This is a genomic window from Pseudomonas sp. JAI115 (genome assembly GCF_014200835.1).
GTDB lineage: Bacteria > Pseudomonadota > Gammaproteobacteria > Pseudomonadales > Pseudomonadaceae > Aquipseudomonas > Aquipseudomonas putida_A.
This window is the reverse complement of the sequence record NZ_JACHCY010000017.1, coordinates 55668-110798: the sequence shown is the minus strand read 5'-3', so window position 1 is coordinate 110798 and position 55131 is coordinate 55668. Positions and strand designations below refer to the sequence as shown.

The 55131-nt window shown below is 60.9% G+C and carries 55 protein-coding genes (2 of these 55 running past the window's edge); 35 read left to right on the top strand and 20 right to left on the bottom strand.

Translation table 11 applies throughout. The features are described 5' to 3' along the window. Nucleotides 1-707 carry the 5' portion of an LLM class flavin-dependent oxidoreductase gene (locus tag HDC30_RS25665; protein ID WP_027610203.1) on the bottom strand. 295 nt of this gene lie to the left of the window's left edge, so the window shows 707 of its 1002 coding nt (coding positions 1-707); it begins with the start codon at nt 705-707; its stop codon lies beyond the left edge, outside the window. Nucleotides 708-948: 241 nt separating this feature from the next. Between HDC30_RS25665 and HDC30_RS25660 the strand changes: the two genes are divergently transcribed. Next, the gene (locus tag HDC30_RS25660; RefSeq protein ID WP_183785683.1) at nt 949-1380 is read left to right on the top strand and encodes an OsmC family protein; all 432 of its coding nucleotides are present in this window, start codon (nt 949-951) and stop codon (nt 1378-1380) included. Nucleotides 1381-1594: 214 nt separating this feature from the next. After that, nucleotides 1595-1834 carry a DUF1161 domain-containing protein gene (locus HDC30_RS25655; RefSeq protein WP_027610205.1) on the top strand — a complete coding sequence of 80 codons (240 nt, stop codon included), beginning with the start codon at nt 1595-1597 and terminating at the stop codon, nt 1832-1834. Between the two features lie 8 nt (nt 1835-1842). Here the strand turns inward: HDC30_RS25655 and HDC30_RS25650 are convergent, their stop codons facing one another. Next, nucleotides 1843-2262, bottom strand: coding sequence for a hypothetical protein (locus HDC30_RS25650; RefSeq protein WP_183785681.1), 420 nt, complete (start codon nt 2260-2262; stop codon nt 1843-1845). Nucleotides 2263-2302: 40 nt separating this feature from the next. After that, nucleotides 2303-2725: a hypothetical protein gene (locus tag HDC30_RS25645; protein ID WP_027610207.1), complete on the bottom strand. Its 423-nt coding sequence runs from the start codon at nt 2723-2725 to the stop codon at nt 2303-2305. A gap of 58 nt (nt 2726-2783) precedes the next feature. On the opposite strand from HDC30_RS25645, the gene HDC30_RS25640 reads away from it, so the two are divergent. After that, the gene (locus HDC30_RS25640) at nt 2784-3860 is read left to right on the top strand and encodes an aminopeptidase (RefSeq protein WP_183785679.1); all 1077 of its coding nucleotides are present in this window, start codon (nt 2784-2786) and stop codon (nt 3858-3860) included. A gap of 109 nt (nt 3861-3969) precedes the next feature. On the opposite strand, the gene HDC30_RS25635 is transcribed toward HDC30_RS25640, so the two are convergent. Then, on the bottom strand, nt 3970-4620 hold the full coding sequence (locus HDC30_RS25635) for an HAD family hydrolase (RefSeq protein ID WP_183785677.1): 651 nt from the start codon (nt 4618-4620) through the stop codon (nt 3970-3972). A gap of 28 nt (nt 4621-4648) precedes the next feature. Beyond that, the gene (locus HDC30_RS25630; protein ID WP_003220373.1) at nt 4649-5194 is read right to left on the bottom strand and encodes a gamma carbonic anhydrase family protein; all 546 of its coding nucleotides are present in this window, start codon (nt 5192-5194) and stop codon (nt 4649-4651) included. 62 nt (nt 5195-5256) lie between these two features. On the opposite strand from HDC30_RS25630, the gene prlC reads away from it, so the two are divergent. Both prlC and HDC30_RS25620 read left to right on the top strand, forming a co-directional pair. Next, complete coding sequence (prlC, locus tag HDC30_RS25625) at nt 5257-7335, top strand: oligopeptidase A (protein WP_183785676.1); 2079 nt, start codon at nt 5257-5259, stop codon at nt 7333-7335. Beyond that, a complete protein-coding gene (locus HDC30_RS25620) occupies nt 7332-7616 on the top strand; it encodes a YheV family putative zinc ribbon protein (RefSeq protein ID WP_007962808.1) in 285 nt (94 codons plus the stop codon). The genes prlC and HDC30_RS25620 overlap by 4 nt, the downstream gene beginning before the upstream one ends. 45 nt (nt 7617-7661) lie before the next feature. Here HDC30_RS25620 and HDC30_RS25615 read toward each other — a convergent pair whose 3' ends face one another. Beyond that, entirely contained in the window at nt 7662-8306 is a 645-nt protein-coding gene (locus HDC30_RS25615) for a dual specificity protein phosphatase family protein (RefSeq protein ID WP_096797308.1), read from the bottom strand. 311 nt (nt 8307-8617) lie between these two features. On the opposite strand from HDC30_RS25615, the gene HDC30_RS25610 reads away from it, so the two are divergent. From HDC30_RS25610 to HDC30_RS25585, 6 genes are all read left to right on the top strand, one after another. Continuing rightward, nucleotides 8618-9364: a gluconate 2-dehydrogenase subunit 3 family protein gene (locus HDC30_RS25610; protein ID WP_183785674.1), complete on the top strand. Its 747-nt coding sequence runs from the start codon at nt 8618-8620 to the stop codon at nt 9362-9364. Between the two features lie 2 nt (nt 9365-9366). Further along, nucleotides 9367-11151: a GMC family oxidoreductase gene (locus HDC30_RS25605; RefSeq protein WP_047597066.1), complete on the top strand. Its 1785-nt coding sequence runs from the start codon at nt 9367-9369 to the stop codon at nt 11149-11151. A 12-nt stretch (nt 11152-11163) separates the two neighbouring features. Further along, a complete protein-coding gene (locus HDC30_RS25600; RefSeq protein ID WP_183785672.1) occupies nt 11164-12465 on the top strand; it encodes a cytochrome c in 1302 nt (433 codons plus the stop codon). Nucleotides 12466-12539: 74 nt separating this feature from the next. Beyond that, nucleotides 12540-13598, top strand: coding sequence for a PA0069 family radical SAM protein (locus HDC30_RS25595; protein ID WP_183785670.1), 1059 nt, complete (start codon nt 12540-12542; stop codon nt 13596-13598). A gap of 237 nt (nt 13599-13835) precedes the next feature. Next, nucleotides 13836-14567, top strand: a complete 732-nt coding sequence (locus tag HDC30_RS25590) for a carbonic anhydrase (protein WP_098966495.1) — start codon at nt 13836-13838, stop codon at nt 14565-14567. 90 nt (nt 14568-14657) lie between these two features. Then, nucleotides 14658-16184 carry a SulP family inorganic anion transporter gene (locus HDC30_RS25585; RefSeq protein WP_135294670.1) on the top strand — a complete coding sequence of 509 codons (1527 nt, stop codon included), beginning with the start codon at nt 14658-14660 and terminating at the stop codon, nt 16182-16184. A 137-nt stretch (nt 16185-16321) separates the two neighbouring features. Here HDC30_RS25585 and HDC30_RS25580 read toward each other — a convergent pair whose 3' ends face one another. Then, a complete protein-coding gene (locus tag HDC30_RS25580; RefSeq protein ID WP_115988518.1) occupies nt 16322-16954 on the bottom strand; it encodes a hypothetical protein in 633 nt (210 codons plus the stop codon). A gap of 370 nt (nt 16955-17324) precedes the next feature. Here HDC30_RS25580 and coxB point away from each other — a divergent pair, with 370 nt between their 5' ends. From coxB to HDC30_RS25560, 4 genes are all read left to right on the top strand, one after another. Further along, the gene (gene coxB, locus HDC30_RS25575; RefSeq protein ID WP_183785668.1) at nt 17325-18452 is read left to right on the top strand and encodes a cytochrome c oxidase subunit II; all 1128 of its coding nucleotides are present in this window, start codon (nt 17325-17327) and stop codon (nt 18450-18452) included. 82 nt (nt 18453-18534) lie between these two features. Next, the gene (gene ctaD, locus HDC30_RS25570) at nt 18535-20121 is read left to right on the top strand and encodes a cytochrome c oxidase subunit I (protein WP_041074772.1); all 1587 of its coding nucleotides are present in this window, start codon (nt 18535-18537) and stop codon (nt 20119-20121) included. 129 nt (nt 20122-20250) lie between these two features. Next, complete coding sequence (locus tag HDC30_RS25565) at nt 20251-20802, top strand: cytochrome c oxidase assembly protein (protein ID WP_027610222.1); 552 nt, start codon at nt 20251-20253, stop codon at nt 20800-20802. A gap of 25 nt (nt 20803-20827) precedes the next feature. Further along, nucleotides 20828-21715, top strand: a complete 888-nt coding sequence (locus tag HDC30_RS25560) for a cytochrome c oxidase subunit 3 (RefSeq protein ID WP_115988519.1) — start codon at nt 20828-20830, stop codon at nt 21713-21715. A gap of 7 nt (nt 21716-21722) precedes the next feature. Here the strand turns inward: HDC30_RS25560 and HDC30_RS25555 are convergent, their stop codons facing one another. Then, nucleotides 21723-21926, bottom strand: coding sequence for a twin transmembrane helix small protein (locus tag HDC30_RS25555; RefSeq protein WP_003220344.1), 204 nt, complete (start codon nt 21924-21926; stop codon nt 21723-21725). A 70-nt stretch (nt 21927-21996) separates the two neighbouring features. On the opposite strand from HDC30_RS25555, the gene HDC30_RS25550 reads away from it, so the two are divergent. The 5 genes from HDC30_RS25550 to HDC30_RS25530 are packed head-to-tail and all read left to right on the top strand — an operon-like array spanning nt 21997 to nt 25905. Next, the gene (locus tag HDC30_RS25550) at nt 21997-22737 is read left to right on the top strand and encodes an SURF1 family protein (protein WP_027610224.1); all 741 of its coding nucleotides are present in this window, start codon (nt 21997-21999) and stop codon (nt 22735-22737) included. Next, nucleotides 22703-23296 (top strand): hypothetical protein, encoded by a 594-nt coding sequence (locus HDC30_RS25545; protein ID WP_027610225.1) that lies wholly within the window; start codon nt 22703-22705, stop codon nt 23294-23296. The genes HDC30_RS25550 and HDC30_RS25545 overlap by 35 nt, the downstream gene beginning before the upstream one ends. A gap of 10 nt (nt 23297-23306) precedes the next feature. Further along, nucleotides 23307-24386, top strand: a complete 1080-nt coding sequence (locus tag HDC30_RS25540) for a heme A synthase (protein WP_183785666.1) — start codon at nt 23307-23309, stop codon at nt 24384-24386. After that, nucleotides 24374-25273, top strand: coding sequence for a heme o synthase (gene cyoE, locus HDC30_RS25535; protein ID WP_003220336.1), 900 nt, complete (start codon nt 24374-24376; stop codon nt 25271-25273). Before HDC30_RS25540 ends, cyoE begins: the two co-directional genes overlap by 13 nt. Further along, nucleotides 25270-25905, top strand: coding sequence for an SCO family protein (locus HDC30_RS25530; RefSeq protein ID WP_007962772.1), 636 nt, complete (start codon nt 25270-25272; stop codon nt 25903-25905). Before cyoE ends, HDC30_RS25530 begins: the two co-directional genes overlap by 4 nt. Nucleotides 25906-26078: 173 nt before the next feature. Here HDC30_RS25530 and HDC30_RS25525 read toward each other — a convergent pair whose 3' ends face one another. The 3 genes from HDC30_RS25525 to HDC30_RS25515 all read right to left on the bottom strand — a co-directional run bounded on the left by HDC30_RS25525 (nt 26079) and on the right by HDC30_RS25515 (nt 28608). After that, nucleotides 26079-26849: a MetQ/NlpA family ABC transporter substrate-binding protein gene (locus tag HDC30_RS25525; RefSeq protein ID WP_027610228.1), complete on the bottom strand. Its 771-nt coding sequence runs from the start codon at nt 26847-26849 to the stop codon at nt 26079-26081. Between the two features lie 77 nt (nt 26850-26926). Further along, nucleotides 26927-27601: a methionine ABC transporter permease gene (locus HDC30_RS25520; RefSeq protein WP_027610229.1), complete on the bottom strand. Its 675-nt coding sequence runs from the start codon at nt 27599-27601 to the stop codon at nt 26927-26929. Further along, entirely contained in the window at nt 27601-28608 is a 1008-nt protein-coding gene (locus HDC30_RS25515) for a methionine ABC transporter ATP-binding protein (protein ID WP_027610230.1), read from the bottom strand. The genes HDC30_RS25520 and HDC30_RS25515 overlap by 1 nt, the downstream gene beginning before the upstream one ends. Before the next feature lie 260 nt (nt 28609-28868). Between HDC30_RS25515 and katE the strand changes: the two genes are divergently transcribed. After that, nucleotides 28869-31010 (top strand): catalase HPII, encoded by a 2142-nt coding sequence (gene katE, locus HDC30_RS25510; RefSeq protein WP_098966480.1) that lies wholly within the window; start codon nt 28869-28871, stop codon nt 31008-31010. 93 nt (nt 31011-31103) lie between these two features. Here katE and HDC30_RS25505 read toward each other — a convergent pair whose 3' ends face one another. The 4 genes from HDC30_RS25505 to HDC30_RS25490 are packed head-to-tail and all read right to left on the bottom strand — an operon-like array spanning nt 31104 to nt 33903. Beyond that, entirely contained in the window at nt 31104-31817 is a 714-nt protein-coding gene (locus tag HDC30_RS25505; protein WP_183785664.1) for a PA5502 family lipoprotein, read from the bottom strand. Between the two features lie 37 nt (nt 31818-31854). After that, on the bottom strand, nt 31855-32643 hold the full coding sequence (gene znuB / locus HDC30_RS25500; RefSeq protein WP_008081222.1) for a zinc ABC transporter permease subunit ZnuB: 789 nt from the start codon (nt 32641-32643) through the stop codon (nt 31855-31857). Then, on the bottom strand, nt 32636-33421 hold the full coding sequence (gene znuC, locus HDC30_RS25495; RefSeq protein ID WP_027610233.1) for a zinc ABC transporter ATP-binding protein ZnuC: 786 nt from the start codon (nt 33419-33421) through the stop codon (nt 32636-32638). Before znuC ends, znuB begins: the two co-directional genes overlap by 8 nt. Then, nucleotides 33421-33903 (bottom strand): Fur family transcriptional regulator, encoded by a 483-nt coding sequence (locus HDC30_RS25490; protein ID WP_097090199.1) that lies wholly within the window; start codon nt 33901-33903, stop codon nt 33421-33423. The genes znuC and HDC30_RS25490 overlap by 1 nt, the downstream gene beginning before the upstream one ends. Before the next feature lie 66 nt (nt 33904-33969). Here HDC30_RS25490 and HDC30_RS25485 point away from each other — a divergent pair, with 66 nt between their 5' ends. Then, nucleotides 33970-34890 (top strand): zinc ABC transporter substrate-binding protein ZnuA, encoded by a 921-nt coding sequence (locus tag HDC30_RS25485; RefSeq protein ID WP_027610235.1) that lies wholly within the window; start codon nt 33970-33972, stop codon nt 34888-34890. A gap of 48 nt (nt 34891-34938) precedes the next feature. On the opposite strand, the gene HDC30_RS25480 is transcribed toward HDC30_RS25485, so the two are convergent. Beyond that, entirely contained in the window at nt 34939-35892 is a 954-nt protein-coding gene (locus HDC30_RS25480; RefSeq protein ID WP_150369917.1) for a homoserine kinase, read from the bottom strand. Nucleotides 35893-35954: 62 nt separating this feature from the next. After that, a complete protein-coding gene (locus HDC30_RS25475; protein ID WP_007962757.1) occupies nt 35955-36251 on the bottom strand; it encodes a DUF2782 domain-containing protein in 297 nt (98 codons plus the stop codon). A gap of 74 nt (nt 36252-36325) precedes the next feature. Between HDC30_RS25475 and polA the strand changes: the two genes are divergently transcribed. Beyond that, the gene (gene polA / locus HDC30_RS25470) at nt 36326-39130 is read left to right on the top strand and encodes a DNA polymerase I (protein ID WP_183785649.1); all 2805 of its coding nucleotides are present in this window, start codon (nt 36326-36328) and stop codon (nt 39128-39130) included. A gap of 410 nt (nt 39131-39540) precedes the next feature. Here the strand turns inward: polA and yihA are convergent, their stop codons facing one another. Then, entirely contained in the window at nt 39541-40185 is a 645-nt protein-coding gene (gene yihA, locus HDC30_RS25465; RefSeq protein WP_047597033.1) for a ribosome biogenesis GTP-binding protein YihA/YsxC, read from the bottom strand. A 191-nt stretch (nt 40186-40376) separates the two neighbouring features. Between yihA and HDC30_RS25460 the strand changes: the two genes are divergently transcribed. The 7 genes from HDC30_RS25460 (at nt 40377) to HDC30_RS25430 (ending at nt 47706) form a co-directional block, all read left to right on the top strand. After that, nucleotides 40377-40682 carry a cytochrome c5 family protein gene (locus HDC30_RS25460; RefSeq protein ID WP_183785647.1) on the top strand — a complete coding sequence of 102 codons (306 nt, stop codon included), beginning with the start codon at nt 40377-40379 and terminating at the stop codon, nt 40680-40682. Between the two features lie 32 nt (nt 40683-40714). Further along, a complete protein-coding gene (locus tag HDC30_RS25455; RefSeq protein ID WP_183785645.1) occupies nt 40715-41326 on the top strand; it encodes a cytochrome c in 612 nt (203 codons plus the stop codon). A gap of 200 nt (nt 41327-41526) precedes the next feature. After that, entirely contained in the window at nt 41527-42168 is a 642-nt protein-coding gene (locus tag HDC30_RS25450) for a thiol:disulfide interchange protein DsbA/DsbL (RefSeq protein WP_027610241.1), read from the top strand. 14 nt (nt 42169-42182) lie between these two features. After that, nucleotides 42183-43061 carry an endonuclease/exonuclease/phosphatase family protein gene (locus HDC30_RS25445; RefSeq protein WP_183785643.1) on the top strand — a complete coding sequence of 293 codons (879 nt, stop codon included), beginning with the start codon at nt 42183-42185 and terminating at the stop codon, nt 43059-43061. Then, on the top strand, nt 43058-45136 hold the full coding sequence (locus HDC30_RS25440; RefSeq protein ID WP_183785641.1) for a GGDEF domain-containing protein: 2079 nt from the start codon (nt 43058-43060) through the stop codon (nt 45134-45136). Before HDC30_RS25445 ends, HDC30_RS25440 begins: the two co-directional genes overlap by 4 nt. Nucleotides 45137-45236: 100 nt before the next feature. Next, nucleotides 45237-46016, top strand: coding sequence for an N-acetylmuramoyl-L-alanine amidase (locus HDC30_RS25435; RefSeq protein ID WP_096797610.1), 780 nt, complete (start codon nt 45237-45239; stop codon nt 46014-46016). Nucleotides 46017-46092: 76 nt separating this feature from the next. After that, nucleotides 46093-47706: an EAL domain-containing protein gene (locus tag HDC30_RS25430; RefSeq protein ID WP_409347925.1), complete on the top strand. Its 1614-nt coding sequence runs from the start codon at nt 46093-46095 to the stop codon at nt 47704-47706. Here HDC30_RS25430 and HDC30_RS25425 read toward each other — a convergent pair. Both HDC30_RS25425 and algB read right to left on the bottom strand, forming a co-directional pair. After that, nucleotides 47703-49493 carry a KinB sensor domain-containing domain gene (locus HDC30_RS25425; protein ID WP_183785637.1) on the bottom strand — a complete coding sequence of 597 codons (1791 nt, stop codon included), beginning with the start codon at nt 49491-49493 and terminating at the stop codon, nt 47703-47705. The two genes, HDC30_RS25430 and HDC30_RS25425, sit on opposite strands and share 4 nt — an antisense overlap. A 10-nt stretch (nt 49494-49503) precedes the next feature. Continuing rightward, nucleotides 49504-50850 (bottom strand): sigma-54-dependent response regulator transcription factor AlgB, encoded by a 1347-nt coding sequence (gene algB, locus HDC30_RS25420; protein WP_027610247.1) that lies wholly within the window; start codon nt 50848-50850, stop codon nt 49504-49506. Between the two features lie 426 nt (nt 50851-51276). On the opposite strand from algB, the gene HDC30_RS25415 reads away from it, so the two are divergent. From HDC30_RS25415 to HDC30_RS25395, 5 genes are all read left to right on the top strand, one after another. Next, nucleotides 51277-51561 carry a hypothetical protein gene (locus HDC30_RS25415; RefSeq protein ID WP_047297449.1) on the top strand — a complete coding sequence of 95 codons (285 nt, stop codon included), beginning with the start codon at nt 51277-51279 and terminating at the stop codon, nt 51559-51561. Nucleotides 51562-51633: 72 nt separating this feature from the next. Then, nucleotides 51634-51798: a DUF1328 domain-containing protein gene (locus tag HDC30_RS25410; RefSeq protein ID WP_003177151.1), complete on the top strand. Its 165-nt coding sequence runs from the start codon at nt 51634-51636 to the stop codon at nt 51796-51798. 2 nt (nt 51799-51800) lie between these two features. Next, on the top strand, nt 51801-52265 hold the full coding sequence (locus tag HDC30_RS25405; RefSeq protein ID WP_096797612.1) for an inhibitor of vertebrate lysozyme family protein: 465 nt from the start codon (nt 51801-51803) through the stop codon (nt 52263-52265). A gap of 702 nt (nt 52266-52967) precedes the next feature. Continuing rightward, on the top strand, nt 52968-54299 hold the full coding sequence (gene gltP / locus HDC30_RS25400; protein ID WP_096797613.1) for a glutamate/aspartate:proton symporter GltP: 1332 nt from the start codon (nt 52968-52970) through the stop codon (nt 54297-54299). Between the two features lie 230 nt (nt 54300-54529). Continuing rightward, nucleotides 54530-55131: the 5' portion of a nucleoside recognition domain-containing protein gene (locus HDC30_RS25395; protein WP_025112290.1), read on the top strand. Its footprint extends 628 nt past the window's final position; the window shows 602 of its 1230 coding nt (coding positions 1-602); it begins with the start codon at nt 54530-54532; its stop codon lies off the right edge, out of view.

Sequence of the window (55131 nt, the reverse complement as noted above, 5' to 3'; positions counted from 1 at the left end):
GCCTGCTCATCGGTATCCGCCGCCACCAGCGGCACACCGAGCATCACATAAGGCTTGTCGAGTACCGCTGACGGCTTGAAGTGGTTGCGATAGACGCGAATCGCCTCGTGCATGAAACGCGGGGCGAAGTGCGAGGCGAAGGCGTAGGGCAACCCGCGCTCACCGGCCAGTTGTGCGCTGAACAGGCTGGAACCAAGCAACCAGATCGGCACGTTGGTACCGGTGCCGGGCATGGCGATCACCCGTTGGTCCGGGGTACGCGGGCCGAGGAAGCGCGCCAGCTCGGCAACGTCTTCCGGGAAGTCATCGGCACTGCCGGAGCGCTCACGACGCAGAGCGCGGGCGGTCATCTGGTCGGAGCCGGGCGCGCGGCCCAAACCCAGATCGATGCGTCCCGGATACAGGCTTTCGAGAGTGCCGAACTGCTCGGCGATCACCAGCGGCGCGTGGTTCGGCAGCATCACCCCGCCGGAGCCGACACGAATCGTCGAGGTACCGCCGGCCAGGTATCCCAGCAACACCGAGGTGGCAGAACTGGCGATGCCGTCCATGTTGTGGTGTTCGGCCACCCAGAAGCGGGTATAGCCGAGTTTCTCGACATGCTGTGCCAGATCCAGCGAGTTGCGCAGCGATTGCGCCGGGCTACCATTCTCGCGCACGGGCACCAGATCAAGGGTGGAAAACTTTACGTCGGACAGTTGCTTCATAAACCTGCGTCTCCGAATGAGGAGGCAGGTTTTTCTTGCGAACGAAAACCTGCCCAATCCATAAGCGTGTTTTATGCAATGAGGGCATATACCCGAGTTTCAATAGCCGCGATGAAATTTCCTACTAAAAAAGTCAACGATTCAGCCGGGCTGAACTTTGTCCCGACGTCTATCCTCAGAAGCCTTGCAAGTAAAAACCACGACGGCGCGGCGTTCCGCGCCAGATCTTGAGGAGGCAGACATGGCTATCGTGAAGAAAGCATCCGCACATTGGGCAGGCGATCTGAAAACCGGCATCGGCTCGATCTCCACTGAAACCGGTGTCCTCAGAGAAGCCCCCTACGGCTTCAAGGCACGCTTCGAAGGCGGCAAGGGCACCAACCCGGAAGAACTGATCGGCGCGGCGCATGCCGGCTGTTTTTCCATGGCGTTTTCGATGATTCTCGGTGATGTGGGCCTGAAGGCCGAGAGCATCGACACCCAGGCTGAAGTCACCTTGGATCAGGTCGAGGGTGGCTTTGCCATCACCGCGATCAAGCTGATCCTCAAGGCGAAGATCCCGGGCGCTACTCAGGCGCAGTTTGAAGAGCTGAGCAACAAGGCCAAGGAAGGGTGCCCGGTGTCCAAGGTACTGAATGCGAAGATTACCCTTGAGGCTTCGCTGGTTAGCTGAATCGGCGCTGACTGACCCACTCGCGAGCAGGCTCGCTCCCACATTGGAATGCACTTCAAATGTGGGAGCGAGCCTGCTCGCGAATGTAATCCACAAATCAGCGCCGTTATTGAAGATGTGAGCGAAGTCAGAACCTGCCCCGCAAAAATATGGTCGAATAAGTGACAGCAGCTTCAGCGCACGCCCGTGCGCGCTGCATCAGGGAGCTTCATCTATGAAACGTATTGGCTTGGCGATTCTTTGCAGTGCACTGGCCACAACGGTTCTCGCCGCACCGAAAGACTGCGAGGAATTGAAGAAAGAGATCGAAGTAAAGATCCAGGCGAATGCAGTGCCGTCCTACACACTGGAAATTGTCAGCAAGGAAGAGGCCGACAAGCACGACGTGGCGATGGTTGTCGGCACCTGCGAAAACGGCACAAAAGCGATCGTCTACCAGAAGAACGACATCTGACAGTCCGCTCAAGGCACGCAGTTGATCTGGCGCTCTTCGGCAACTATCTGCCCTTGGCGATTGATCAACCGAGCACTCGGCGTGAACGCCAGCGACCGGGCTTCAAGTCGGTAACGTTGCCCGGCTTCGAAATGATCGTAGCGCACGGTCATGTAGCACAGGCGTTCCTGCGGGTCGGTGTCCAAGCCCTGGCTGCCACCGAAGATCTCGAAATCGAAGCGCACCGTCAGCTCATGACTGCCCGGCGCGACCTGGAAAAAGCGCCCGTCCCGCAGGCGCACGTTGTCCAGCCGTTCAGCCATCAGCACTTTACCGCCGGGTGTCGGCATCGAAAAATCGACCCAGGCCTTGCCGGGATCGGCTGCCGGCATCGGGCTCTGGCAGCCAGCAAGCAGACTTGCAGCGAGCAACAACGTCAACTTGTGCATGATCAATGTCCCGTGATTTGGACATCCAGCATAATCCCGATCAGGTTTTCTGGCAGCCTGCGGGTGTGCCCTGCCCTACGACTTTGCGCTGTTCATCATAAAGCCTGGCCCATGGCCGAAAACCGATGCTGCCGGCTTGCAACTGATAGCGCTGACCGGCGTTGAAGTCCTTGAATTTCACCTTCAACTGACAATCGCGCCACAGCGGTTCGGCGTCGGGGCCGATGTTGGTGGCTTCGACCGGAAACTGATAACGCACCTTCAACTCATGGCTGCCGGGCTGCACTTCGAAATAACGTTTGTCGACAGTTGCCTTGTCATCGACTTTCAGCGCTTGCAACGCCGTGTCCTGTTGCCGGGCATCGAGATCAATCCAGGCTTGCGAGGGGTCAGGATCGGGCATTCCGAATCCGGCACAACCGGCCAGCGTCAGCAGGCCTCCTGTCAGCAACAACATGCGCATAGCGAAGCTCCAAATGGCGGGATAGTCTTGCGAGCAGACTTTCCAAAGGATTTTTATTTTGAGCAGGCCGCTTCCAAGCCATGGGTTACTTGATCGCGTTTTTCGGATTTTGTTTCCGGGGGTGATGTTTTTGTTGCTCAACGGTTGTTCCAGCGTCAGCTATTACAGCCAGTTGGCCAGCGGTCAGTTGCAGTTGTTGCGCGCGCGTGAGCCGGTGGCCAAGGTGATTGCCGACCCAAGCCGCGATGCAACCCTGCGCACGCACCTGACCCAGTCGCAAAAGGCCCGGGACTTCGCCAGCGAACAGCTGCACCTGCCGGACAACCAGAGCTATCGGCTGTACGCCGACATCGGCCGGCCGTATGTGGTGTGGAACGTGTTCGCCACCCCGGAGTTTTCCCTGACCCCGAAGAACCATTGCTTCCCGATCGCCGGTTGCGTGGCCTATCGCGGCTACTACAGCCAGAGCGCTGCCCGGGGCGAAGCGGCGATTCAGCGCCTGCAAGGCATGGACGTGGCGATTGGCGGCGTCGAGGCCTATTCAACCCTCGGCTGGTTCAATGACCCGATCCTCAATTCGATGATGGGCTGGGGCGATGAGCGCCTGGCCACGCTGATCTTTCATGAACTGGCGCATCAGCGCTTCTATGTGAAAGACGACACCGAGTTCAATGAGTCCTTTGCCACGTTTGTCGAGCAGGAAGGCACCCGCCAGTGGCGGGCGTTTCGTGGCCTGCCGCCGGACACCGATGCCAGGCTCAAGCAGCGCGATCAGTTCATCGAACTGGTGCTGGAAACGCGCTCGCGCCTGGAAAAGCTCTACGCTCAGCCGCTGCCAGCCGAGCAGATGCGCGAACGCAAAGCGGCGACGTTCGAGCAGTTACGCCGCGAATATCGATTGATGCGCGACCGCCAGTGGGCCGGGGACAAGCGTTACGACGCCTGGGTGAATATGCCGCTGAACAATGCTCGATTGCTGCCGTTCGGGCTGTATGACCAGTGGGTGCCGGCGTTTGCGGCACTGTTCAGGCAGGTTGGGGGGGATTGGGTGCGGTTTTATGTTGAGGTTGAGAAGCTGGGCGGGCTACCTGTCGCGGAGCGTAAGGCGGCACTAAGAGCGCTGGCAGAATCCTGATTTCGCATTGGCTGAACTGGCCTCTTCGCGAGCAGGCTCGCTCCCACATTGAAGCGGGGTGCAACAAAAATCCCCCGTGGGAGCGAGCCTGCTCGCGAAAGCAATTTCATCAGCGCCGCAAAAACGCCTGATGCAACTCAGCCAAAGTCTCAAAGTGATAAGCCGGCGCTTCGGCACTCAACTCTTCAAAACTGCCAAACCCATAACCCACCGCCGCCGCGTCCACGCCGTTGCTGCGCGCGCCGATCAGATCATGCTTGCGGTCGCCGATCATCAGCGTATTGGCCGGATCCAGCCCTTCTTCGGCGATCAGGTGCGCAATCAGCTCGACCTTGTTGGTCCGCGTGCCATCCAGCTCACTGCCGTAGATCACCTTGAAGTGTTTGGCGAAGTCGAAGTGCCGGGCGATTTCCCGGGCGAATTCCCAAGGTTTGGAGGTCGCGATGTACAGCTGCCGCCCCTGGCCGCTCAGGGTTTCCAGCAACGGCGTGACGCCGCCGAACACACGGTTCTCGTACAGGCCGGTGACCTTGAAGCGCTCACGATAGAAATTTACCGCCTCCCAGGCCTTGGCCTCGTCGAAGCCATAAAACTGCATGAACGCCTGCAACAGCGGCGGGCCGATGAAGTGTTCGAGTTTGCTCAGGTCCGGCTCGTCGATGCCGAGTTTGCTCAAAGCGAACTGGATGGAACGGGTGATGCCCTCACGCGGGTCGGTCAGGGTGCCATCGAGGTCGAACAGTACGGTCTGGTAGTGCATGAGAAATCCTGAGCAGGTGTAGGTCGATTCAGAGCTGGTCGTAGCCTTCGGCCAGATGCAGGTCCTTGAGCTTCACGTAGTTCGCCGCGCTGTAGGTGAAGAAGGCTTGTTCCTTGTCGGTCAGCGGGCGGATCTGCTTCACCGGGCTGCCCACGTAGAGGAAACCGCTTTCCAGGCGCTTGCCCGGCGGCACCAGGCTGCCGGCGCCGATGATCACATCGTCCTCGACCACCGCGCCGTCCATGACGATGCTGCCCATACCGATCAGCACACGGCTGCCAACGCTGCAGCCATGCAGCATGACCTTGTGGGCGATGGTCACGTCATCGCCGATCAGCAGCGGGAAACCATCCGGGTTGAACGGGCCGGCGTGGGTGATGTGCAGCACGCAGCCGTCCTGCACGCTGGTGCGCGCGCCGATACGGATGCGGTGCATGTCGCCACGGATCACGGTCAGCGGCCACACGGAGCTGTCTTCGCCGATTTCGACGTCGCCGATCACCACCGCGGAGGCGTCGACAAACGCGCCCTTGCCGAGTTGCGGGGTGTGATTCTGGTACTTGCGAACGGGCACGATAAGTTCTCTCTCTGTCGCCGATAGCTGCGGTGAGTGTCGATTGTAATTAAGATGGGCGCATGTTTCTTCCAGCCAAGGTGCCAACCGTGAGCGTGAACAACCCTCTTCTGCAGTCCTACGACCTGCCGCCGTTCTCCACGATCCGTGCCGAACACGTGCTGCCAGCCATCGAAACGATCCTGGCCGACAACCGCGCCGCCATCGCCGAAATTCTCAAGACCCAAGGCCAGAACCCGACCTGGGCCGGCCTGGTACTGGCGATGGACGAACTCAACGATCGCCTCGGCGCTGCCTGGAGCCCGGTCAGCCACCTCAATGCCGTGTGCAACAGCGCCGAACTGCGCGAAGCCTACGAGTCGTGCCTGCCGGCCCTGAGCGCCTACTCCACCGAGATGGGCCAGAACCGCGAGCTGTTCCAGGCCTATGAAGCGCTGGCCAACAGCCCGGAAGCCGCCGGTTTCGACGTTGCGCAAAAAACCATTCTGGAACACGCCCTGCGCGATTTCCGTCTGTCGGGTATCGACCTGCCGGAAGCCGAACAGAAGCGCTACGCCGAAGTGCAGAGCAAGCTGTCCGAGCTGGGCAGCCGCTTCTCCAACCAGTTGCTCGACGCCACGCAAGCCTGGACCAAGCACATCACCGACGAAGCCGCCCTCGCCGGCCTGACCGATTCGGCCAAGGCGCAAATGGCTGCCGCCGCGCAGGCCAAAAGTCTCGATGGCTGGCTGATCACCCTGGAATTCCCGAGCTACTACGCGGTGATGACCTACGCCCAGGACCGCAAGCTGCGCGAAGAAGTCTACGCCGCCTACTGCACCCGTGCGTCGGATCAAGGTCCGAACGCCGGGCAGAACGACAACGGCCCGGTCATGGAAGAGATCCTCGACCTGCGTCAGGAACTGGCAAAACTCTTGGGCTTCGCCAGTTTCTCCGAGCTGAGCCTGGCCACGAAAATGGCCGAGTCCAGCGATCAGGTGCTGAGCTTCCTGCGCGACCTGGCCAAACGCAGCAAGCCGTTCGCTGCGCAGGATCTGCAGCAGCTGCGCGCCTACGCCGCCGAACAGGGCTGCGCCGATCTGCAAAGCTGGGACAGCGGTTTCTACGGGGAAAAACTCCGCGAGCAGCGCTACAGCGTCGCTCAGGAAACCCTGCGTGCGTACTTCCCGATCGATAAAGTTCTCAGCGGTCTGTTCGCTATCGTCCAGCGTCTGTACGGCATCGAAATCGCCGAGCTGAAAGGCTTCGACACCTGGCACCCGGACGTGCGCCTGTTCGAAATCAAGGAAAACGGCCAGCACGTCGGGCGCTTCTTCTTCGACCTCTACGCCCGCGCCAACAAGCGTGGCGGTGCGTGGATGGACGGCGCCCGCGACCGTCGCCGCACCGTCGACGGCGTGCTGCAAAGCCCGGTGGCCAACCTGGTGTGCAACTTCACCCCGGCAGACAGCGGCAAGCCTGCGCTGCTGACCCACGATGAAGTGACCACCCTGTTCCACGAATTCGGTCACGGCCTGCATCACCTGCTGACCCGCGTTGATCACGCCGGTGTTTCCGGGATCAACGGCGTGGCGTGGGATGCGGTCGAGCTGCCAAGCCAGTTCATGGAAAACTGGTGCTGGGAGCCGGAAGGCCTGGCGCTGATCTCCGGTCACTACGAAACCGGCGAGCCGCTGCCGCAAGACCTGCTGGAGAAAATGCTCGCAGCGAAGAACTTCCAGTCCGGCCTGATGATGGTGCGGCAGCTGGAATTCTCGCTGTTCGACTTCGAACTGCACGCCACCCATGGTGACGGCCGCAGCGTGGCGCAAGTGCTGGAAGGCGTGCGCGACGAGGTGTCGGTGATGCGTCCACCGGCGTACAACCGCTTCCCCAACAGCTTCGCGCACATCTTCGCCGGCGGTTACGCGGCGGGCTATTACAGCTACAAGTGGGCGGAAGTGCTGTCGGCGGATGCCTTCTCCAAATTCGAAGAGGATGGCGTGCTCAACGCCGAAACCGGTCGCGCCTTCCGCGAAGCGATTCTGGCGCGTGGCGGTTCGCAGGCCCCGATGGTGCTGTTCGTCGACTTCCGTGGCCGTGAGCCATCGATTGACGCACTCTTGCGCCATAGCGGCCTGAGTGAGGACGCAGCAGCATGAGTGAGGCACCTGTGATTACCAAGAAGCGCTTTATCGCCGGGGCTGTCTGCCCGGCGTGCAGCGAGCCGGACAAACTGATGATGTGGAACGAGGACAGCGTGCCGCACCGTGAGTGTGTGGCCTGCGGTTACTCGGATACATTGAACGAGCAAGGGCTGTCGGTTCCGAAGGAACTGGGCACGCGGGTCAATACCAGCGCGCTCAAGCCGGCGCCGGACAAGACCGTCCAGGCCGTGCAGTTCTTTCCGAATCCGAAGCTGAAGAAAAAGTCCGAAGACTGAGCCGGCGCATGACCCTCCACGGTGCAATGCCGTGGAGGGTGCGGCTTACTTGAGGTTGACCGACTGGAACCAGCTCTTCATCGAGCAGGTGGCAAAGGCACTGGTGCTGCAGTCGCCGTTGGCCAGCGCGGTGCGCAGCTTGTCGACATCGGCCTGCATCACGTAGCGCACGCCATCCTTGAAATGGCCGCTTTCACCAAAACCGCCCTGCGTCATTTCGTTCAGCGCGTCTTCCTTGCTCCAGCCCTGCACCACGATCCGGTACATCGCCGCCATCAGGCCGGTGCGGTCGGAGCCATGTTTGCAATGCATCAGCACCGGGCCATTGGCTTCGGCAGCCTGAATCGCGCGCAGCGTCTTGAGCACATCGGCGTCATCGACATGGTTGGTGCGATAAGGCAGTTGCACTTGATTGATGCCCGGCTCCGACAGCCAGCTGCTGTCAGCTTCCGGCAGGAAGTTGATCACCGTCGCCACTTTCAGGTTCTTCAGCAACGGCACTGCGCCGCCATCCGGCAAGGCGCTGCGGTAGAGGGTTGGCGACATCTGGAACAGGTTGTACTGCACTTCAACCGGTTGCGCCCACTCCGGCGGACGCGATGTTGCAGCGGCGTCAGCCTGGGCCGGCATCAAGTGCAACAAGGCAACAAGCGACAAACACAAAGCAAGGAAAAGGCGCACTCGAGACATGCTGGGCTGACCGTATCGGAATTCATCAATGAAAGGCCTCGCAGCTTCCACGTCTGACGGTCAAAGCCCTGTGAGGCACTTGTCAAAGAATCGTGAATCCGTGCGATTTCATTGAGCACTCAGGTAAAAAAACCGCAGCTTTTTCCGCTGAATCGGTTCAACCCGATGCATAGCCTGCTACCATTTGTCACACGATGTTGCAGGCGTCCCCCTTTTCCCGGTCAACCACCGGGCCACGCCGCGACGAAAAAATGCTCACGCCGTTCGCAGAAACGGCGGACAACCATCAATGCCTGATGAGGTGCACCCCCATGTCTGACGCAGATCGAGACAACCCGCGGCGTGAGTTCTTGCGCAAATCCCTGACCCTGATTCCCGTGGTCACCCTCGCCGGTAGCGGTCTGGGCAGCAGCGTGTTGCAAGCGGCGCCTGAAGCGGCCCCGTCGACGCCCGCAGCAACACCGGCCAAAGCTGACGCCAGCGCTTATCAGCCGAGCTATTTCACCGCCGAGGAATGGGCCTTCATCAACGCCGCCGTGGCACACCTGATTCCCAACGACGAGCAAGGCCCGGGTGCCCTGGAAGCCGGCGTGCCGGAATACATCGACCGCCAGATGAACACCTCGTACGCCGCCGGTGCCCTGTGGTACATGCAAGGTCCGTTCAACGCCGACGCTGCGCCGGAGATGGGCTGGCAGAGCAAACTGGTGCCAAAAGAGATCTATCGCCTGGGCATCGCTGCCACGGATCAGTGGGCAAAATCCCTCAACGGTAAAACATTTGCTGAGCAAGACAGCGCTACCCGAGAAGATTTGCTCAAGCAGCTCGAAGCCGGCAAACCACAGTTCGATGCGGTTCCAGCGAAGATTTTCTTCAGCCTGCTGCTGCAAAACACCAAGGAAGGGTTCTTCTGCGACCCGATCCACGGCGGCAATAAAGGCATGGTCGGCTGGACCATGATCGGCTTCCCCGGCGCCCGCGCCGATTTCATGGATTGGGTGGAACGCAACGAGCAATACCCCTTCCCGGCAGTTTCGATTCGCGGCGAGAGGGCTTGAGCATGGCAACCGTAATGAAGAAGGTCGACGCAGTGATCGTCGGTTTCGGCTGGACTGGCGCGATCATGGCCAAGGAGCTGACCGAAGCCGGGCTCAACGTGCTGGCGCTGGAGCGCGGGCCGATGCAGGACACCTACCCCGACGGCAACTATCCACAGGTGATCGACGAACTCACCTACAGCGTGCGCAAAAAACTCTTTCAGGACATCTCGAAAGAAACCGTCACCATCCGCCACAGCGTCAACGACATCGCCCTGCCGAACCGCCAGTTGGGTGCGTTTCTGCCGGGCAATGGCGTCGGCGGCGCCGGTTTGCACTGGTCGGGCGTGCACTTTCGCGTCGATCCGATCGAGCTACGCATGCGCAGCCACTACGAAGAGCGTTACGGCAAAAGTTTTATCCCCAAGGACATGACCATCCAGGACTTCGGCGTCAGCTATGAAGAGCTGGAGCCGTTCTTCGATTTCGCCGAAAAGGTCTTCGGCACCTCCGGCCAGGCCTGGACCGTGAAGGGCCAACTGGTCGGTCAGGGCAAGGGCGGTAACCCTTACGCACCGGATCGCTCCAATCCGTTCCCGCTGGAAGCGCAGAAGAACACCGTTTCCGCACAACTGTTCGGCAAAGCGGCGACAGAGGTCGGTTACAAACCCTACAACCTGCCCTCCGCGAATACCTCAGGCCCGTACACCAATCCCTACGGCGCACAGATGGGCCCGTGCAACTTCTGCGGGTTCTGCAGCGGTTACGTTTGCTACATGTACTCCAAGGCCTCGCCGAACGTAAACATTCTGCCGGCGCTCAAGCCACTGCCGAATTTCGAGCTGCGGCCCAACTCGCATGTGCTGCGGGTCAACCTCGACAGCACCAAGTCCAAGGCCACCGGCGTGACGTACATCGACGGCCAGGGCCGCGAGATCGAGCAACCGGCGGATCTGGTGATCCTCGGCGCCTTCCAGCTGCACAACGTGCGCCTGATGCTGCTCTCGGGCATCGGCAAGCCGTACGACCCGATCAGCGGCGAAGGCGTGGTCGGGCGTAACTTCGCCTACCAGAACATGGCGACCATCAAGGCGTTCTTCGACAAGGACACCCACACCAACAACTTCATCGGTGCCGGCGGCAACGGTGTGGCGCTGGATGACTTCAACGCCGACAACTTCGATCACGGCCCGCACGGCTTCGTCGGCGGCTCGCCAATGTGGGTCAACCAGGCGGGCAGCCGGCCGATTGCCGGCACCTCGAACCCGCCCGGCACCCCGGCCTGGGGCAGCCAGTGGAAACGCGCGACCGCCGATTACTACACCCACCAGGTGTCGATGGATGCCCACGGCGCGCATCAGTCCTACCGTGGCAACTACCTCGATCTGGATCCGGTGTATCGCGATGCCTACGGCTTGCCGCTGCTGCGCATGACCTTCGACTGGCAGGAAAACGACATCAAGATGAACCGCTTCATGGTCGAGAAAATGGGCAAGGTCGCTCAAGCCATGGGCCCGAAAGCCATCGCGGTGATCGGCAAGCAGGTCGGTGATCATTTCAACACCGCGGCCTACCAGACCACCCACCTCAACGGTGGCGCAATCATGGGTACCGATCCGAAGAAGAGTGCCCTGAACCGTTACCTGCAGAGCTGGGACGTGCACAACGTGTTCGTGCCAGGTGCGTCGGCGTTCCCGCAAGGCTTGGGTTACAACCCGACCGGGCTGGTGGCGGCGTTGACCTACTGGTCGGCCAAGGCGATCCGCGAGCAGTACCTGAAAAACCCCGGCCCGCTGGTTCAGGCATAAGGAGCGATGACCATGAAAAATCTCGTTATCGCCACCCTGGCCCTGCTCGGCAGTGCTGCCGTGCACGCAGCCGACGTCGATCAAACGTTGATCAAACAAGGCGAATATCTCGCCCGCGCGGGTGACTGCGTGGCCTGCCACACCGCCAAGGGCGGCAAGCCGTTCGCCGGCGGCCTGCCGATGGAAACGCCGATCGGCACGATCTACTCGACCAACATCACCCCGGACAAAACCGGTGTCGGCGATTACAGCTTTGAGGACTTCGACAAAGCCGTGCGCCATGGCGTGGCGAAAAACGGCAGTACCTTGTACCCGGCGATGCCGTATCCGTCCTACGCCCGTGTCAGCGAAACCGACATGCAGGCGCTGTACGCCTACTTCATGCACGGTGTCGAACCGGTGGCGCAGGAGAACAAGGCCAGCGACATCCCATGGCCGCTGAGCATGCGCTGGCCGCTGATGGGCTGGCGCTGGCTGTTCGCGCCGAAGGTCGAGGACTACAAGGCCACCTCGGATGATCCGGTGATTGATCGCGGCGCCTACCTGGTCGAAGGCCTCGGCCATTGCGGCGCCTGCCATACGCCACGGGCCCTGACCATGCAGGAAAAATCCCTGAGCGCGGCGGACGGCAAGAACTTCCTCGCCGGCAGTGCGCCGCTGGAAGGCTGGATCGCCAAAAGTCTGCGCGGTGATCACAAGGATGGCCTGGGCAGCTGGAGCGAAGCGCAGCTGGTGCAGTTCCTCAAGACCGGCCGCAGCGACCGCAGTGCAGTGTTCGGCGGCATGAGCGATGTGGTCACCCACAGCATGCAATACATGACCGACGCCGACCTGACCGCGATCGCCCGCTACCTCAAGTCGCTGCCGGCAGTTGATCCAAACGATCAGCCGCACCAGTACGACGAGAAAGCGGCCAAAGCCCTGTGGAACGGCGACGACAGCCAGCGCGGCGCAGCGGTGTACATCGACAACTGCGCGGCCTGCCACCGTACCGACGGCCATGGCTACACCCGGGTGTTCCCAGCGCTGGCGGGCAATCCGGTGCTGCAATCGGAAGACCCGACCTCGCTGATCCACATCGTGCTCAAGGGCGGTACCTTGCCGGCGACGCACACGGCACCCTCGACCTTCACCATGCCGGGTTTCGCCTGGCGGTTGTCGGATCAGGAAGTGGCGGATGTGGTGAGTTTCATCCGTGGCAGCTGGGGCAACAAAGGTGCGCCGGTGAAAGCCGCTGACGTCGCCGAGTTGCGTAAGGAGGATATGAAGCACACCTCCGGCGATGACCTCGGTCAGGTCACGCAACACAACTGACCAGTCGCCCGACGGCACTAGCCAGATGAGCAACGCCCCGATACTGTATATACACACAGTATCGGGGCGTTTTCATGTCTACTCCATTGCCACCACGGGGCCGCGGCACCGCGACCAACCCGCACAACCGCTTTGCGCCGAACCGTTCGGTGGCCGAGGACGACGGCTGGTATCAGGAAGTGCCCGAAACGCAGAACACCGAGGTGATGATCGAAACCGCGAAAACCATCATCACCCGCAACACCTCGCCAGACCTGCCCTTCGATCGCTCAATCAACCCCTATCGCGGCTGCGAGCACGGTTGCATCTATTGCTACGCGCGACCCAGCCACGCCTATTGGGACATGTCGCCGGGGCTGGATTTCGAAACTCGGCTGATCGCCAAGACCAACGCCGCCCAGGTGCTTGAGGAACAGTTGAGCAAACGCGGTTACCAATGCGCGCCGATCAATCTTGGCTCCAACACCGATCCGTATCAGCCTATCGAGCGCGAGCACAGGATTACCCGGCAGACCCTCGAAGTACTGCTGCGCTACCGGCACCCGGTGACCATCGTTACCAAGGGTTCGCTGATTCTGCGCGACCTCGACCTGCTCACCGAGCTGGCGCAGCAACGGCTGGTGGCGGTGATGATCAGCCTGACCACGCTGGACGATGAACTCAAACGCATCCTCGAACCCCGTGCCGCTGCACCGAAAGCACGGCTGCGGGCGATCCGGGTGATGCGCGAAGCAGGCATTCCGGTGGGGGTGCTGTGTTCGCCGATGATCCCGATGATCAACGACAGCGAAATCGAAAGCCTGCTGACCGAAGCCCATGCGGCTGGTGCGCAAAGCGCCGCGTACATGATGCTGCGCCTGCCGCTGGAAGTGGCGCCGTTGTTCGAGGAATGGTTGCAGGCGCACTATCCGCAGCGCGCGGCCCATGTCCTGAGCCTGATCCGCCAGAGCCGAGGTGGTGAGCTCTACGACAGGCGGTTCGGTGCGCGGATGCGCGGCGAGGGGCCGTTCGCCGACCTGCTCGCGCAACGTTTCGCCAAAGCCATTAAACGTCTCGGTTTAAACCACCGTGAGGGCTATAACCTGGACTGCACGGCCTTCTGTCCGCCGGGTCGCCAGATGTCGTTGATTTAGCGACAATTGCCTATGGTTGCCGGGTTGGAATCCTTCCGTCGAAATGCCTCAGTCACGTTTTTTGTGACCTGGAACACACGTTCTAGAGCGCTCGATTCAGTTTGAGTTAAGTTTCGGCGGCTACCTTGTTCATCGAGTGACTGACGGGTCTGGATGACCCGGATGTTTTAAACAGCCACTGGCTTCATACCGGAATACACGGGAACGACTCCCCGAATCCGCCAAAGAGGATGAATCATGAGTGACAAGGATAAACAGCCGTTGGCTGCGTCGGCGCAAGCCGTCCCTGGGGCGGAATCCGCCGATGCAGCGTTGCGTACGATCGTTGACGGCTTTTTGCATTTTCATCATGAGGTCTTCCCGCAGCAGGAAGAACTCTTCAAGAAACTCGCCACGGCGCAATCGCCACGGGCAATGTTCATCACCTGCGCCGACTCGCGCATCGTGCCCGAGCTGATCACCCAGAGTTCGCCGGGCGATCTGTTCGTGACCCGTAACGTCGGCAACGTCGTGCCGCCTTACGGCCAGATGAACGGCGGCGTTTCCACCGCCATCGAATACGCGGTGCTGGCACTGGGCGTGCAGCACATCATCATCTGCGGCCACTCCGATTGCGGTGCCATGCGTGCGGTACTCAACCCGGACAGCCTGGAAAAAATGCCGACGGTCAAAGCCTGGTTGCGCCACGCCGAAGTGGCAAAAACCATGGTGCACGAAAACTGTAATTGCACCGACGAAAAAGAAAGCATGCCGATCCTCACCGAGGAGAACGTCATCGCCCAACTGCAGCACTTGCGTACCCATCCTTCGGTAGCCTCACGCATGGCGAACGGTCAACTGTTCATCCATGGCTGGGTCTACAACATCGAAACCAGCGAAATCAAGGCTTACGACGCGGATCAGGGACGCTTCCTGCCGCTCGACGGCAGCCATCCGATTCCGGTGGCGACGCCCAAAGCGCGCTTCTAAATCCTCCTAAAAATCTGTGTGGCTTGATGCCGGCCGCTGTTTCAGCGGTTCGGCGAAGCCATGCCTGAAGAAAACTTCGGGAGAGTCACCATGCGTGCTGCTCAATTGAAAGCGGTGTTGCCACGGGAGCTGCTGGCTTCGGTGGTTGTGTTTCTGGTCGCGCTGCCGTTGTGCATGGGCATTGCGATCGCTTCCGGGTTGCCGCCGGCCAAAGGTCTGATCACCGGGATCATCGGCGGTCTGGTGGTGGGTTGGCTGGCAGGCTCGCCGTTGCAGGTCAGCGGGCCGGCGGCGGGTCTGGCAGTGCTGGTATTCGAGCTGGTGCGCCAGCACGGGATCGAGATGCTCGGGCCGATTCTGTTGCTCGCCGGTTTCCTGCAACTGGTGGCCGGGCGCCTGAAGCTCGGGTGCTGGTTTCGGGTGACGGCGCCAGCGGTGGTCTACGGCATGCTCGCCGGGATCGGCGTGCTGATCGTTCTGTCGCAGGTGCATGTGATGCTCGATGCCAAGCCACAACCGTCCGGGCTGGATAACTTAACGGCGTTCCCCGGCGCGGTGGCGCAAGCCTTGCCGTCGTTCGGCTGGCAGGCCGGCTTGCTCGGGTTGGCGACCATTGCGGTGATGTGGCTGTGGGAGAAATTTCGCCCGCATTCGCTGCGCTTCATTCCCGGTGCGCTGCTCGGCGTCGGTCTGGCCACGGGCGCCAGCCTGCTGTTGGCGTTGCAGGTAAAAAGGGTCGAGGTGCCGGAGAATCTGGCCGAAGCCATTGACTGGCTGAAACCGGCGGACTTGCTCAGCCTCGCTGATCCCACCCTGCTGATTGCGGCTTTTGCCGTGGCGTTCATCGCCAGCGCCGAAACGTTGTTGTCCGCTGCTGCGGTGGATCGCATGCACAACGGCGTGCGCTCGGATTTCGACCGTGAGCTGTCGGCGCAAGGTGTCGGCAACATGCTCTGCGGTCTGCTCGGGGCACTGCCGATGACCGGGGTGATCGTGCGCAGCTCGGCCAACGTCCAGGCCGGTGCAACCACCCGATACTCGACGATCTTCCATGGTCTGTGGCTGCTGGCGTTCGTGCTGTTGCTGTCAAGCGTGCTGCAAAGCATTCCGGTGGCGAGTCTGGCGGGGGTGCTGGTGTACACCGGGTTCAAACTGGTGGACCTCAAAGCGTTTCGCGGTCTGGGCCGTTACGGGCGGATGCCGATGTTCACCTATGCCGCCACGGCGCTGGCGATCATCTTCACCGACCTGCTGACCGGGGTGTTGATCGGTTTCGGCCTGACGATGTTGAAACTGGCGTTCAAGGCTTCGCGATTGAAGATCAGCCTGATCGATCTGCCGCAGGACGGCGAGATGGAGTTGCGTCTGATCGGTGCGGCGACATTCCTCAAAGTGCCGGCGTTGACGCAAGTGCTGGGCAGTATTCCGCAAGGCACGACGGTGCATGTGCCGCTCAATAACCTGAGCTACATCGACCATTCGTGTCTGGAGTTGCTGGAGGAATGGGGCCGGGCGAATGCGGCGAAGGGCTCGAAGCTGTTGATTGAGTCGCGTGGGTTGAAGCGACGGTTGGAGGGGCGGGTTCGGACCAATACCGGGATCGGTGCGGCCGGCTAAAAAACCCGTTGTGCATACAAACCCTGTGGGAGCGAGCCTGCTCGCGAAAGCGATGTATCAGCCAACAGAAGATGTTGAATGATCGACCGCATTCGCGAGCAGGCTCGCTCCCACATTGGATCTATGGCGTATGAGGCTTACGCGGCAGGCTGGTCGAGCTCCAGGCCCACACCCAGGCGACGCCCCATGCACGGCCAGCGCTTCCACGCGGCACCGGTATCCGGGCTGCTCAGCTTGTCGCGGTAGGCTTCTACCGATTCCCGCGAAAAACTCTCGTCGTCGAGCATCTCGTCGATAGTGTGATGCACCACTTCGTCCAGTTGATTGGCAAATTCCTCACCGAGCAATTGGTGAGCAATCAGGTTGGCGACCGTCATGTCCAAGGGGATCAGTGGCTGGCCGAGGTGTTTGATGTACAGGTCGTTGACCTCTTCGACAAAGCGGTGCGCCAGATAGGCTTCATCCAGCAGGCTGTCCAGGCCGACCGGCGGCTGGAGGAAGTACTGCTCGGCGATTTTCAGCACCGGCTTGATCTGCGACTCGATTCCCGCTTCCCTGGCAACTTCATTGGCTGCGTCCAGCATGTCTGGTACTTCGTCGATATAGGCGGTGACGAATTTCGTTAACGCTTCTTCGCGGTTAGCGTCCGGCAACTGAATGGCCGAATGCAGATGAGGCAACTTGGCTTCCAGCTGACGCTTGAGCCGTCCGGTTTCGTTTTCGGTTTGTCGGGCTTTTTGGATCTGCTCGCGCAATGCGGCGGTGTTCATGAAAACTCCAGGGAACAAGGCAATGAAATAGGGAAGACATAACTTAGCTGGCTTACGAAAAATGCTAAGACGCATTTGTCATAATTATTTCATCCTTGATGCAGCAGCGTTATATCGGTTCGCCACCACTCGTCTGCATCCTTCTCCATTCGTACCCTTGAGCGCAAGCCCCGGCTGTTTCAGATCATTTACGCGTCGACATTGCAATTCCCGATGGCTGTCTATACTCGCCATTGAATGGAGTTAGCTGATGACGCCCGACTGCCCACGCAGCAAGGCCCGGCGATTCAAGTTCGTAGTCTGATGCAGCCGCTCCCTTGCCGAAGGCGTTGCGCCTACGGGATAACAAGAACGATAAGGGGAACCCGCAATGATGCGACATCCACACGTCTGGATGGGCCTCCTGTTGTGGTCGATTTTCAGCCCGGCTCAAGCGGCCTGGACTGTGAATATGGCGCCTGGAGCGATTGAAACCAGTCACGCAGTATTCGACCTGCACATGACCATTTTCTGGATCTGTGTGGTGATCGGGATCATCGTCTTCGGCGCCATGTTCTGGTCGATGATCGTGCATCGCCGCTCGACCGGGCAGGTCGCCGCAAAATTCCACGAAAGTACCACCGTCGAAATTCTCTGGACGGTCGTGCCGCTGCTGATCCTGGTGGCGATGGCGGTTCCGGCGACCGCCACCCTGATCCGCATGTACGACACCAGTGAGCCGGATATCGATATCCAGATCACCGGCTACCAGTGGAAGTGGCACTACAAATACCTCGGCCAGGACGTCGAGTTCTTCAGCAACCTGGCCACCCCCGCCGAACAGATCCACAACAAGGAAGCCAAGGGCGAGCACTACCTGCTCGAAGTCGACAAGCCGCTGGTGCTGCCGGTTGGCGCCAAGGTGCGCTTCCTCGTGACTTCCGCCGACGTCATTCACTCATGGTGGGTGCCGGCCTTCGCGGTCAAGCGCGATGCGATCCCGGGTTTCGTCAACGAAGCCTGGACGCGCATCGACAAGCCCGGCCTCTACCGTGGCCAGTGCGCCGAACTGTGCGGCAAGGACCACGGCTTCATGCCGATCGTGGTCGACGTCAAGGAGAAGGCCGACTACGACAAGTGGCTTGCCGACCGCAAAGCCGAAGCCGCGCAGCTCAAGGAGCTGACCAGCAAGGAATGGACGCTGGACGAGCTTAAAGAGCGCGGCGACAAGATCTATCACACCACCTGCGTGGCCTGTCACCAGGCTGAAGGTCAGGGCCTGCCGCCGATGTTCCCGGCGCTCAAGGGCTCACCGATTGCCACCGGGCCAAAAGCCGACCACCTGCACCGCGTGTACTTCGGCAAACCCGGCACCGCCATGGCGGCGTTCGGCAAACAGTTGTCGGAAGTCGATATCGCAGCGGTGGTGACCTACGAACGTAACGCCTGGGGCAACAACAAGGGCGACATGGTCACGCCAAAAGAAGTGCTTGAGCTCAAACAGGCGGAAAGCAAATGAGCCGGTCTATCGCGTACTTCGTGAATCGGTCGGGGCAATGCGCCCCGGCCCGCCCCGTCCACTCACGTAAAGGAGACCGGCCATGAGCGCTGTAATCGATGACCACGGTCATGCCGACCACGCCCACGGCCCCGCCAAAGGCCTGATGCGTTGGGTGCTGACCACCAACCACAAGGACATCGGTACGCTGTACCTGTGGTTTGCGTTCTGCATGTTCCTGCTCGGCGGCACGTTCGCCATGGTGATTCGCGCCGAGCTATTCCAGCCCGGGCTGCAGATCGTCGAGCCGGCGTTCTTCAACCAGATGACCACCATGCACGGCCTGGTGATGGTCTTCGGCGCGGTGATGCCGGCGTTCGTCGGCCTCGCCAACTGGATGATCCCGTTGATGATCGGCGCGCCAGACATGGCCCTGCCACGGATGAACAACTTCAGCTTCTGGCTGCTGCCGGCGGCGTTCCTGCTGCTGGTCTCGACCCTGTTTACCGCCGGTGGCGGGCCGAACTTCGGCTGGACGTTCTATGCGCCGCTGTCCACCACCTACGCGCCGGAAAGCGTCACCTACTTCATCTTCGCCATCCACCTGATGGGGATCAGTTCGATCATGGGTGCGATCAACGTGATCGCCACCATCCTCAACCTGCGCGCCCCCGGCATGACCCTGATGAAAATGCCGCTGTTCGTCTGGACCTGGCTGATCACCGCGTTCCTGCTGATCGCGGTGATGCCGGTGCTGGCCGGGTGCGTGACGATGATGCTGATGGACATCCACTTCGGCACCAGTTTCTTCAGTGCCGCCGGTGGCGGTGACCCGGTGCTGTTCCAGCACGTGTTCTGGTTCTTCGGCCACCCCGAGGTGTACATCATGATCCTGCCGGCCTTCGGCGCCGTCAGCCAGATCATCCCGACCTTCTCGCGCAAGCCGCTGTTCGGCTACACCTCGATGGTCTACGCCACGGCGAGCATCGCGTTCCTGTCGTTCATCGTCTGGGCGCACCACATGTTCGTGGTCGGCATCCCGCTGGTGGGCGAGCTGTTCTTCATGTACGCGACCATGCTCATCGCCGTGCCCACCGGGGTGAAGGTGTTCAACTGGGCCAGCACCATGTGGCAGGGGTCGCTGACCTTCGAGACGCCGATGCTGTTTGCCGTGGCGTTCGTGATCCTGTTCTCGATCGGCGGTTTTTCCGGGCTGATGCTGGCCATTGCCCCGGCGGACTTCCAGTACCAGGACACCTACTTCGTGGTCGCGCACTTCCACTACGTGCTGGTGCCGGGGGCGATCTTCGGGATCTTCGCTTCGGCCTATTACTGGCTGCCGAAGTGGACCGGGCACATGTACGACGAAACCCTCGGCAAGCTGCACTTCTGGCTATCGTTCGTCGGCATGAACCTGACCTTCTTCCCGATGCACTTTGTGGGGCTGGCGGGAATGCCGCGGCGGATTCCGGACTACAACCTGCAGTTCGCCGACTTCAACATGGTTTCCTCGATCGGCGCGTTCATGTTCGGCGCTACGCAGATCTTCTTCCTGTTCATCGTGATCAAGACCATTCGCGGTGGCGCGCCAGCCCCGGCGAAACCGTGGGATGGCGCCGAAGGCCTGGAGTGGAGCGTGCCGTCGCCGGCGCCGTATCACACCTTTACCACGCCGCCGGAAGTGAAATGAAACGCCTGGCCTTTGTGGGAGGGGGCTTGCTCCCGAATGCGTCAGATCATTCAACTCATGGGTTGAATGATGAATGGCATTCGCGAGCAAGCCCGCTCCCACAGGGGATCTCGGTGGAGGCTGACAATCATGGCTGACTCGATCTCGCTGAAAAAACTGGTCATCCGGCTGCTGGGAGTCGTGGTCGCAATGTTTGTCTTCGGCTTTGCCCTGGTGCCGATCTACGACGTGATGTGCAAGGCCTTCGGCATCAATGGCAAAACCGCCGGGCAGTACGAGGGCGAGCAAATGGTGGACAGCTCGCGCCAGGTGCGCGTGCAGTTTCTGTCGACCAACAACATCGACATGCCGTGGGAATTCTACCCCAAGCACGACGAACTGACCGCCAACCCCGGCGCGGTCAACGAGATGATTTTCATCGCGCGCAATCCCACCGACAAACCGATGAGTGCGCAAGCCGTGCCGAGCATCGCGCCGAGCAATGCGGCGGCGTATTTCCACAAGACCGAATGCTTTTGCTTTACCCAGCAGGTGCTGCAGCCGGGTCAGCAGATCGAGATGCCGGTGCGTTTCATCGTTGACCGCGACATGCCCAAGGACGTGAAGCACCTGACGCTGTCCTACACGCTGTTCGATATCACCGCCCGACATCCTCCGGTGGCTGCAAACACTGGCGGTTAAGCGTGCCCGATAAGGAGAACAATAAATGGCAACTCATGAGCACTATTACGTCCCGGCCCAGAGCAAATGGCCGATCATCGCCACCTTCGGCATGGCGATCACCGTGTACGGTCTGGCGACCTGGTTCAACGATCTGAAGGCCGCGCGCCCTGAATCCCACGGGCCACTGATCTTTTTCGTCGGCGGACTGTTGCTGGCGTACATGCTGTTCGGCTGGTTCGGGGCGGTGATCAAGGAAAGCCGCGCAGGACTTTACAGCGCACAACTGGATCGCTCGTTCCGCTGGGGCATGAGCTGGTTCATCTTTTCCGAGGTAATGTTCTTCGTCGCCTTCTTCGGTGCGCTGTTTTACGTGCGCCACGTCTCGGGGCCCGCTCTCGGCGGTGAAGGCCCGAAAGGCATCGCCCACATGCTGTGGCCGAACTTCCAGTTCACCTGGCCGCTGCTGCACACGCCGGACCCGAAACTGTTCCCGCCGCCCAAGGAAGTCATCAGCCCGTGGGGCCTGCCGCTGATCAACACGATCCTGCTGGTCAGCTCCAGCGTGACCATCACCATCGCCCACCATGCGCTGAAGAAGGGCCATCGCGGCGCACTGAAAATCTGGCTGGCGATCACCGTTCTATTGGGCTGCGGCTTCCTCGCCTTGCAGGCCGAGGAATACATGCACGCCTACCACGAACTGGGCCTGACCCTGGGTTCGGGCATCTACGGCGCGACGTTCTTCATGCTCACCGGTTTCCACGGCGCCCACGTGACCATCGGCACGATCATTCTGTTCGTGATGCTGATGCGCATCATGAAGGGCCATTTCGATGCCGAGCATCAGTTCGGCTTCGAGGCCGCGAGCTGGTACTGGCACTTCGTTGATGTGGTGTGGATCGGCCTGTTCATCTTCGTTTACGTGCTCTGAGCACTGATTACCAAGGCGCGTGCGACACCAGTTGGCCGCTGTAGAAGCCCCAGGCGATCAAGCCGACGGTGGCAGCGGCCAGTGCCACCCGAACACTCAAGGCGATCACCAGGCGATTGGAGCTGCTGTCGTCCTTGACCAGGAAAAACAGGCCGCTGAACAGGCTGATCACCGTGGCAATCAGCAGCAGGACGATGGCTGCTTTGAGCATGGGAAGACTCCGGGGGACAGGCGATGCAGTTGAGTATAGCGATCGCGACGACTGACTTTGTGGCGCGGCCATGAAGCGCTTCCGGCCGGGCGTGATACCGACCGTGGTGGTGGCGTTGTTGCTGCCGCTGCTGGTGTCGCTGGGTTTCTGGCAGCTCGGTCGGGGCGCGGAGAAAACCGCCCTGCTCGCCACTTACGCCGAGCGCCGCGCGGCTGATCCGATGGCCAGCAGCGAATTGCTGCACAGCGCCGACCCGGCCTTTCGCCGTGTGCATCTGTACGGCCAGTTCGATGGCGCCCACAGCCTGCTGCTGGACAACCGCCAGCGCAACGGCAAGGTCGGTATCGAGCTGCTGCAACCGTTTCAGGATCGGGCCAGCGGCCAGTGGCTGCTGGTCAATCGCGGCTGGTTGCCATGGCCGGATCGCCGGGTGACGCCGCAATTCGCAACCCCCACCGACGCGGTCAACCTGGATGCCTGGGTCTACGTCGCCCCCGGCGCGACCTTCCAGTTGCACGCCGACCCGGCCAGCAGCAGCTGGCCGCAAACGATCACCGCCGTCGAGCCGGCGAAGCTGTGGAAAACCCTCGAACGCGACGGCTTCGCCTACGAACTTCGTGCCGAACCCGGCCCCGCCAGCTATGAGGCCGACTGGCCGGTCGTCGCCATGGGCCCGGAAAAACACCTTGGATACGCCGTGCAGTGGTTCGCCATGGCCACCGCCCTGCTCGGCCTCTACCTCTACCTTGGATTGCACAACGCAAAGGAGAAACACCATGGGAACGGCCATGAATCCACCCAGCATGTCTGAGGCGAAAACCCCGGCCACCCGCCGCCGCGGGCGGATTCAGCTGCTGCTGATTGTGCTCGGCGTGGTCGGCCCGATGGTGCTGGCGACCGGCATGTACAAACTGCAGTTCTGGGTACCGGAAGGTCGCAGCTACCACGGCGAACTGATCGGCAACGGCCAGACACGCGCCGACCTCGGCGTGCAAGCCGATGAACAGCGCTGGCAGATGCTGGTGACCGCGCCGAAGGATTGCGCGGTGGACTGCCAGCAACTGGTGTACCTCGCCCGGCAGATCCAGATCGGCCTCGGTCGCGACGCCGGGCGCGCCAGCCACGCCCTCGCCGCCGCGCAACCGTTGAGCGCCGACTACGAAGCCAAGCTGAGCCGCGAATATCCGCAGCTGCAACGCTACCCGCTGGACAGCGCAGCGTTGAGCAAGGCCACCGGCGACAAGGCCACACCGCAACTGTGGATCATCGACCCCCACGGCAACCTGGTGCTGCGCTACGAGCCGAGCGTGAAGGGCAAGGATCTGCTCAACGACCTGCGCCACCTGCTGAAACTGTCGAACATCGGATAAGGGCATCGTCATGGCCAAACCTGGATTTCGCCTCGCGTTGTTTGCCACCCTGCTGGCACTGATCGTCGTGCTGCTCGGCGCCTACACCCGCCTGACCCACGCAGGCTTGGGCTGTCCGGACTGGCCGGGCTGTTACGGTTTTATCAGCGTGCCGAAAAGCGAAGCCCAACTGGCGCATGCCGAGCTGCATTACCCCGACTCGCCGGTGGTGGCGCACAAGGGCTGGAACGAGATGATCCACCGCTACTTCGCCGGCACTCTCGGCCTGCTGATTTCGATTCTGGCCGGGCGCGCCTGGGTCAATCGTCGTCATCCTGGGCAGCCGCTGAAGCTGCCACTGTTTCTGCTGGCGGTGGTGTTCGCCCAAGCGGCGTTCGGCATGTGGACGGTGACGCTCAAGCTCTGGCCGCAAGTGGTCACCGGACATCTGCTCGGCGGTTTTGCGACCTTGAGTCTGTTGTTTTTGCTGACGTTGCGATTGTCCGGGGTGCTGCCGGCACTGACCGTGCCCAAGCGCTTGCAGTATTGGGCAACGGCGGGGCTGTTGCTGGTGATCGGCCAGATCGCACTGGGTGGTTGGGTCAGTTCCAACTACGCGGCGGTGGCCTGCATCGACTTCCCGACCTGCCACGGTCAATGGCTGCCACCGGCGGACTTTGCCAACGGCTTTCACCTGACCCAGCACATCGGCCCCAATTATCTCGGCGGCCAACTCGACAGCGATGCACGCACGGCGATTCACCTGACCCACCGCATCGGCGCGCTGTTGGTGACGATCGTCCTGCTCGGTCTGGCCTGGCAACTCAGGGCTGTCGGCATGACGCGTTTGGCCGGGCTAGTCGTCATTGCCCTCGGCGCACAGATTACCCTCGGCATCAGCAACGTGTTGTTCCATCTGCCGCTGCCGGTGGCCGTGGCGCATAACGCCGGCGGCGCGGCGCTACTGCTGAGCATGGTGCTGGTCAATTATCACGCGCGCACCAGTCTGGTTCGGGTCAAACAGCCGATGTTGGCGCGCTGGCGTCTGAGCCCGCGTAAACATTCGGCTGCGCCCATCACGATAAAAGGAGAAACGCCATGGCGCTTCTGATCGGCGAACGTCCCGCGCAAGCGCTGTGGCGTGACTATCTGGAGCTGACCAAGCCGAAAGTGGTGGTGCTGATGCTGATCACCTCGCTGGTCGGCATGTTCCTCGCGACCCGCGCCGGGGTGCCGTGGACGGTACTGGTGTTCGGCAATCTGGGGATTGCGTTGTGTGCCGGCGGCGCGGCGGCGGTCAATCATGTGGTGGATCGGCGTATCGACGCGGTGATGGCGCGCACCCACAAACGGCCATTGGCCGAGGGCCGGGTTTCGCCGGCAGCGGCGCTGACCTTTGCGCTGGTGCTGGCGCTGCTCGGGCAGGCGATGCTGCTGACGTTCACCAATGCGCTGACCGCGTGGCTGACCCTCGCTTCGTTACTCGGCTACGCGGTGATCTACACCGGCTTCCTCAAACGCGCGACGCCACAGAACATCGTCATCGGCGGTCTTGCCGGCGCCGCCCCTCCGCTGCTCGGCTGGACCGCCGCTACCGGCCATGTCAGCGCTGAACCGTTGCTGCTGGTGCTGATCATCTTCGCCTGGACCCCGCCGCACTTCTGGGCGCTGGCGATCCATCGCAAGGAGGAATACGCCAAGGCCGACATCCCGATGCTGCCGGTAACCCACGGCGAGCACTACACCAAGGTGCATATTCTGCTGTACACCTTCGCGCTGCTCGCGGTGAGCCTGCTGCCGTACGTGATCCACATGAGCGGCGTGCTCTACCTCATCTGCGCCCTCGCGCTGGGCGCAAGGTTTCTGCAATGGGCCGTGGTGCTGTACCGTGGCACTCGGCCGCACGCGGCGATCAACACCTTCAAGTACTCTATTTATTACTTGTTCCTGTTGTTCATCGCCCTGCTCGTAGACCACTACTTACTGTTGAACCTATGACTCGAACCCAGAAAACCGTCTTCATTCTCGTCGCCGTGATCGCGCTGATCCTGGGACTGACCGTCAACAAAGTCCTGAGTGGCAAAGGCCAGGGCGACCCCACCGCGCTGATCGACGCCGGCATCATCCTGCTGCCGCAGAGCCGCACCCTGCCGGGCGTGACCATGACCAATCAGGACGGCCAACCGGTCGCAATCGACGAGTTGAAAGGCAAGTGGAGCCTGCTGTTCTTCGGCTACACCTTCTGCCCGGACATCTGCCCGACCACCCTCGCCCAACTGCGCCAGATCAAGAGCGAATTGCCCAAAGACGCGGTGGATAAGTTGCAGATCGTGCTGGTCAGCGTCGACCCGAACCGCGATAATCCGCAGCAGTTGAAGCAGTACCTGGGCTACTTCGATCCACAGTTCGTGGGCCTGACGCCGAAGTCGATCGAAGAACTGCAGAAGGTCGCGAATGCGGTGAGTATTCCGTTCATTCCGGCCGATACCAGCAAACCGAATTACACGGTGGATCACAGTGGCAACCTGGCGGTGATCGGCCCGGACGGGACGCAGCGTGGGTTCATCCGGGCGCCGCTGAACAACGCCAAACTGGTTGCGCAGCTCCCGGTAATGCTTAACCGCAAGTAGCAACAACACTGAACCATTGTGGGAGCGGGCTTGCTCGCGAATGCAATGGGTCAGATAAAGAAATGTTGGCTGACACAACGCATTCGCGAGCAAGCCCGCTCCCACAGGGACGGTGTTCCGGGCACAAAAAAGGGGGCGCTCATGGCGCCCCCTTTTCGTTGCAGCAATCTAAATCAGAACGCCGGCAATACCGCGCCTTTGTACTTCTCGGTAATGAATTTCTTCACTTCCGGGCTGTGCAGCGCAGCCGCCAGTTTCTGCATCGCGGCGCTGTCCTTGTTGTCCGCACGGGACACCAGGATGTTAACGTATGGCGAGTCGTTGCCTTCGATCACCAGCGCATCCTTGGACGGGTCGAGTTTGGCTTCCAGCGCGTAGTTGGTGTTGATCAGCGCCAGATCGACCTGGGTCAGCACGCGCGGGATGGTCGCGGCTTCCAGTTCACGGATTTTCAGGTCTTTCGGGTTCTGCGCGATGTCTTTCGGGGTCGACAGAATGTTGGTCGGATCCTTCAGGGTGATCAGGCCAGCCTTGGCCAGCAGCAACAGCGCACGGCCGCCGTTGGTGGCGTCGTTCGGGATCACCACGTTGGCGCCGCTTGGCAGATCCTTCAGATCCTTGATCTTGTTCGAGTAGGCGCCCAGCGGCTCCAGATGCACGCCGGTCACCGCCACCAGGCTGGTGCCCTTGGCCTTGTTGAACTCATCAAGGTATGGCTGGTGCTGGAAGAAGTTGGCGTCCAGGCGCTTTTCAGCCACCTGCACGTTCGGCTGAATGTAGTCGGTGAAGACCTTGACCTTCAGATCCACGCCTTCTTTGGCCAGGGCCGGCTTCACGAATTCGAGGATTTCCGCGTGCGGCACCGGGGTAGCGGCAACGGTCAGGGTTTCAGCGTGGGCCGAAAAAGCGGCTACGGCAGCGAAAGCAGCGATCAGTTTTTTCATTCAGCTAACTCCTTATGAGGCGCCCGTCTGGCGCCTGCCAGCGAATGGCCGGCTCATCTCTTGATTACAAAAACCGGTTATTTGCGCGAGAAATGCACGACCAGTCGATCGCCCACCATTTGCAGCACTTGTACCAGTATCAGCAGCAACACCACGGTGACGATCATCACGTCAGTCTGGAAACGCTGGTAGCCGAAACGGATCGCCAGGTCACCCAGACCACCGGCGCCGACCACACCGGCCATTGCCGTGTAGGACACCAGAGTAATCGCGGTCACCGTAATCGCTGCGAAGATGCCCGGACGGGCCTCCGGCAGCAAGGCGTTCATGATGATCTGCCGGGTGGTCGCGCCCATCGACTGGGTGGCTTCGATGATGCCGCGATCGACTTCACGCAGCGCGGTTTCCACCAGACGCGCGAAGAACGGCGTCGCACCCACCACCAACGGCGGAATCGCACCGGCCACGCCCAGCGAGGTGCCGGTGATCAGCACGGTGAACGGAATCATCACGATCAGCAGAATGATGAACGGCAACGAACGCAGGATGTTCACCGCCAACGACATGAAGGCGTAGAGGCCACGGTTTTCCAGCAACTGACGCGGGCTGCAGAGGAACAGCAGCACACCCAGCGGCAGGCCGAGCAATACGGTGAACAGCAGCGAACCACCGAGCATCAACATGGTGTCGCCAGTGGCCAGCCAGATTTCCAGCCAATCGATGTTTTCGAAGAAAGCCTTGAGCATTTCCATTAACGCAGCACCTCCATATGAACGTCAGCGGCGGTGAAGCGGGCGAAGGCCGCTTCCATGTCGCCACCGGTGACGGCGAGGGTCAACTGCCCGTAAGGAATGTCTTTGATGCGGTCGATGCGGCCGGCGAGGATGCTGTAGTCGACCCCGGTTTCCCGGGCCACGGTACCGAGCAACGGCGCGTAGGTCGCTTCGCCCTGGAAGGTCAGACGCACGATGCGACCCGGTACGTGAGCGAAGTCATCGCGCTGTTCGCTTTCGTCGATCTGCTCGCTTTCCTGAACGAAACGCTTGGTGGTCGGGTGCTGCGGATGCAGGAACACATCGGCCACCGAACCTTGCTCGACGATCACCCCGGCATCCATCACTGCCACCTGATCGCAAACGCGACGGATCACGTCCATCTCGTGGGTGATCAGGACGATGGTCAGCTTCAGTTCACGATTGATCTCGGCCAGCAGTTGCAGAACCGACGCGGTGGTCTGCGGGTCGAGGGCGCTGGTGGCCTCGTCGCACAGCAGAATTTTCGGCTTGGTCGCCAGGGCGCGGGCGATGCCGACGCGCTGTTTCTGGCCGCCGGACAATTGTGCCGGGTACTTTTTGGCGTGATCGGACAGACCGACCCGGGCCAGCAACTCGGCGACGCGTTGATTGATTTCACTGCTCGACAGTTCGCCGGCCAGGGTCAGCGGCAGCGCAACGTTGTCGGCCACGGTCTTGGAGGCGAGCAGGTTGAAGTGCTGGAAGATCATCCCGACCTGCTGGCGGAAACGACGCAGGCCGTTGGCGTCCAGCGCGGTGACTTCTTCGCCGTCGACGATGATCTTGCCGCCGCTGGAATCTTCCAGGCGATTGATCAGACGCAGCAGGGTACTTTTTCCCGCACCGGAATGGCCGATCAGGCCGAAGACCTGACCGTTTTCAATCGAAAGACTGGTCGGGTGCAGGGCGGGGATGTCCTTACCGGCGACGCGGTAAGTTTTGTGGACGTTTTGAAACTCGATCACGTAGCGAACCTTGTGGGGCGCGTTAGAAAAGGATCAGCGGTTAGCCGGGCGCGCATTTTAGCCTGTCCGTATAGAGGTTCTTAGCATTTATTTCGCAATTAACCTTCGATTTGGCAATAACAAGATCAAAGGTCATAAAAAAGGAACGCCCGTTCTCGCTCATTGGTCACTAGTTAAGCGACTTGAAACCCTGGGTAACCGTGCCCGGAAACGCTCAAGAGTCCCCGTTGAAACGGGGTCAACCGAGGAGTTTACGTCTGATGAGCAGCAAGAAACCTACGACCGACAAAAGCCAGCTGGCCGGAACCGATACCAAGGATCGCGCCAACACCAACGCCAAACTCGACAGCCTGGAGAAATTTCGCTCCGACGCTACCGGCCAGGCCCTGCGTACCAACCAAGGGGTGAAGGTCGCCGATAACCAGAACACCCTCAAGGCCGGCCCGCGCGGGCCGTCGTTGCTGGAAGACTTCATCATGCGTGAGAAAATCACGCACTTTGACCACGAACGCATTCCGGAGCGCATTGTTCACGCGCGCGGCACTGGCGCGCATGGTTTCTTCCAGGCCTATGAGAACCATTCGACGCTGACCAAGGCCGGCTTCCTGCAGGATCCGGGGAAAAAGACTCCGGTGTTCGTACGTTTTTCCACGGTGCAGGGGCCGCGCGGTTCCGGTGACACCGTGCGCGACGTGCGCGGTTTCGCGGTGAAGTTCTTCACCGACGAGGGCAACTTCGATCTGGTCGGCAACAACATGCCAGTGTTCTTCATCCAGGACGCGATCAAGTTCCCCGACTTTGTCCACGCGGTGAAACCCGAGCCGCACAATGAGATCCCAACCGGCGGCTCGGCCCACGACACGTTCTGGGACTTCGTCTCGCTGGTGCCGGAATCGGCGCACATGGTGATCTGGGCGATGTCCGACCGGGCAATCCCGAAAAGCCTGCGCAGCATGCAGGGCTTTGGCGTGCACACCTTCCGCCTGGTCAACGCCGAGGGCAAATCGCGCTTCGTCAAATTCCACTGGCGCCCGACTGCCGGCACCTGTTCGCTGGTGTGGGACGAAGCGCAGAAGCTCGCCGGTAAAGACACCGACTACCACCGTCGCGATCTCTGGGAAGCCATCGAGATGGGCGACTACCCGGAATGGGAGCTGGGTGTGCAGATCATCGAGGAGGAAAACGAACACGACTTCGATTTCGACATCCTCGACCCGACCAAGCTGATCCCCGAAGAAATCGTGCCGATCACCCCGCTGGGCAAGATGACCCTGAACCGCAACCCGGACAACTTCTTTGCCGAGACCGAGCAGGTCGCATTCTGCCCCGGCCACATCGTGCCCGGCATCGACTTCTCCAATGACCCGCTGCTGCAAGGCCGGCTGTTTTCCTACACCGACACGCAAATCAGCCGACTCGGTGGGCCGAACTTTCATGAGCTGCCGATCAACCGCCCGGTGGCGCCATTCCACAACGGCCAGCGCGACGCGCAGCACCGCACAGTGATCGACAAGGGTCGCGCGTCCTACGAGCCGAACTCGATTGATGGCGGCTGGCCGAAAGAGACTCCGCCAGCCGCGCAGGACGGCGGCTTCGAGAGCTACCCGGAACGCATCGATGCGAACAAGATCCGCCAGCGCAGCGAGTCGTTCAGCGATCACTTCTCGCAGGCGCGGCTGTTCTTCAACAGCATGAGTGAGCACGAGAAGGAGCACATCATCGCCGCCTACAGCTTCGAGCTGGGCAAGGTCGAACGCGAGTTTATCCGTGCACGGCAGGTGAATGAGATTCTCGCCAACATCGACCTGGAATTGGCCAAGCGCGTGGCGGCCAACCTCGGGTTGCCGGCGCCGAGCAAAGGCACGGTCGAGGTGCGCAAGACTTCGTTCGATCATTCACCAGCGCTGAGTCAGGCGAATCTGCTGCCAGAGGACATCAAAACCCGCAAAGTGGCGATTCTTGCCGCTAACGGCGTCGATGGCGCAGCGATTGATGCGATGAAAAAGGCCTTGGAAGCAGAAGGTGCGCACGCCAAGCTGCTCGGCCCGACTTCGGCACCGGTGAAGACTGCCGACGGCAAAGCCCTGCCGGTGGACGCATCCATGGAAGGTATGCCTTCAGTGATCTTCGATGCGGTGTTCGTGCCGGGTGGTGCGGCGTCGATCAAGGCGTTGAGTGGCGACGGCGTGGCGCTGCATTACCTGCTGGAAGCCTACAAGCACCTCAAGGCGATTGCACTGCACGGCGAGGCCAAGCAGTTGCAGGATCTGCTGAAGCTGGAAGCGGATGCAGGACTGCTGCAGGGCAAGGATGTGCCGGGGTTGACCAAGCCGTTCTTCGCGGCGATCGGGCAGCATCGGGTCTGGGCGCGGGAGCCTAAGGCTAAGGCCATTCCAGCTTAAGTTCTTGGCTGGCTGAGAGGACGCTTTCGCGAGCAGGCTCGCTCCCACAGGGTTCACGCTGTACCTGTGGGAGCGAGCCTGCTCGCGAAGCTTTTAGGGTTTGGCTGGAATCAGAACCATCTGCGCCGGCACCGTGCGCAGGATCTGTTTCTCGATCTGCAGCTCGAAATCCGGATTCAGTTTCTTCACACGCTTTTTCAGCAACGTCGCCAGCCAAGGGTAGTCCTGGGTACGCGGCGCCTGGATGCTCACGGCACACTCGTAATTCACCACATCGGCGGCGATCGCGTCGAGTTGCCGGCGAAGTTTGCGGCTATCGTTGATGTTCAGCGCCACCGTGGTGCTTTCGGCAGTCGGATCGATGACCTTGGCTTTCGGTTTGGCTTCGGCCGCCAGCAGCGCCGCTTCGGCTTTCTCCAGCTCGGCTTTGCGCGCTTCGGTGATGGCACCATTGACGCCACCGGTCAGCGCCGGGGCTTTCGGCATCAGGGCACGGGCACGGCTCAGCGCAGTGGCTGCGGCGTTCACATCACCCTTTTGCAATACGATCTGGCTGCGGCGCAGGTAGGCCTCAGCCAACTGGCGCTGGTATTGCTCCAGGGACTGATCGTTGGGGGTTTGTGCCTGCAAGGCGGCCAGTTGGTCTTCGGCGGTGGCCAGTTCGCTGCTGGCCAGGCTTTGCTCCAGCTGTGCGATGGCCGTGGCCCGCGCGTCGGGGGCTTCGGCCACCGGCGGCGTGCTTTGGCAGGCGCCCAGCAGCACGGAAAATGCGACAAGGAGCAGATAACGGGAGGCGAACGGCTTCATTCCTGCGACTCTCTAATTGCGCAAAAAGCGAGCAAGTCTACACCCCTCGACGGGGCAGAACAAAACTCAGCAGAAACAGTGCGGCCGCCGTCACAACGATCGACGGCCCCGCCGGGGTGTCTTTGAACCATGACAACGCCAGCCCGCCACATACGGCGAGCATGCCCAGCAGGCTCGCGCCCACGGCCATCTGCTCCGGCGAGCGGGCGTGACGTTGTGCCGCAGCCGCCGGAATGATCAGCAGCGAAGTAATCAGCAACACACCGACGATTTTCATCGCCACCGCGATCACCACCGCAATCAACAGCATCAGCGCCATGCGCAGGCCCGCCACCGGCAGGCCTTCGACCTTGGCCAATTCCTCATGCACGGTGATCGCCAGCAGCGGCCGCCACAGCGTCACCAGCAACACCAGCACCGCCGCGCTGCCGCCGAGGATCCACGCCAGATCGGTCGGGCTGATCGCCAGCAGGTCGCCGAACAGATAGGCCATCAGGTCGATCCGCACTTCATGCATGAAGCTTAGTACCACCAGCCCGAGAGAGAGCGTGCTCGGTGCGAGAATTCCCAAAAGCGTGTCGGAGGCCAGCGGCTGACGCTGTTGCAAGGTCACCAGCAGCACCGCCAGCAACAGGCAGCCGACGGTCACCGCGACCGTTGGGCTGACATCCAGCAGAAAGCCCAGGGCCACGCCGAGCAGCGCAGCGTGTGACAGGGTGTCGCCGAAGTAGGCCATGCGCCGCCAGACCACGAACGAACCCAACGGCCCGGCCACCAGCGCCAGCGCCAGACCTGCAAGCAGGGCATACAACAGAAAATCAGCCATGCTTGCAGTGGTCTCCGTGAACGTGGGTGTGGCCCGCACCGGGCGCCTTGACCACCGAACCGTGCAGGTCGTGGGCGTGGTCGTGATGGTGGTGATAGATCGCCAGGCTCGGCGCATTCTTGCCGAACAGCTCGACAAACGCCGGATCGCCGCTGACCTGCTCGGGATGCCCGGAGCAGCAGACGTGGCGATTCAGGCACACCACCTGATCGGTGGTGCTCATCACCAGATGCAAATCGTGGGACACCATCAGCACGCCGCAACCGTGACGGTCGCGCAGGCGGGTAATCAGGCTGTATAGCTCGGCCTGCCCGGCGACGTCGACGCCCTGCACCGGCTCATCCAGCACCAGCAGCTCAGGCTCGCGCAAAAGCGCCCGAGCCAGCAGCACGCGCTGCATTTCACCGCCGGAAACACTTTGCACCGGGCTGTCGATGACATGTTCGGCGCCGACTTCCTTGAGCGCTGCCAGCGCACGCGGACGGTCTACGCCGGGCACCAGGCGCAGGAAGCGCAGTACCGACAGCGGCAGGGTCGGATCGACGTGCAGCTTTTGCGGCATGTAGCCGACGCGCAGTTTCGGCTTGCGCCAGACGCTGCCGCTGTCCGGTTTCAGCAGCCCTAGCACGGCCCGCACCAGAGTGGTCTTGCCGGCGCCGTTGGGGCCGATCAGGGTGACGATCTGTCCCGGTTCGACGCTCAGCTCGATGTTGTCCAGCACGGTCTGCCCGGCAAAAGTGACGGCGACCTGCTCAAGACGGATCAACGGGTTGCTCATCAAGCCCCCTGGCAACCGGAGCACAGGCCGACCACTTCGACGGTCTGCGCTTCGACGATGAACCCGACATCCCTGGCGCTGTGGATGATCGCGTCGCTGATGGCTTTCTGTTCCAGCTCGATCGCGGCGTGGCACTCGCGGCAGATCAGGAACTGGCCCTGATGCGCATGCTCGGGATGCACACAACCGACGAAGGCGTTGAGCGAGGAGATGCGGTGCACCAAGCCGTTTTCCAGAAGGAAATCCAGCGCGCGGTACACGGTCGGCGGCGCGGCGCGGCGGCCGTCCTGCTCGCTCAGTACCGCCAGAATGTCGTAGGCGCCCAGTGGCTTGTGGCTCTGCCACACCAGTTCCAGCACCCGCCGGCGCAACGCAGTCAGGCGCAGGCCTTTCTGGGCGCACAAGGTATCGGCCTCGGTCAGTGCGCTGTGCACGCAATGAGAGTGGTCGTGGGGACGGCTGGCAATCGGTGTAATAGGCATGGGCGGCGACGCGTTTTGATAGAGACGTTATTATGTTACCCGTTCTCGCCTCCTTGAGTGGTCATCGTGTCCCGACTTTTTTCTGTTTTTGTGGCGTTTATCGCCAGTTTTCTGCTGATCGGTTCGGCTCAGGCCGAGGTCAGGGTTCTCACCAGCATCAAACCGCTGCAGTTGATTGCCGCCGCGGTGCAGGACGGCGTGGCCATCCCGGAAGTGCTGCTGCCGCCGGGCGCGTCGCCGCACAACTACGCGTTGCGCCCGTCCGACGTGCGCAAGGTGCAATCGGTGGACCTGCTGTACTGGATCGGCCCGGACATGGAAGGTTTCCTGCCGCGCGTGCTCAACGGTCGTACGCTGCCAAGCGTTGCCGTGCAGGATCTGCCCGGCATGAAACTGCGCCGCTTTGCCGAAGACAGCCATTCCCACGCCGAAGACGCCGACGAGCATGATCACGATCACCGCCCGGGCACGCTCGATGCGCATTTGTGGCTATCGCCGGTCAACGCGCGGGTTATTGCCGCCAAAATGGCGACTGATTTGAGCGCTGCCGACCCAGCCAACGCCGAACGCTATCAGAGCAATGCAAAAGCCTTCGACGAACGCCTCGATGCGCTGGATGCACGACTGAAAAACCGTCTGGCCGGCATTGAAGGCAAACCCTACTTCGTGTTCCACGAAGCCTTCGATTACTTCGAAGACGCTTACGGCCTGAAACACACTGGCGTGTTCAGCGTTGCCGCCGAAGTGCAGCCGGGTGCGCAGCATGTGGCTGCGATGCGCAAGCGTCTGCAGGAAGTGGGCAAGACCTGTGTGTTCAGCGAACCGCCGCTGCGTCCACGTCTGGCGGAAACCCTGGTGGCGGGCCTGCCGGTGAAACTGGCGGAGCTGGATGCGTTGGGCGGCTATACACCGGCGACAGCTCAGGGGTATGAGCAGGTGCTGGAGAAGCTGGGCAACGATTTGGCCGGGTGCCTGGAATCTCTGTAATCCCCAGCATAGGTGTTGCCCCCATTCGCGAGCCTGCTCGCGAAGCTTTTAAAGGGCGAAAGGCAGCGGTGTATGCACCTGCTGCCGCTGCGCCAAGCGCTGCTCGAACTCCCGCGGATCGTGAATCAGCACGTCCTGCCCGGCAAACTGCTCGGCGGCGATCAACCGCGACAGCCAGAACCGCACACACGCCACACGCAGCAGGGTCGGCCATAGCTCCGCTTCAGCGGCAGTGAACGGACGCAGCGCCGCATAGGCGCCGAGGAATGCGCGGGCACGCGGCCCGTCAATCAAGCCTTCCTCGTCCGAACACCAGTCGTTCAAGGCAATCGCCACGTCATAGAGCATCGGTCCCGAGCAGGCGTTGTAGAAGTCGATCAAGCCGGTCAGGTGCGTGCCTTCGAACATCGCATTGTCGCGGAACAGATCGGCGTGAATGTTGGCTCGTGGCAGCGCGAGAATTCTTTCTTTCTGCACAGTGATTTCATCCAGCGCCTTGCGCAGCAGCGCACGCGGCTCGTCCGCCAGATGCGAAAGAAACTCCGTGCCCTCCTCCAGCATCCAGTCCAGGCCGCGATCAGTCTTGCGCTTGATCATGCGCTCGCCCTGGGTCGCCAGGTGCAGATGCGCCTGCAACTCACCGACCTGCGCGCAATGCTGAGCGTTGGCGACTTTGATGTGCTTGCCGGACAACCGCGGCTGGAGCAAGGCCGGTTTACCCTTCAGTTCACGCAGGGCCACGCCGTCAGTGGTACGCAGCGCGTAGGGCACCGGCAGATCGGCCTCGTGCAGCACGTCGAGCAGGTCGATGAAGAACGGCATTTCCTGCACCGGGCCGCGCTCGACCAGGGTCAGGACGAATTCGCCCTGCTCCAGGCTGATAAAGAAATTGGTGTTTTCGCTGCCGGCGGCGATCCCCTGGAAATCAAGCAGACGGCCGAGCCCGTAAGGGGCGAGAAAGGTTTCCAGCTCGGGCCGAGCCAGGGGGGTGAACACAGACATGGTTAAAAACTGCTCAGTTCGGGCGCCGCGATCAAGCGGCGCCGATTAAAAAGTCAGGAATCTTACTTCCAGGTAAAGATTTCCCACGACGGAATCAGCATATCCGGCTGGTCGGAACGGATGTAGTTCACGTCCGAACCATCGGCGCGCACCAGAAAATACGGTTTGCCGCCCTTCGGCGTGACCTTGATCGCATACACAAAGCCACTGCGGCTGTATTCCTGAATGACCTTGTCGCCTTCGGTGTGCGTGTTAATGGTAACTTCCGGCTCCTTTGACGGCGCATCATCCGCCGCCATCGCGGCCAATGGTGAGGCCGCAATCAAACCGACCAGCAGCAAGCGATTTAACGTACGCATGATAACCTTGTCCCTTTGTCGTCAACGGTCCCGCTATTCTAGCGCCGGGCCCGCCGAAAAGGTTGATTCTGCTCATGAGCCAAGCCCCCCTCGTCCTGGTGGACGGTTCGTCTTACCTGTACCGCGCTTTCCACGCCCTGCCACCGCTGACCACCTCCAAAGGCCTGCCGACCGGCGCGGTCAAAGGTGTGCTGAACATGCTCAAGAGTCTGCGCAAGCAGTACCCGGACAGCCCGTTCGCCGTGGTCTTCGATGCCAAGGGCGGGACGTTTCGCGATGAGATGTACGCCGAATACAAGGCCAACCGCCCAAGCATGCCCGACGACATGCGGGTGCAGATCGAGCCGCTGCACCAGAGCGTGATCGCCCTCGGCTTCCCGCTGCTGTGCGTGGAAGGCGTCGAAGCTGACGACGTGATCGGCACCCTGGCACGCAGCAGCGCGGCGGCGGATCGTCCGGTGATCATCTCCACCGGCGACAAGGACATGGCGCAACTGGTCGATGGCCACATTACCTTGGTCAACACCATGTCCGGTAGTTCGATGGATGTGGAGGGCGTGAAGGAGAAATTCGGCGTCGCACCCGAGCAGATCATCGATTATCTGGCGCTGATGGGCGATTCTTCCGACAACATTCCGGGGGTTCCCGGCATCGGTCCAAAGACCGCCTCCGGCCTGCTGGTCGGCGTCAACGGCGGCCTGACCGAATTGTACGCGAATCTCGACATCGTCCCGACCCTGCCGATTCGCGGCGCGAAAACCCTGCCGGCCAAGCTCGAAGAGCACAAGGAGATGGCTTTCCTCTCCTATCAACTGGCGACCATCAAAGTCGACGTGCCGCTGGACATCGGCCTCGATGACCTGCAAATGGGCGCGGAAGACCCGGCCAAGCTCTACGAGCTGTACACCCTGCTGGAATTCAAAAGCTGGCTGAACGACCTCGATCGTGACGCCAAGCGCCAGGAACTGAGCGCTGCCGCCGAACCTGCGCCGGCTGGCGATCTGTTCAGCGCCCCCCCAGAAGAAGCCCCTGCCGCTCCAACCGAAGCAGCGTATGAAACCATCCTTGATCAGGCGCGTTTCGACGTCTGGCTGGAGAAACTGAACAACGCCAAGCTGTTCGCCTTCGACACCGAAACCACCGGCATCGACGCGCAACAGGCGCAACTGGTCGGCCTGTCGTTCGCGGTGCAAGCCAACGAAGCCGCGTACATTCCGCTGACCCACTCCTACATCGGTGTGCCCGAGCAGCTGGATCGCGACACGGTGCTGCGCGCGCTGAAGCCGATTCTGGAAGACCCGAACAAACTCAAGGTCGGCCAGCACGCCAAGTTCGACATGAACATTCTGGCCAACTGCGCCATCGGCGGCGATCAGAGCCAAGGCATCAATGTGCGCGGGATCGCCTTTGACACCATGCTTGAGTCCTACGTGCTCAACTCCACCGCTACCCGCCACGACATGGACAGCCTCGCGCAGAAGTACCTGGATCACACCACCGTGAGCTTCCAGGACATCGCCGGCAAAGGCGCCAAGCAGCTGACCTTCGACCAGATCGCCCTTGAGCAGGCTGGCCCGTACGCCGCCGAAGACGCAGACATTACCCTGCGCCTGCACCAGACCCTGTTTGAAAAACTCAGCGGGATCCCGAGCCTGGCCAGCGTGCTGACCGACATCGAGATTCCGCTGGTGCCGGTGCTGGCGCGCATCGAGCGTCAGGGCGCGTTCGTCGATGCTGAGCTGCTCGGCATCCAGAGCATCGAGCTGGGCAACAAGATGGTCGCGCTGGAGCGTGAAGCGTTCGAGATCGCCGGCGAAGAATTCAACCTCGGCTCGCCGAAGCAGCTGGGCGTGATCCTCTACGAAAAGCTCGGCCTGCCGGTGCTGAAGAAAACCGCCAAGGGCCAGCCATCGACCGCCGAGGAAGTGCTGGCAAAACTGGCTGAGGACGATCACCGCTTGCCGAAAGTGCTGATGGAACACCGTTCCATGAGCAAGCTGAAAAGCACCTACACCGATCGCCTGCCGGAGCAGATCAACCCGCGCACCGGGCGTATCCACACCTCGTATCACCAGGCCGTGGCATCGACCGGGCGCTTGTCCTCCAGCGATCCGAACCTGCAGAACATTCCGGTGCGTACCGCTGAAGGCCGCCGCATCCGTCAGGCGTTCGTCGCGCCCAAAGGCTACAAACTGCTGGCAGCGGACTATTCGCAGATCGAACTGCGGATCATGGCCCACTTGTCCAAGGACGAAGGCTTGATGAACGCCTTCCGCAACAATCTGGACGTGCACACCGCGACCGCCGCTGAAGTATTCAAGGTCGAGCTGAGCGACGTGACTTCCGACCAGCGCCGTGGCGCCAAGGCGATCAACTTCGGCCTGATCTACGGCATGGGCGCGCAGAAACTCGGCAAGGACATCGGCGTCGACACCAAGACCGCCAAGGCCTACATCGATACCTACTTCGCCCGTTATCCGGGTGTGCGCGAATACATGGAGCGCACCCGCAAGCAGGCCGCCGACCAAGGCTATGTAGAGACCTTCTTCGGTCGTCGCCTATATCTGCCGGAAATCAACTCGAACAAGCCGCAGGAACGCGCTGCCGCCGAACGCACGGCGATCAACGCGCCGATGCAAGGCACCGCCGCCGACATCATCAAGAAAGCCATGGTGGCGGTGGATAACTGGCTGGCATCGTCCGGGCTGGACGCCAGAGTCATCCTGCAGGTGCACGACGAACTGGTACTGGAGGTTCGCGAGGATCTGGTCGATCAGGTGAGTCAGGAAATCCGCCTGCACATGAGCGAAGCGGCGAAACTGGACGTGCCGTTGCTGGTGGAAGTTGGCGTCGGCAACAACTGGGATGAGGCGCACTGAGGCGTCTAGACCGGGCGTTTGCCGCGACACACTGTCGCGGCAAACGGCCGAAAAGCGCTTATTTCGAATCGCGCTTGCGGTTATTCCAAAGCTTTTTGAAAAAAATCTGAACTAATCTGACAACTCACTACTCAGAGATACTGAATGGCTGGTGAAGCCCTTCGATGCTCCTATGTTGTGTTAAGTGTTGGCAGATATCTGAACCCCGCCCTAGCGGTTCGGAACTTGAACCCCGGAACTTCTCCCTCCCCATATGAAGTCCGGGGCTTTTTTTGCCTCAAAACTGCCTGTGGCGCAGCCATGCTGCGTTAAAAGCGCAACAAAAAATGCTCATTTAGGTCCCCTAAACTCCGCTTTTTTGTTGCACTTTTGCCTTGCCTGGCAGCACCACAGACAGTTTTGAAAATTTCTTATTCAGCTGTTGCTTCCGCACCCTTGTCCGCCAGTTCCATCCAGCCTGCCAACACAGTGTAGGCCTCTTCCAGGCCCATGCGCTTTGGCGCGGAGAACAGCTGGATTGTCACCAGATCGCCCCAACCCTTGCGGATTTCCGACTGCACTTTGAGCAGGGTGTTCTTGGCGGCGCCGTAGGTCAGCTTGTCGGCCTTGGTCAGCAGAATGTGCATCGGCATGCCGGCCGCAACGGCCCAGTCGAGCATCAACAGGTCGAAGTCGGTCATTGGATGACGGATGTCCATCATCAGAATCAAACCCTTCAAACTCTCCCGGCCACCGAGGTACGCCTCGAGGTGACGCTGCCAGTGTTGCTTGAGCGGGATCGGTACTTTTGCATAACCGTAGCCCGGCAGGTCGACCAGACGCCGTTCATCGTCTAGCTTGAAGAAGTTCAACAGCTGTGTGCGACCCGGGGTTTTCGAGGTACGCGCCAGACTGGCGTGAGTCAGGGTGTTCAGTGCGCTGGATTTACCGGCGTTGGAACGACCGGCGAACGCCACTTCGAAGCCTTCGTCGTCAGGGCATTGATCGACTTTGGCGGCACTGAGCATGAACGTGGACTGTTGGCACAGGCCGAGGATGGGATTCTTGAGTTGCATGGGATTTCCGATGTGGGCGGCGCCGGGATTGGGCGCGGAACGCGGTGTCGCTTCCGTTTCAGTGACGCCAGTATATAATGCCGCAGATTTTGTGTGTGCTTTGTCCCAGCGAAGGATGAAGTTCATGAGAGCCAAAGACCTTGATTGCGCATCAGAACGCAGAACGCTCTCAACCCTGAAAAGGTCGTTTTATGACGAAATGGCTGCTGGCTGCCGGAGTCCTGATACCGCTTTGCGGCGCACAGGCTACACAGGAACCGGAAGCCGTGTACAACCGTGTTTGTGGTGCCTGTCATTCCGGCCAACTACCCATGGCGCCCGCAAGAGGCGATCAGGCAGCTTGGACGCCGAGGTTGGCGAAAGGTATGGAGACGCTGGTGCAACACGTGACCCAGGGTTTCAAGGCGATGCCGCCGCGTGGTTTGTGCATGGACTGCAGTGCCGAGGATTACCAGGCCATCATCCTTTGGATGAACGAGAGTAAACCCGGTCCATAACTCTTAACCCTTAGCCGTAGTTGGATTAGCTGATGAACAAATTGATCGTGAGTCTGCTGTTGACCGTGGGAATTTCAGGCTTCGCCCATGCTGCCGGTGATGCCGCCGCCGGCCAGGCAAAAGCTGCCGTCTGCGGAGCCTGCCATGGCCCTGACGGGAACAGCATGGCGCCAAACTTCCCGAAACTGGCCGGTCAGGGTGAACGCTACCTGACCAAGCAACTGCACGACATCAAGTCGGGCAAGCGCACCGTTCTGGAAATGACCGGCCTGCTGACCAACCTGAGCGACCAGGATCTGGCTGACATCGCAGCCTACTTCGCCAGCCAGAAAGGCAGCGTCGGCGCAGCCGATCCGAAGATCGTGGCTCGCGGTGAGGCGCTGTTCCGCGGCGGTAATCTGGAAAAAGGCCTGCCAGCCTGCACCGGTTGCCACTCGCCGAATGGCGCCGGCAACGCTGCTGCAGGTTTCCCGCACCTGGGTGGCCAACATGCTCAATACATCACCAAACAGCTGACCGACTTCCGCAAGGAAGAAGGTGGTCGCGCCAACGACGGCGACGCGATGACCATGCGCACCATCGCGCGCAAACTGAGCGACGAAGACATTGCCGCAGTCTCCAGCTACATCCAGGGCCTGCACTAACCGCCCTGAATCGAGCGTTAACGCTGATGGACATCTCCTGCAACGTTAACGCTCGATTAATCCGTCGCAGCAAGTATAAAAAGGGTGGCTTTGGCCGCCCTTTTTTGTGGCCGCTGCCGTTACACTACAGAACTCATGCCCGCCAGGACCTGTCTGAAAACAGGTCGCGCGAGGCGACCAAAATTGTCCAGGAGTAAAGCATGCGTAATCTGATCATCAGCGCCGCCCTCGTCGCTGCCAGCCTGTTCGGCGTGACCGCCCAGGCCGCTGAAGCCCCTGCCGCACCCTATGTCGAACTGGCCAACCCGGTGCCAGTGGCAGAGCCTGGCAAGATCGAAGTCGTGGAGCTGTTCTGGTACGGCTGCCCGCATTGCTACGCGTTCGAGCCGGTGATCAATCCCTGGGTTGAAAAACTGCCGTCCGACGTCAACTTCGTACGCATTCCTGCCATGTTCGGCGGCCCGTGGGACGCTCACGGCCAAATGTTCCTGACCCTGGAAGCAATGGGCGTCGAGCACAAGGTTCACGCTGCGGTTTTCGAAGCAATCCAGAAACAACACAAGAAGCTGACCGACAAGAACGACATGGCTGACTTCCTCGCCACACAAGGCGTGGACAAGGACAAGTTCCTCGCCACCTTTGACTCGTTCGCGATCAAAGGTCAGATCGTCAAAGCGCGTGAGCTGGCCAAGAAGTATGAAATCACTGGCGTGCCAACCATGATCGTCAACGGCAAGTACCGCTTCGACATCGGCTCTGCCGGTGGTGCCGAGCAAGCCCTGAAACTGGCTGATCAACTGGTCGCCAAAGAGCGAGCGGCCAACAAGGCAGCCGCCAACTAAGCGCGGTAACCGCCATGCGCCGCTGGGGCACCGAACGCAGCGTTGGCCTGCATGATCCGCAGGTCAACGAGCATCACCTGGAGTCCACGGGCCTGCCCGCAGACCATCGTCTGCGCTTGCTCAGTTTCAATATCCAGGTCGGCATCAGCACCGAGCGCTATCGGCATTATCTGACCCGCTGCTGGCAGCACCTGCTACCGCACACCGGGCGCTCAGGCAATCTGCAGAAGATCGGTGACCTGCTTGGCGACTTCGATCTGGTCGCCCTGCAGGAAGCCGATGGCGGCAGTCTGCGCTCAGGCTACGTCAATCAAGTCGAACACCTGGCCCACCTCGGCGCCTTCCCCTACTGGTATCAACAACTCAATCGCAACCTCGGCCGACTGGCCCAGCACAGCAACGGCGTGCTCAGTCGCCTGAAACCGTGGGCGATCGAAGATCATCCGCTGCCCGGCCCGAAAGGTCGCGGCGCGATCCTGCTGCGCTTCGGTGAAGGTCCGGAGGCGCTGGTGGTGGTGATGATGCATCTGGCGCTCGGCGCACGGGTGCGCAGCCTGCAACTGGCCTATATTCGTGACCTGATCAGTGGCTACAAGCACCAGATATTGATGGGCGACATGAACACCCATGCCAGTGATCTGCTACAACAGTCACCGTTACGCGATCTCGGCCTGCTGGCCCCGCAGATGCAAGCCACCTTTCCCAGCTGGCGGCCACAGCGATGCCTTGATCATATTTTGCTCAGCCCGACCCTGACCCTGGAAAAGGTCGAAGTGCTGGCCCAACCCATTTCCGATCACCTGCCGGTCGCGGTAGAGATTCGTCTGCCGGGTTCGCTCACGGCCGATGCATTGCCCGCGTTGAGTCCTGCCCCTCGCGGAACCCCTGAATGAGCGACGACGCCCAGCGCTGGAAAGAGAAGTACCTCAAAAGCATCGAACAACAGGACAAGCTCGAACGTCGCTGGGCCGCCCGGCTCGACTTGCTGCGCCGCGGTCTGGTGCGCAGCACGCTGGCCGCTGAAGGCACCGACAAGGTCGTTGATCAGTGCATGAAAGAGATGCGCGACGTGGTGCGCACCGACGACATGGACGCCGGCCTCGCCGCCCTGCTGCCGCGCCTGGAAAAAGCCGTGCTCGATTCCGAGCAACGTCGCGAAACCCGAATCGATCAGGTCAGCACCGCGCTTACCGCGCTGGTCACCCAGCTACAAGCGCTGCCGCTGCCCCGGGAAGTCGCCCAGCCGCTGAAGAAATTCGCCAAGCAACTCGACAGCCGGGTCGGTCAGGCGCGGGAAATGCCGCTGCTGCTGAGCGAACTCAGTGGTTTGCAGGGCAAGGCGTTGAGCCAGCTGGAAACGCCGCCCGAGCCCGACCGCCCGGGCTTTTTGCAGCGCCTGTTTGGCAGCCGTGACAGTGAAGGGGTGCCAGAGTCTTCGGATCAGCCTCAGGCGCCGACGCCGACGCCGACGCCGGCCAATGCTGAACCTGCATCTGAGCCGGTACCCGCGCCAACCGCAGCGGTCGAGCCGATTCCGGCAGCACCCGTCACCGTAGCGGCCATCGCGCAACCACCAGAGGCCGAGCTTAAGCAAACGCCAGCAGTGAAGCCCGAGTCCGAATCACCTGTGTTCGCGTTCGTGCCTCCGGTCATTGCTGCCGAGCCGATCAGCGAACCCGTTGCTGCACCTGCACTACCAGCGGCCGAACCTGAAGCCGAACGGCCGACCACCCCGATCACGGCGCCAGCACCTGCTGCCGCGTTCAACCCCGACGAGTTGATCCACCCGGGCGACATCCCGGCACCGTTGCTCCTCGATAGTCTGCCCCTGCCCGAACCGATTGCCCAGGCTTTGGCCGCCATTGATCCGGAGCAACCCGAGCAGGACATTCTGTACGCCCTGCCCGATTCCCCGGAGCCGTCTTACAGTTCAGTGGCCAAACACATCGAAGACACGCTGATCGGGCTGCTCGACGACCTGACCCTGCCCGAGCGCCATCGCCCGCAGGCTGAGGCGATGCGCGACCGGTTGAAAAATGGCCTGAACTGGTACGAACTGCTGCCGATTCTCGACGATCTGGCGACCTTGATGCTGGCGATCACCGACAGCGGCCAGCACGAATTCGAAGCCTATCTGCAGCAACTCAACGAGCGCCTCGAAGCGTTCCAGAGCAACCTGCAGGCCGCCAGCGATGGCCACGCCGACAACAGCTCGGCGGCGCGGGCGATGGACACGCAGATCCGCGAGCAGGTCGATGGTTTGCAGACCAGCATGCAGGAAGCGGCCGATCTGGATGACCTCAAGCAAGTGCTGGAGAACCATCTGGAAGGCCTGCTCGGCACCATGGATCAACACCAGAAACAACGCGACGCCCGCGAGCAGGAAGTGGCGGCACGCCTCAAGGGTCTGGCCGAGCGTGTGGCGCACATGGAGCAGGAAGCCCTGGGCTTTCGCGAACACCTGGAAGAACAGCGGCAGAAAGCCCTGATCGATCCGCTGACCGGCCTGCCCAACCGCGCCGCCTGGAGCGAACGCCTGGAACACGAGATCAAGCAGTGGCAGCAACACGGCAACACCTTGAGTCTGGCGATGCTCGACCTCGATCATTTCAAGCGCATCAACGACAACTACGGCCATCTGGCCGGCGACAAGGTGCTGAAGATCATCGCCACAGTGCTGCGCAAACGCCTGCGCGCAGCGGATTTCATTGCCCGTTTTGGTGGTGAGGAATTCGTTCTGCTGCTGCCGGCGACCACGCCTGCGGTGGGCGCCAAACTGCTGGAGACCCTGCGCGCGGCGATCGAAGCCTGCCCGTTTCACTTCAAGGGCGACCGGGTGACGATCACCATCTCCATGGGCCTGGCGTCGTTCAGGATGGGAGAACACAGCGATCTAGTGCTCAAAAGAGCCGATCAGGCGTTGTACCGCGCAAAAAACGGCGGGCGCAACCGGGTCGAGCTGGGCTGAGCAATTGTTCCATTTTGTTTAATTCAGCCCGCCGGCCGTCGAGACCCAAGGCAGTACGTTACACTGTTGCATTACTGTCTTGCGTGTACTGCCTTCTGCCATGAAATTTTTTGCCCTCCTCGCGTCGCTGCTCGTTCTGGCCGGTTGTGCCAGCGGCCCGCGTTACGACACCAGCCATCCTTCGGCCAATCACGACAGCCGCGTGCAGTTCGTGATCGTGCATTACACCTCGGCGTCCCTCGCGCGTTCGCTGCAACTGCTGACCCACGGCGAAGTCAGCAGCCACTACCTGATCGGCGACGACAAGGGCGGCACCATCTACAAGCTGATGGATGAAAACCAGCGCGCCTGGCACGCCGGGGAAAGCCAATGGCAGGGCCGCACCTGGCTCAACTCCAGCTCGATCGGTATCGAGATCGTCAATCCGGGCTTCAAGGACACGCCGACCGGGCGCCTGTGGTTCCCTTATAGCGAAGCGCAGATTCAGTCGCTGATTGTTCTGCTCAAGGACATCAGTCAGCGCCAGGGCATCAGCCCGCGCCATATCATCGGCCACAGCGACATCGCGCCCCTGCGCAAACTCGACCCCGGCCCACTGTTCCCATGGAAACGTCTGGCCGCTGAAGGCTTGGGCGTATGGCCTAATGAACAAGCGGTGGCGCGGCAGCAGGTACAGTTCAACGCCGAACTGCCGAGCATTAGCTGGTTCCAGGAACAACTGGCGCGCGTCGGTTACGACACTCCGCAAACCGGCGAGCTGGATGTGGCGACGCGCCACGTGCTCGCAGCGTTCCAGATGCACTTCCGCCCTTCCCGTTTCGACGGTTTGCCGGACGCGCAAACAGCCGCGTTGTTACTGGTACTCAATCAGACAAAATAATGACGCCCGCCCGACGGTCAGGGCGAAATCGCAATCAGCAGCTATAACTCATTGGTAATTCTTCGGATATTCCATGATGGTTGCTACCCGAGCGACGCTGCGTAGCTGGGTTTATCGCCCGTGGTTTTTGGCGATGATCGCGGCTGTCCTCAGTGCAAGCCTGCTGATCGCCGGCGGAATGTTCGTCGCCATGCGCCAGATCGAACAGAACGAGAGCCAGGAGATGAACGCCCAGGGCGAGCGTTTTCTGGCTCGCCTCGAGCAACTGTTCGGGCAGTTGCGCGAAAGTCTCGACGACCTCCAGGCGCAGCCGTTGCGCAGTTGCGATGAGGAAATGATCGCCACCCTGCAACAGGTCACGTTCAACTATCGCTTCGTCTATGAAGCGGCCTACATGGACGGCTCGCGGATCTGCTCCAACCGCCCCCGGCAGGAGGGACTGTCGGTCGTCCGCGCGCCGGACATCAAGGGCCCGACTTACAGCTACTGGCTCAACACCACCACCGAACCCGATGAAAACCGCGCGGCGCTGATGCTCGGGCGCGGCAACTTCCGTGTGGCGACATCGCGCGGGCATTTGACCGACATGGTCGACCTGCCACCGGACAGCAGCCTGTTGGTGGTACTCGATCATGGCAGGCGAGCGATTCCGGTACTCGGCACCGCACAGACCTGGCCACCGAGCGAAACCTGGCCACCGAAGAGCCGCGAAGCCCTGCAAGTCACCCAGTCACGGCTGATCTACCGCATGCCAACCAACAATCCGGAATACCAATTGGTGCTGATCACTCCGCGCAGTGGCATGCACATTCCCACCGTCTGGTGGTGGATGGTGCCGGCCTGCCTGCTGCTGGGGGCGTTTGCCGGTTTCTTCGTGTTTCTGCTGGTGCGCCAGCGCCAGTCACTGGACGCCGAACTCCAGGGCGCGATACGACGGGGCGAGCTACAAGTGCTGTATCAACCGATATTCGACCTCGACAGCCGCAATTGCGTGGGCGCCGAAGCCCTGCTGCGCTGGCGCCGCCCGGACGGCACCCTGACCAGCCCCGACCTGTTCATTCCATTGGCAGAAAACACCGGGCAGATACGGCAGATGACCGATTTCGTCCTGCAACGGCTGCTGGAACAACTGGGACCAGTGCTGCGCGCCAATCCGCAGCTGTACATCTCGGTCAACCTCGCAGCATGCGACGTAATGGTGCCGCGCATCGGCCAGGTCATGGCCAGGCTGTTGACCCTGCACCGGGTTGCGGCGCGGCAGATCGCCTTCGAAGTCACCGAGCGCGGGCTGATCGATGTGGTGGTGGCGCGGGAGAACCTGCAAGCCTTGCGCGATGTCGGCCATCAAGTGTTGATCGACGATTTCGGTACCGGTTATTGCAGCCTCGCCTACCTGCAAACGTTGCCGGTGGACTGCCTGAAAATCGACAAGGCCTTCATCGACGCACTCGGTCATGACGCGGCCAGCAGTGGCGTTGCTCCGCACATCATTCACATGGCGCAGGCACTGGATCTGAAGGTGATTGCCGAGGGCATCGAGCACGAAGCGCAAGCCGTGTTTCTCAGCAGCGAGGGGGTCAAGTTCGGTCAGGGCTGGCTGTTCGCCCAGGCCTTGAGTGCGGTGCAGTTCATTGAACTGATCACCCGTGGACGGCGCCTTGCCGGACGCCGGCTGGATGACGAAGCCTAGACCGCCAGCGCCATGTAGAACTGCGTGCCCTGCCCCGGCCGCGAATAGACGCCCATGCGCCCGCCATGCAACTGCACAATTTCCTTGCACAAAGCTAAACCGAGCCCGGCGCCGCCCTTCTTGCGCCCGACCTGCACGAACGGTTCGAAAATCCGCCCTTGCTGCCCGTAGGCAATGCCTTCTCCGTTGTCTTCGACGCTGATAATCACCCGCTCGCCATGTCGGCGCGCTTGCAGGCGGATCTGCCCGTCGCGGGCAGTGTGGCGCAGAGCATTATCGATCAGGTTATCCAGTACCCGGTCCAGTTGCGCCTGATCGGCCTGCAGGCGCGGCAACGGCCCCTGCACTTCGACGTTCAAGGCAATGCCTTTGGCCGCCGCCGCATCCGCAAAGCGCGATTGCGCCTGCGCCAGCAAGTCTTCGATGGAGCACGGCGCCAGGGTGAGCTTCTGTAAACCGTTCTGATAACGCGAAAAGTTGAGCAAGTCATTGATCAACTGCATCAGGCGCTGCATCTCTTCATTGACCGTGTCGAGCAAGTCCGCCTCGCGTGACTCCGGGGGAAACTTCGCCCGCTCGCGAAACAGCCCGAACGCCATGTGCATGCCGGTGACCGGCGTGCGCAGCTCATGGGAGGCACGCAGCACAAACTCGCTGCGTACGCGCTCGAAGGCGCGCTGCTCGGTGACGTCATGCAGCACCATCACCGCGCCAAGAATATGCCCCTGGGTGTGGCTGACCGGCGTCAGGCTGTAAGTCAGCAGACGTGATTCGCCATCGACCTCGATGCTCAAATCTTCCGGAGCACGCTCAAGGGTGCCGCCGCGCAACACCAGTTGCAGTTGTGCGTCGAGTTCCGGGCGCTCCAGCGCTGTGCCCAAACCCTGACCGAGTCGATCACTGTCCCAGCCCAACTGGCGCTGGGCCACTGGATTGAGGTGCTCCAGATGCCCTTCGCGATCAATCATCAGCAAGCCGTCGTCGATGCTGTCGAGCACCGCTTGCAAGCGTTGCTGACCGGCCAGCAGCTCGTCGACGTTGGTCGCCTGATGCTCGCGCAGCGCCTCGGCCATCAGCCCGAAGCGCTTGGTCAGCTGGTTCATTTCCATCGCCGAGGAAATCGGCAGCGTCACCTCGAAATTGCCTTGGCCGATGTTGTCCGCCGCTTGCGCCAGCGCCTCGATCGGCGCGCCGAAACGCCGGGCAATCGCATGCGCGGTGACAAAGCCGATGATCAGCACCGCCAGTCCCACCAACCCTAGCAGGCCGGAGACCAGCAGCGCCCTTTCCCGGGCGTCATGCTGCACGGCGTTAATGTTGTCCAGCGCGTGCTTGTGCTCGGCAATCAAACCATTGCGCAAAATGTTGAAGCGTTCTCTGAGGTCGCTGTTGCCCCTGAGCACATTGCCCGGATTACGCGACAGCTCGAACGCCTGGAGAAAGCTCAGGTAGTCGGCCTTGGCCTGAGTAAACCCGTACTGTCGGCCATCGCCGTCGGCCTCCTGCGAAATGCCTTCATCCAGCAATTGCAGGTAATGCTGCTTTGACGCTTCGAACGCGGCGGGATCGGGTTTTTCGGCCAGCATCAGCACCAACTGGTCGCCGAGGGTCTGACGCAACTTGAGCCCCAGGTCGAGGGTCACGAAGTTGCTGCGGATCGTTGCTTCCTGAGTACCGGCCATCTGCATCACGCTGACCAGCCCGAGCAACAGCCCGAGCAAGGCGACCGTGATCAGCGCAGAAATGCTCAGGAACAAGCGAGTGCGCAACTTCATCGCCAGCTTCATCGTCGGGCGCTCACAGGTTGTACTGCTTGCGCTTGCGATACAGGGTCGACGCGTCGATGCCCAGGGTTTTCGCCGCCTGATCCAGCGTGCCTGCCGTCGCCAGCACCGCGCCGATGTGGGCTTTTTCCAGTTCATCGAGGCTCAGCGCGGCGCCGACTCGAGGTGCGTTGTTCGCCGGCTGCTCGGCCATGCCGAGGTGGCTGATTTCCACGCGTTCCTGCGGGCAGATGATGCTCGCCCGCTCCACTACGTTGCGCAGCTCGCGGATATTGCCCGGCCAGCGATAACCCAGCAGCGCCTCTCGCGCTTCGTCACTGAAGCCTCGGGCCGGGCGTGCGTACTCTTTTACGAAGCGCGCGAGGAAGCGGTCGGCAAGGGTCAGGATGTCCTCGGCACGTTCGCGCAATGGCGGCAGATGCAGGGTGATCACGTTGAGGCGATACAACAGGTCTTCACGGAAGCGCCCGTCGCGCACCATGTCTTCAAGGTTGAGGTTGGTCGCGGCGAGAATGCGCACATCGGCGCGGCGAGTCACTGGGTCCCCTACCCGCTCGTATTCCTTGTCCTGAATGAAACGCAGCAACTTGGGTTGCAATGTAAGTGGAAAATCGCCGATCTCGTCGAGAAACAGCGTGCCGCCGTCCGCCTGATTGACCCGACCCAAAGTGCTCTCACTGGCGCCGGTAAACGCACCACGACTGTGGCCGAACAGCTCGCTTTCCATGAGCTCGGCGGTCAACGACGGGCAGTTGATGGTCACGCAGGATTTCTTCTCGCGCTTGCTCCAACCATGAATGGCCCGGGCCAGTTCCCCTTTACCCGTGCCGGATTCGCCAAGGATAAGAATGTTGGCGTCGGTACCGGCGACCTGCCGCGCAGTTTCCAGCACCACTTTCATCGCCGGGCTGTGAGAGTCGAGGCCGTCCTTGGGTTTGCGGATCTCGCCTTCGAGGGCTTCCAGACGCGCCGAGAGCTGGCGCACTTCCAGCTGCTTGGCGGTAGCCAGACGCAACTGGTCGGGGCTGCACGGTTTGACCAGATAGTCGGCGGCGCCCGCCTGGATCGCGTCCACCGCGGTATCGACCGCCGAATGCGCGGTGACGATCACCACCCGCATCCATGGCGCCTGAACGCGCATCTGCGCCAGTACATCGAGACCGTTGTCTTCACCCAGACGCAAATCAAGGAAGCACAGGTCGAATACCTGGCGTTGCAACAGTGCATCAGCCTGAGCCGCGCTGTTGGCGGTGGCCACCGTATAACCTTCGTCTTCGAGGCAGTAACGAAAGGTTCGCAGGATGGCGGACTCGTCGTCCACCAGCAGAATGCGGCCTTGATGCTCAGTGGCAGATTCCATTTTTCCTACGCTCCATAGTGATTGATCTTGGGTTAGTCCCGGAAAAATCGGGCAAGTTGCATGGTTGATTCTGAACGATGCGAGCCATGGGAGGGTAGCTCTCTCCTGCCTTGACGGCCAATCCGTTGATTTTGCTGAGTTTTTAAACAATCACCGATTTACAGAGGGTTCCCTGCGTACTTTTCTGACATCCGGGACGTGCTATCAATTCCATAAGAATGAAATCTCCTACGAAATAATCATGCATTTCGCACGACCGTAGATGACCCATCGTGCAGGATGCGTCCGTCGCCGAATTTCACTCGCTCGCAAACCATTGATTTTATTGAATATTTTTCAAATAAAAAACTGGCATGCAGCCTGCAATAACTCATTCAGCCCGGGCAGATTCCACTGCCCCAACCGAATAAGAGTGAGGAACCCAGGATGACTCGCCAACGTGCCGCCCAAGTGCGTATCTCGCCACTGCATATCCAGCAAGGCCTGTTTGGCGTACTTGCGCTGTTGATCACCCTGATCGCCTGCCAGCAATACCTGAGCTGGGAAAACAGCCAGAAGCCTGAGCCGCTGATCTCGATTCAACACAGCACGCAGACGCACTTCAGCGCCGTCAGCAGCAGTCAGGCCGAAAGCGCCTCGATGCGCATGATGGATGTCGATCAGCCACAGCCGCTGGATCAACTGCCACGTGAAGAGCGCTGGGTTTTCTGACGAACCGAAGAATTCAGGCGCATCGCGCCGGAACACGCAATATCCCTAAATAGAGAAGTAAGGAGAATCACCATGTTGAGCTGGGCAATTACATTCTTGATCATTGCCATCATCGCCGCCGTACTGGGCTTCGGTGGTATCGCGGGCACCGCCACGGGTATCGCCAAGATTCTCTTTGTCGTGTTCCTGGTGATGTTCATCGCTTCCTTCTTCTTTGGCCGTCGCGGCCGAGGTTAACGATGATTGCTTTGAAGACACTGGCAGCCGCCCTGCTTATGGGCGGTAGTGCCATGGCGATGGCGGCCAATGATGGCCAGGCGCGGGTCAACGAGCTGCTCAGCTCCGACCCGCAATACCGGGAAACCTGGCAAGGCGTTGTGAAGCACGAAGAACGCCTGCCGGAATGGGTGATGAACCTGTCCGGCACGCCAGACCAGCAGATGAATGCCGTGACTGAAGACGGCGACAAGTACTTGGTCGGCCCGCTCTGTGAATCCGCAGACAAGTGCCTCAACCACCGCTTGATCGTGGCCTTCAGCTTCGACAAGAAAGATGCATATGCCATGCTCGTGGATGTGCCCGAAGGACTGCCGGCCGACAAGTCGCCAACGCGACATGCCACCTACCGCTTCCTCGGCAAACCGGATGAAGGTATGCAGAACCTGCTGATGGAAACGCTGAAGAAAGATCCGAAGTGGTATTGATTCGAACATGAGGGCAGCGCCCCGCTGCCCTTTATTGCGCCTACCCGAGGAAGGCTGGCGCATGACCAAGGGGCCGGGACGTTCTGACTGTTGCAGGGTCGGAGTGACCTACGGGTACAGGGAGTGCCTGCGCGAGGGCCGGGTCAGGGTAAAAGCTGCGACGCAGGTTCGCCGACCCTCAGTGGTTCGACGGACTTGCGCTGAGCTTTATCCGATGCAAAAACATTGATCCAGAGCGTCCTGCTCATCTTTTTATGCCTCACACTGCGCGCGAAAACATTACGCGGTGTTTCCTGGCGACCGTATATCGAGAAAGAGTCCCTTTAAACAGTGGTACATCTAGTCTGCAAACGTAGGCTTTTTCTTAAGATTTCCGTCGAAATTTCTCGTTTAAAAAATAACCAATCTACGCTGCAATGGCCGGTTCACGGCACTTATGCCGGCTGAAATGTCGTAATCGAACCGGTTGGGACGCCAGTTTCAATTAAAAAAGCTCATGCCGATTCGGCATAGGGTAGGCGTTTACGGCATTAGACGGCGCAACCTTGCATCGGAATAGTTGCGCCTTTTTTCGCCTGCCGAAGAGCCGTAAATACGCGCTTCGGGGCACCTTATACGGAGGCAGATGCACAGACTTTTCCGCTGACAGAGCGTTCCAGTTCCTGCATGTGCCTGAGTCAAACGCAAGTAAGGGTAAAGATAATGAAGAAGGCAAAACTCAGCCTCGCCTGGCAGATCCTCATCGGTCTGGTTTTAGGGATTGCAATTGGTGCGTTGCTCAACCACTTCAGTGCCGAAAAAGCCTGGTGGATCAGCAACGTCCTGCAACCGGCAGGCGATATCTTTATCCGTCTGATCAAGATGATCGTGATCCCGATCGTCATCTCCTCCCTGATCGTCGGCATCGCCGGCGTGGGCGACGCCAAGAAACTCGGGCGTATCGGTCTGAAGACCATCATCTACTTCGAGATCGTCACCACCATCGCGATCATCGTCGGCCTGCTGCTGGCCAACCTGTTCCACCCGGGCGCCGGCATCGACATGAGCACCCTGGGCACGGTGGATATCTCCAAGTACCAGGCGACCGCCGCCGAAGTGCAACATGAACACGCGTTCATCGAGACCATCCTCAACCTGATCCCGTCGAACATCTTCGCGGCCATGGCCCGTGGCGAAATGCTGCCGATCATCTTCTTCTCCGTGCTGTTCGGTCTCGGTCTGTCGAGCCTGCAGTCGGACCTGCGAGAGCCGCTGGTGAAGATGTTCCAGGGCGTCTCGGAAAGCATGTTCAAAGTCACCCACATGATCATGAACTACGCGCCGATCGGCGTGTTCGCCCTGATCGCGGTGACCGTGGCCAACTTCGGTTTCGCCTCGCTGCTGCCGCTGGCCAAACTGGTGATCCTGGTTTACGTCGCCATCGCCTTCTTCGCCTTCGTGGTGCTGGGCCTGATCGCCAAGCTGTTCGGCTTCTCGGTGATCAAGCTGATGCGCATCTTCAAGGATGAGCTGGTCCTGGCTTACTCCACCGCCTCTTCGGAAACCGTGCTGCCACGGGTGATCGAGAAGATGGAAGCCTACGGCGCACCGAAAGCCATTTGCAGCTTCGTGGTACCGACCGGCTATTCGTTCAACCTCGACGGTTCGACCCTGTACCAGTCGATCGCAGCGATCTTCATTGCCCAGCTGTACGGCATCGACCTGTCGATCAGCCAACAATTGCTGCTGGTGCTGACCCTGATGGTCACCTCCAAAGGCATCGCCGGCGTACCGGGCGTGTCCTTCGTGGTGCTGCTGGCGACGCTGGGCAGTGTCGGTATCCCGCTGGAAGGCCTGGCGTTCATCGCCGGTGTCGACCGCATCATGGACATGGCGCGTACCGCACTGAACGTGATCGGCAACGCCCTGGCAGTGCTGGTTATCGCGCGTTGGGAAGGCATGTACGACGACGCCAAAGGCGAGCGCTACTGGAACTCCCTGCCGCACTGGCGCAGCAAGGAAAAACTGCCGGCTGGCGAAATTTCCAAGAACTGATAGCTGAAACCTGTGGAGATCGGCTTTTTTGTGGGAGCGAGCCTGCTCGCGAAGGCGGTATGTCATTAAGCATTGATGGACTGACAGGACGCTTTCGCGAGCAGGCTCGCTCCCACAGGGGATTTTAGCCAAGCCACAAATGAGGCACACACGAACCCCGGAGCAATCCGGGGTTTGTCGTTTCTGGCGACCCCGCTATCATTCGCCGCATCTTCCGGGGGATTTGACTGATGCTTAATGGCCTGTGGCTTGGCTTCTTTGTCGTGGCAGCAATATCTGCGCTGGTGCAGTGGCTGGTCGGCGGCAACGCCGGGATTTTCGCGGCGATGGTGGAAAGCATTTTTGCCATGGCCAAACTCTCGGTCGAGGTGATGGTGCTGTTGTTCGGCACGCTGACCCTGTGGCTGGGCTTTCTGCGCATCGCCGAGAAGGCCGGGATCGTCGAATGGCTGGCCAAAGTGCTGGGCCCGCTGTTCCTGCGGCTGATGCCGGAAGTCCCGGCCGGGCACCCGGCGCTCGGTCTGATTACCCTGAACTTCGCCGCCAACGGCCTGGGCCTGGACAACGCCGCCACGCCGATCGGCCTCAAGGCCATGAAGGCGTTGCAGGAGCTCAACCCCAGCGCGACCATCGCCAGCAACGCGCAGATCCTGTTCCTGGTGCTCAACGCCTCGTCGCTGACCCTGCTGCCGGTGACGATCTTCATGTACCGCGCCCAGCAAGGCGCACCGGACCCGACCCTGGTATTCCTGCCGATCCTGTTGGCGACCAGTTGCTCGACCATCGTCGGCTTCCTCTCGGTGGCGTTCATGCAGCGCCTGCGCATCTGGGA

Excerpts from the sequence above, each read along its gene's own strand:
- HDC30_RS25660 (WP_183785683.1), top strand. The coding sequence starts at position 949 with ATGGCTATCGTGAAGAAAGCATCCGCACATTGGGCAGGCGATCTGAAA.
- HDC30_RS25655 (WP_027610205.1), top strand. The coding sequence starts at position 1,595 with ATGAAACGTATTGGCTTGGCGATTCTTTGCAGTGCACTGGCCACAACG.
- HDC30_RS25650 (WP_183785681.1), bottom strand. The coding sequence starts at position 2,262 with ATGCACAAGTTGACGTTGTTGCTCGCTGCAAGTCTGCTTGCTGGCTGC.
- HDC30_RS25645 (WP_027610207.1), bottom strand. The coding sequence starts at position 2,725 with ATGCGCATGTTGTTGCTGACAGGAGGCCTGCTGACGCTGGCCGGTTGT.
- HDC30_RS25635 (WP_183785677.1), bottom strand. The coding sequence starts at position 4,620 with ATGCACTACCAGACCGTACTGTTCGACCTCGATGGCACCCTGACCGAC.
- prlC (WP_183785676.1), top strand. The coding sequence starts at position 5,257 with ATGTTTCTTCCAGCCAAGGTGCCAACCGTGAGCGTGAACAACCCTCTT.
- HDC30_RS25620 (WP_007962808.1), top strand. The coding sequence starts at position 7,332 with ATGAGTGAGGCACCTGTGATTACCAAGAAGCGCTTTATCGCCGGGGCT.
- HDC30_RS25615 (WP_096797308.1), bottom strand. The coding sequence starts at position 8,306 with ATGTCTCGAGTGCGCCTTTTCCTTGCTTTGTGTTTGTCGCTTGTTGCC.
- HDC30_RS25610 (WP_183785674.1), top strand. The coding sequence starts at position 8,618 with ATGTCTGACGCAGATCGAGACAACCCGCGGCGTGAGTTCTTGCGCAAA.
- HDC30_RS25605 (WP_047597066.1), top strand. The coding sequence starts at position 9,367 with ATGGCAACCGTAATGAAGAAGGTCGACGCAGTGATCGTCGGTTTCGGC.
- HDC30_RS25600 (WP_183785672.1), top strand. The coding sequence starts at position 11,164 with ATGAAAAATCTCGTTATCGCCACCCTGGCCCTGCTCGGCAGTGCTGCC.
- HDC30_RS25595 (WP_183785670.1), top strand. The coding sequence starts at position 12,540 with ATGTCTACTCCATTGCCACCACGGGGCCGCGGCACCGCGACCAACCCG.
- HDC30_RS25590 (WP_098966495.1), top strand. The coding sequence starts at position 13,836 with ATGAGTGACAAGGATAAACAGCCGTTGGCTGCGTCGGCGCAAGCCGTC.
- HDC30_RS25585 (WP_135294670.1), top strand. The coding sequence starts at position 14,658 with ATGCGTGCTGCTCAATTGAAAGCGGTGTTGCCACGGGAGCTGCTGGCT.
- HDC30_RS25580 (WP_115988518.1), bottom strand. The coding sequence starts at position 16,954 with ATGAACACCGCCGCATTGCGCGAGCAGATCCAAAAAGCCCGACAAACC.
- coxB (WP_183785668.1), top strand. The coding sequence starts at position 17,325 with ATGATGCGACATCCACACGTCTGGATGGGCCTCCTGTTGTGGTCGATT.
- ctaD (WP_041074772.1), top strand. The coding sequence starts at position 18,535 with ATGAGCGCTGTAATCGATGACCACGGTCATGCCGACCACGCCCACGGC.
- HDC30_RS25565 (WP_027610222.1), top strand. The coding sequence starts at position 20,251 with ATGGCTGACTCGATCTCGCTGAAAAAACTGGTCATCCGGCTGCTGGGA.
- HDC30_RS25560 (WP_115988519.1), top strand. The coding sequence starts at position 20,828 with ATGGCAACTCATGAGCACTATTACGTCCCGGCCCAGAGCAAATGGCCG.
- HDC30_RS25555 (WP_003220344.1), bottom strand. The coding sequence starts at position 21,926 with ATGCTCAAAGCAGCCATCGTCCTGCTGCTGATTGCCACGGTGATCAGC.
- HDC30_RS25550 (WP_027610224.1), top strand. The coding sequence starts at position 21,997 with ATGAAGCGCTTCCGGCCGGGCGTGATACCGACCGTGGTGGTGGCGTTG.
- HDC30_RS25545 (WP_027610225.1), top strand. The coding sequence starts at position 22,703 with ATGGGAACGGCCATGAATCCACCCAGCATGTCTGAGGCGAAAACCCCG.
- HDC30_RS25540 (WP_183785666.1), top strand. The coding sequence starts at position 23,307 with ATGGCCAAACCTGGATTTCGCCTCGCGTTGTTTGCCACCCTGCTGGCA.
- cyoE (WP_003220336.1), top strand. The coding sequence starts at position 24,374 with ATGGCGCTTCTGATCGGCGAACGTCCCGCGCAAGCGCTGTGGCGTGAC.
- HDC30_RS25530 (WP_007962772.1), top strand. The coding sequence starts at position 25,270 with ATGACTCGAACCCAGAAAACCGTCTTCATTCTCGTCGCCGTGATCGCG.
- HDC30_RS25525 (WP_027610228.1), bottom strand. The coding sequence starts at position 26,849 with ATGAAAAAACTGATCGCTGCTTTCGCTGCCGTAGCCGCTTTTTCGGCC.
- HDC30_RS25520 (WP_027610229.1), bottom strand. The coding sequence starts at position 27,601 with ATGGAAATGCTCAAGGCTTTCTTCGAAAACATCGATTGGCTGGAAATC.
- katE (WP_098966480.1), top strand. The coding sequence starts at position 28,869 with ATGAGCAGCAAGAAACCTACGACCGACAAAAGCCAGCTGGCCGGAACC.
- HDC30_RS25505 (WP_183785664.1), bottom strand. The coding sequence starts at position 31,817 with ATGAAGCCGTTCGCCTCCCGTTATCTGCTCCTTGTCGCATTTTCCGTG.
- znuB (WP_008081222.1), bottom strand. The coding sequence starts at position 32,643 with ATGGCTGATTTTCTGTTGTATGCCCTGCTTGCAGGTCTGGCGCTGGCG.
- znuC (WP_027610233.1), bottom strand. The coding sequence starts at position 33,421 with ATGAGCAACCCGTTGATCCGTCTTGAGCAGGTCGCCGTCACTTTTGCC.
- HDC30_RS25490 (WP_097090199.1), bottom strand. The coding sequence starts at position 33,903 with ATGCCTATTACACCGATTGCCAGCCGTCCCCACGACCACTCTCATTGC.
- HDC30_RS25480 (WP_150369917.1), bottom strand. The coding sequence starts at position 35,892 with ATGTCTGTGTTCACCCCCCTGGCTCGGCCCGAGCTGGAAACCTTTCTC.
- HDC30_RS25475 (WP_007962757.1), bottom strand. The coding sequence starts at position 36,251 with ATGCGTACGTTAAATCGCTTGCTGCTGGTCGGTTTGATTGCGGCCTCA.
- polA (WP_183785649.1), top strand. The coding sequence starts at position 36,326 with ATGAGCCAAGCCCCCCTCGTCCTGGTGGACGGTTCGTCTTACCTGTAC.
- yihA (WP_047597033.1), bottom strand. The coding sequence starts at position 40,185 with ATGCAACTCAAGAATCCCATCCTCGGCCTGTGCCAACAGTCCACGTTC.
- HDC30_RS25460 (WP_183785647.1), top strand. The coding sequence starts at position 40,377 with ATGACGAAATGGCTGCTGGCTGCCGGAGTCCTGATACCGCTTTGCGGC.
- HDC30_RS25455 (WP_183785645.1), top strand. The coding sequence starts at position 40,715 with ATGAACAAATTGATCGTGAGTCTGCTGTTGACCGTGGGAATTTCAGGC.
- HDC30_RS25450 (WP_027610241.1), top strand. The coding sequence starts at position 41,527 with ATGCGTAATCTGATCATCAGCGCCGCCCTCGTCGCTGCCAGCCTGTTC.
- HDC30_RS25445 (WP_183785643.1), top strand. The coding sequence starts at position 42,183 with ATGCGCCGCTGGGGCACCGAACGCAGCGTTGGCCTGCATGATCCGCAG.
- HDC30_RS25440 (WP_183785641.1), top strand. The coding sequence starts at position 43,058 with ATGAGCGACGACGCCCAGCGCTGGAAAGAGAAGTACCTCAAAAGCATC.
- HDC30_RS25435 (WP_096797610.1), top strand. The coding sequence starts at position 45,237 with ATGAAATTTTTTGCCCTCCTCGCGTCGCTGCTCGTTCTGGCCGGTTGT.
- HDC30_RS25430 (WP_409347925.1), top strand. The coding sequence starts at position 46,093 with ATGGTTGCTACCCGAGCGACGCTGCGTAGCTGGGTTTATCGCCCGTGG.
- HDC30_RS25425 (WP_183785637.1), bottom strand. The coding sequence starts at position 49,493 with ATGAAGCTGGCGATGAAGTTGCGCACTCGCTTGTTCCTGAGCATTTCT.
- algB (WP_027610247.1), bottom strand. The coding sequence starts at position 50,850 with ATGGAATCTGCCACTGAGCATCAAGGCCGCATTCTGCTGGTGGACGAC.
- HDC30_RS25415 (WP_047297449.1), top strand. The coding sequence starts at position 51,277 with ATGACTCGCCAACGTGCCGCCCAAGTGCGTATCTCGCCACTGCATATC.
- HDC30_RS25410 (WP_003177151.1), top strand. The coding sequence starts at position 51,634 with ATGTTGAGCTGGGCAATTACATTCTTGATCATTGCCATCATCGCCGCC.
- HDC30_RS25405 (WP_096797612.1), top strand. The coding sequence starts at position 51,801 with ATGATTGCTTTGAAGACACTGGCAGCCGCCCTGCTTATGGGCGGTAGT.
- gltP (WP_096797613.1), top strand. The coding sequence starts at position 52,968 with ATGAAGAAGGCAAAACTCAGCCTCGCCTGGCAGATCCTCATCGGTCTG.